The sequence below is a fragment of the Methylobacterium sp. D54C genome (assembly GCF_053345595.1).
Genome location: NZ_JBKFAK010000005.1, coordinates 55,311 through 109,548, shown reverse-complemented (window position 1 = coordinate 109,548; position 54,238 = coordinate 55,311). Strand labels below are relative to the sequence as shown.

The 54,238-nt window shown below is 72.2% G+C and carries 54 protein-coding genes (2 of these 54 only partly in view); 24 read left to right on the top strand and 30 right to left on the bottom strand.

Features of this window, described 5'->3' with window-relative positions:
- Window positions 1–200, bottom strand: partial view of a hypothetical protein gene (locus ACLBYB_RS13935; protein ID WP_447699114.1) — the 5' end (the start) only. It extends 424 nt beyond the left edge of the window; 200 of the gene's 624 nt are visible here — the first part of the coding sequence; its start codon is at window positions 198–200; its stop codon lies off the left edge, out of view.
- Window positions 201–375: 175 nt separating this feature from the next.
- Between ACLBYB_RS13935 and ACLBYB_RS13930 the strand changes: the two genes are divergently transcribed.
- Entirely contained in the window at window positions 376–519 is a 144-nt protein-coding gene (locus tag ACLBYB_RS13930; RefSeq protein ID WP_020092259.1) for a hypothetical protein, read from the top strand.
- Window positions 520–588: 69 nt separating this feature from the next.
- On the opposite strand, the gene ACLBYB_RS13925 is transcribed toward ACLBYB_RS13930, so the two are convergent.
- Together ACLBYB_RS13925 and ACLBYB_RS13920 are read right to left on the bottom strand one after the other, a co-directional pair.
- Window positions 589–1,284, bottom strand: coding sequence for a gamma-glutamylcyclotransferase (locus tag ACLBYB_RS13925; protein ID WP_447699113.1), 696 nt, complete (start codon window positions 1,282–1,284; stop codon window positions 589–591).
- A gap of 20 nt (window positions 1,285–1,304) precedes the next feature.
- Window positions 1,305–1,718 carry a hypothetical protein gene (locus tag ACLBYB_RS13920; RefSeq protein ID WP_447699112.1) on the bottom strand — a complete coding sequence of 138 codons (414 nt, stop codon included), beginning with the start codon at window positions 1,716–1,718 and terminating at the stop codon, window positions 1,305–1,307.
- Between the two features lie 136 nt (window positions 1,719–1,854).
- Here ACLBYB_RS13920 and recO point away from each other — a divergent pair, with 136 nt between their 5' ends.
- Window positions 1,855–2,574: a DNA repair protein RecO gene (gene recO / locus ACLBYB_RS13915; protein ID WP_020092262.1), complete on the top strand. Its 720-nt coding sequence runs from the start codon at window positions 1,855–1,857 to the stop codon at window positions 2,572–2,574.
- 175 nt (window positions 2,575–2,749) lie between these two features.
- The gene (gene parC / locus ACLBYB_RS13910) at window positions 2,750–4,996 is read left to right on the top strand and encodes a DNA topoisomerase IV subunit A (protein WP_042674740.1); all 2,247 of its coding nucleotides are present in this window, start codon (window positions 2,750–2,752) and stop codon (window positions 4,994–4,996) included.
- Between the two features lie 218 nt (window positions 4,997–5,214).
- Here the strand turns inward: parC and ACLBYB_RS13905 are convergent, their stop codons facing one another.
- From ACLBYB_RS13905 to gltX, 4 genes are all read right to left on the bottom strand, one after another.
- The gene (locus ACLBYB_RS13905) at window positions 5,215–5,463 is read right to left on the bottom strand and encodes an amino acid transporter protein (RefSeq protein ID WP_447681220.1); all 249 of its coding nucleotides are present in this window, start codon (window positions 5,461–5,463) and stop codon (window positions 5,215–5,217) included.
- A 74-nt stretch (window positions 5,464–5,537) separates the two neighbouring features.
- The gene (locus tag ACLBYB_RS13900) at window positions 5,538–6,464 is read right to left on the bottom strand and encodes a DNA-3-methyladenine glycosylase family protein (protein WP_447699111.1); all 927 of its coding nucleotides are present in this window, start codon (window positions 6,462–6,464) and stop codon (window positions 5,538–5,540) included.
- 20 nt (window positions 6,465–6,484) lie between these two features.
- Window positions 6,485–7,774: a citrate synthase gene (gltA, locus tag ACLBYB_RS13895; protein ID WP_447699110.1), complete on the bottom strand. Its 1,290-nt coding sequence runs from the start codon at window positions 7,772–7,774 to the stop codon at window positions 6,485–6,487.
- 289 nt (window positions 7,775–8,063) lie between these two features.
- On the bottom strand, window positions 8,064–9,491 hold the full coding sequence (gene gltX, locus ACLBYB_RS13890) for a glutamate--tRNA ligase (protein WP_447699109.1): 1,428 nt from the start codon (window positions 9,489–9,491) through the stop codon (window positions 8,064–8,066).
- A 193-nt stretch (window positions 9,492–9,684) separates the two neighbouring features.
- On the opposite strand from gltX, the gene ACLBYB_RS13885 reads away from it, so the two are divergent.
- Window positions 9,685–12,012 (top strand): ComEC/Rec2 family competence protein, encoded by a 2,328-nt coding sequence (locus ACLBYB_RS13885; RefSeq protein WP_447699108.1) that lies wholly within the window; start codon window positions 9,685–9,687, stop codon window positions 12,010–12,012.
- Here the strand turns inward: ACLBYB_RS13885 and lexA are convergent.
- Window positions 12,006–12,734, bottom strand: coding sequence for a transcriptional repressor LexA (gene lexA / locus ACLBYB_RS13880; RefSeq protein ID WP_020092270.1), 729 nt, complete (start codon window positions 12,732–12,734; stop codon window positions 12,006–12,008). The genes ACLBYB_RS13885 and lexA overlap by 7 nt on opposite strands.
- Window positions 12,735–12,983: 249 nt before the next feature.
- On the opposite strand from lexA, the gene ACLBYB_RS13875 reads away from it, so the two are divergent.
- Entirely contained in the window at window positions 12,984–13,433 is a 450-nt protein-coding gene (locus tag ACLBYB_RS13875; RefSeq protein ID WP_026604787.1) for a hypothetical protein, read from the top strand.
- 18 nt (window positions 13,434–13,451) lie between these two features.
- Here the strand turns inward: ACLBYB_RS13875 and ACLBYB_RS13870 are convergent, their stop codons facing one another.
- The gene (locus ACLBYB_RS13870; RefSeq protein WP_020092272.1) at window positions 13,452–13,667 is read right to left on the bottom strand and encodes a hypothetical protein; all 216 of its coding nucleotides are present in this window, start codon (window positions 13,665–13,667) and stop codon (window positions 13,452–13,454) included.
- Between the two features lie 320 nt (window positions 13,668–13,987).
- Here ACLBYB_RS13870 and fae point away from each other — a divergent pair, with 320 nt between their 5' ends.
- Window positions 13,988–14,527, top strand: coding sequence for a formaldehyde-activating enzyme (gene fae, locus ACLBYB_RS13865; protein ID WP_020092273.1), 540 nt, complete (start codon window positions 13,988–13,990; stop codon window positions 14,525–14,527).
- A gap of 146 nt (window positions 14,528–14,673) precedes the next feature.
- Here the strand turns inward: fae and ACLBYB_RS13860 are convergent, their stop codons facing one another.
- From ACLBYB_RS13860 to ACLBYB_RS13840, 5 genes are all read right to left on the bottom strand, one after another.
- Entirely contained in the window at window positions 14,674–15,300 is a 627-nt protein-coding gene (locus ACLBYB_RS13860; protein WP_042675400.1) for a Uma2 family endonuclease, read from the bottom strand.
- 65 nt (window positions 15,301–15,365) lie between these two features.
- Entirely contained in the window at window positions 15,366–15,830 is a 465-nt protein-coding gene (locus ACLBYB_RS13855; RefSeq protein ID WP_447699107.1) for a hypothetical protein, read from the bottom strand.
- Window positions 15,831–15,886: 56 nt separating this feature from the next.
- Window positions 15,887–19,171: an error-prone DNA polymerase gene (locus tag ACLBYB_RS13850; RefSeq protein ID WP_447699106.1), complete on the bottom strand. Its 3,285-nt coding sequence runs from the start codon at window positions 19,169–19,171 to the stop codon at window positions 15,887–15,889.
- On the bottom strand, window positions 19,168–20,853 hold the full coding sequence (locus tag ACLBYB_RS13845) for a Y-family DNA polymerase (RefSeq protein ID WP_447699105.1): 1,686 nt from the start codon (window positions 20,851–20,853) through the stop codon (window positions 19,168–19,170). The genes ACLBYB_RS13850 and ACLBYB_RS13845 overlap by 4 nt, the downstream gene beginning before the upstream one ends.
- Window positions 20,780–21,565, bottom strand: a complete 786-nt coding sequence (locus ACLBYB_RS13840) for an ImuA family protein (RefSeq protein ID WP_427507976.1) — start codon at window positions 21,563–21,565, stop codon at window positions 20,780–20,782. The genes ACLBYB_RS13845 and ACLBYB_RS13840 overlap by 74 nt, the downstream gene beginning before the upstream one ends.
- 225 nt (window positions 21,566–21,790) lie before the next feature.
- On the opposite strand from ACLBYB_RS13840, the gene ACLBYB_RS13835 reads away from it, so the two are divergent.
- Window positions 21,791–22,693: a collagen-like protein gene (locus ACLBYB_RS13835; RefSeq protein WP_447699104.1), complete on the top strand. Its 903-nt coding sequence runs from the start codon at window positions 21,791–21,793 to the stop codon at window positions 22,691–22,693.
- A gap of 10 nt (window positions 22,694–22,703) precedes the next feature.
- Here ACLBYB_RS13835 and ACLBYB_RS13830 read toward each other — a convergent pair whose 3' ends face one another.
- Window positions 22,704–23,921, bottom strand: coding sequence for a TIGR03862 family flavoprotein (locus tag ACLBYB_RS13830; RefSeq protein ID WP_447699207.1), 1,218 nt, complete (start codon window positions 23,919–23,921; stop codon window positions 22,704–22,706).
- Between the two features lie 256 nt (window positions 23,922–24,177).
- On the opposite strand from ACLBYB_RS13830, the gene ACLBYB_RS13825 reads away from it, so the two are divergent.
- Both ACLBYB_RS13825 and ACLBYB_RS13820 read left to right on the top strand, forming a co-directional pair.
- Entirely contained in the window at window positions 24,178–25,725 is a 1,548-nt protein-coding gene (locus ACLBYB_RS13825) for an MDR family MFS transporter (RefSeq protein ID WP_447699103.1), read from the top strand.
- A 271-nt stretch (window positions 25,726–25,996) separates the two neighbouring features.
- A complete protein-coding gene (locus ACLBYB_RS13820; RefSeq protein ID WP_447699102.1) occupies window positions 25,997–27,031 on the top strand; it encodes a TerC family protein in 1,035 nt (344 codons plus the stop codon).
- A 24-nt stretch (window positions 27,032–27,055) separates the two neighbouring features.
- Here ACLBYB_RS13820 and ACLBYB_RS13815 read toward each other — a convergent pair whose 3' ends face one another.
- The 3 genes from ACLBYB_RS13815 to ACLBYB_RS13805 all read right to left on the bottom strand — a co-directional run bounded on the left by ACLBYB_RS13815 (window position 27,056) and on the right by ACLBYB_RS13805 (window position 28,970).
- On the bottom strand, window positions 27,056–27,811 hold the full coding sequence (locus ACLBYB_RS13815; protein ID WP_447696651.1) for an N-acetylmuramoyl-L-alanine amidase: 756 nt from the start codon (window positions 27,809–27,811) through the stop codon (window positions 27,056–27,058).
- Window positions 27,808–28,548, bottom strand: a complete 741-nt coding sequence (locus ACLBYB_RS13810; protein ID WP_447681231.1) for a TerB family tellurite resistance protein — start codon at window positions 28,546–28,548, stop codon at window positions 27,808–27,810. Before ACLBYB_RS13810 ends, ACLBYB_RS13815 begins: the two co-directional genes overlap by 4 nt.
- Before the next feature lie 152 nt (window positions 28,549–28,700).
- Entirely contained in the window at window positions 28,701–28,970 is a 270-nt protein-coding gene (locus ACLBYB_RS13805; protein ID WP_012318984.1) for a hypothetical protein, read from the bottom strand.
- A 251-nt stretch (window positions 28,971–29,221) separates the two neighbouring features.
- On the opposite strand from ACLBYB_RS13805, the gene ACLBYB_RS13800 reads away from it, so the two are divergent.
- On the top strand, window positions 29,222–29,947 hold the full coding sequence (locus ACLBYB_RS13800) for an urease accessory protein UreE (protein ID WP_447699101.1): 726 nt from the start codon (window positions 29,222–29,224) through the stop codon (window positions 29,945–29,947).
- A 95-nt stretch (window positions 29,948–30,042) separates the two neighbouring features.
- On the opposite strand, the gene ACLBYB_RS13795 is transcribed toward ACLBYB_RS13800, so the two are convergent.
- From ACLBYB_RS13795 to ACLBYB_RS13785, 3 genes are all read right to left on the bottom strand, one after another.
- A complete protein-coding gene (locus ACLBYB_RS13795) occupies window positions 30,043–30,468 on the bottom strand; it encodes a GFA family protein (RefSeq protein ID WP_447699206.1) in 426 nt (141 codons plus the stop codon).
- A gap of 164 nt (window positions 30,469–30,632) precedes the next feature.
- Window positions 30,633–30,848 (bottom strand): hypothetical protein, encoded by a 216-nt coding sequence (locus tag ACLBYB_RS13790; RefSeq protein ID WP_447699100.1) that lies wholly within the window; start codon window positions 30,846–30,848, stop codon window positions 30,633–30,635.
- A 13-nt stretch (window positions 30,849–30,861) separates the two neighbouring features.
- Window positions 30,862–31,032, bottom strand: a complete 171-nt coding sequence (locus tag ACLBYB_RS13785) for a hypothetical protein (RefSeq protein ID WP_447699099.1) — start codon at window positions 31,030–31,032, stop codon at window positions 30,862–30,864.
- A gap of 321 nt (window positions 31,033–31,353) precedes the next feature.
- On the opposite strand from ACLBYB_RS13785, the gene ACLBYB_RS13780 reads away from it, so the two are divergent.
- The gene (locus tag ACLBYB_RS13780) at window positions 31,354–32,229 is read left to right on the top strand and encodes an SDR family oxidoreductase (RefSeq protein WP_091680254.1); all 876 of its coding nucleotides are present in this window, start codon (window positions 31,354–31,356) and stop codon (window positions 32,227–32,229) included.
- 67 nt (window positions 32,230–32,296) lie between these two features.
- Here ACLBYB_RS13780 and ACLBYB_RS13775 read toward each other — a convergent pair whose 3' ends face one another.
- The 3 genes from ACLBYB_RS13775 to motA form a co-directional block, all read right to left on the bottom strand.
- Complete coding sequence (locus ACLBYB_RS13775) at window positions 32,297–33,907, bottom strand: methyl-accepting chemotaxis protein (RefSeq protein WP_234082880.1); 1,611 nt, start codon at window positions 33,905–33,907, stop codon at window positions 32,297–32,299.
- A gap of 938 nt (window positions 33,908–34,845) precedes the next feature.
- Window positions 34,846–35,706: a flagellar motor protein MotB gene (locus ACLBYB_RS13770; protein ID WP_056532644.1), complete on the bottom strand. Its 861-nt coding sequence runs from the start codon at window positions 35,704–35,706 to the stop codon at window positions 34,846–34,848.
- A gap of 22 nt (window positions 35,707–35,728) precedes the next feature.
- Entirely contained in the window at window positions 35,729–36,592 is an 864-nt protein-coding gene (motA, locus tag ACLBYB_RS13765; protein WP_020092314.1) for a flagellar motor stator protein MotA, read from the bottom strand.
- A 293-nt stretch (window positions 36,593–36,885) separates the two neighbouring features.
- Here motA and dusA point away from each other — a divergent pair, with 293 nt between their 5' ends.
- On the top strand, window positions 36,886–37,944 hold the full coding sequence (gene dusA, locus ACLBYB_RS13760) for a tRNA dihydrouridine(20/20a) synthase DusA (RefSeq protein ID WP_447699098.1): 1,059 nt from the start codon (window positions 36,886–36,888) through the stop codon (window positions 37,942–37,944).
- A gap of 21 nt (window positions 37,945–37,965) precedes the next feature.
- Here dusA and ACLBYB_RS13755 read toward each other — a convergent pair whose 3' ends face one another.
- The 3 genes from ACLBYB_RS13755 to cobS are packed head-to-tail and all read right to left on the bottom strand — an operon-like array spanning window position 37,966 to window position 39,753.
- Entirely contained in the window at window positions 37,966–38,658 is a 693-nt protein-coding gene (locus ACLBYB_RS13755) for a retropepsin-like aspartic protease family protein (RefSeq protein WP_447699097.1), read from the bottom strand.
- Window positions 38,655–38,867, bottom strand: coding sequence for a DUF1289 domain-containing protein (locus tag ACLBYB_RS13750; RefSeq protein ID WP_020092317.1), 213 nt, complete (start codon window positions 38,865–38,867; stop codon window positions 38,655–38,657). The genes ACLBYB_RS13755 and ACLBYB_RS13750 overlap by 4 nt, the downstream gene beginning before the upstream one ends.
- 52 nt (window positions 38,868–38,919) lie before the next feature.
- Complete coding sequence (gene cobS, locus ACLBYB_RS13745; RefSeq protein WP_091925884.1) at window positions 38,920–39,753, bottom strand: adenosylcobinamide-GDP ribazoletransferase; 834 nt, start codon at window positions 39,751–39,753, stop codon at window positions 38,920–38,922.
- An 86-nt stretch (window positions 39,754–39,839) separates the two neighbouring features.
- Here cobS and cobT point away from each other — a divergent pair, with 86 nt between their 5' ends.
- Window positions 39,840–40,880 (top strand): nicotinate-nucleotide--dimethylbenzimidazole phosphoribosyltransferase, encoded by a 1,041-nt coding sequence (gene cobT, locus ACLBYB_RS13740; RefSeq protein WP_100251971.1) that lies wholly within the window; start codon window positions 39,840–39,842, stop codon window positions 40,878–40,880.
- A 138-nt stretch (window positions 40,881–41,018) separates the two neighbouring features.
- Here cobT and ACLBYB_RS13735 read toward each other — a convergent pair whose 3' ends face one another.
- Window positions 41,019–42,611: an ABC transporter substrate-binding protein gene (locus tag ACLBYB_RS13735; RefSeq protein WP_447699096.1), complete on the bottom strand. Its 1,593-nt coding sequence runs from the start codon at window positions 42,609–42,611 to the stop codon at window positions 41,019–41,021.
- Window positions 42,612–42,728: 117 nt separating this feature from the next.
- Here ACLBYB_RS13735 and ACLBYB_RS13730 point away from each other — a divergent pair, with 117 nt between their 5' ends.
- The 4 genes from ACLBYB_RS13730 to queC all read left to right on the top strand — a co-directional run bounded on the left by ACLBYB_RS13730 (window position 42,729) and on the right by queC (window position 45,630).
- On the top strand, window positions 42,729–43,406 hold the full coding sequence (locus ACLBYB_RS13730) for a GntR family transcriptional regulator (RefSeq protein WP_447699095.1): 678 nt from the start codon (window positions 42,729–42,731) through the stop codon (window positions 43,404–43,406).
- A 104-nt stretch (window positions 43,407–43,510) separates the two neighbouring features.
- Window positions 43,511–44,464: a dihydrodipicolinate synthase family protein gene (locus tag ACLBYB_RS13725; protein WP_447699094.1), complete on the top strand. Its 954-nt coding sequence runs from the start codon at window positions 43,511–43,513 to the stop codon at window positions 44,462–44,464.
- Between the two features lie 100 nt (window positions 44,465–44,564).
- A complete protein-coding gene (gene queD / locus ACLBYB_RS13720) occupies window positions 44,565–44,921 on the top strand; it encodes a 6-carboxytetrahydropterin synthase QueD (protein WP_020092323.1) in 357 nt (118 codons plus the stop codon).
- Entirely contained in the window at window positions 44,911–45,630 is a 720-nt protein-coding gene (queC, locus tag ACLBYB_RS13715) for a 7-cyano-7-deazaguanine synthase QueC (RefSeq protein WP_447699093.1), read from the top strand. The genes queD and queC overlap by 11 nt, the downstream gene beginning before the upstream one ends.
- Here the strand turns inward: queC and ACLBYB_RS13710 are convergent.
- Window positions 45,617–46,183 carry a TetR/AcrR family transcriptional regulator gene (locus tag ACLBYB_RS13710; RefSeq protein ID WP_447699092.1) on the bottom strand — a complete coding sequence of 189 codons (567 nt, stop codon included), beginning with the start codon at window positions 46,181–46,183 and terminating at the stop codon, window positions 45,617–45,619. The genes queC and ACLBYB_RS13710 overlap by 14 nt on opposite strands.
- Before the next feature lie 160 nt (window positions 46,184–46,343).
- Between ACLBYB_RS13710 and ACLBYB_RS13705 the strand changes: the two genes are divergently transcribed.
- The 5 genes from ACLBYB_RS13705 (at window position 46,344) to ACLBYB_RS13685 (ending at window position 51,742) form a co-directional block, all read left to right on the top strand.
- A complete protein-coding gene (locus ACLBYB_RS13705; RefSeq protein WP_447699091.1) occupies window positions 46,344–47,306 on the top strand; it encodes a quinoprotein relay system zinc metallohydrolase 2 in 963 nt (320 codons plus the stop codon).
- Window positions 47,307–47,348: 42 nt separating this feature from the next.
- Window positions 47,349–48,203 (top strand): quinoprotein dehydrogenase-associated SoxYZ-like carrier, encoded by an 855-nt coding sequence (locus ACLBYB_RS13700; protein WP_447699090.1) that lies wholly within the window; start codon window positions 47,349–47,351, stop codon window positions 48,201–48,203.
- 2 nt (window positions 48,204–48,205) lie between these two features.
- The gene (locus ACLBYB_RS13695) at window positions 48,206–48,802 is read left to right on the top strand and encodes a rhodanese-like domain-containing protein (protein WP_056532682.1); all 597 of its coding nucleotides are present in this window, start codon (window positions 48,206–48,208) and stop codon (window positions 48,800–48,802) included.
- Between the two features lie 123 nt (window positions 48,803–48,925).
- Window positions 48,926–49,744 (top strand): 3-methyl-2-oxobutanoate hydroxymethyltransferase, encoded by an 819-nt coding sequence (gene panB, locus ACLBYB_RS13690; protein WP_020092329.1) that lies wholly within the window; start codon window positions 48,926–48,928, stop codon window positions 49,742–49,744.
- 177 nt (window positions 49,745–49,921) lie between these two features.
- Window positions 49,922–51,742 (top strand): ATP-dependent nuclease, encoded by a 1,821-nt coding sequence (locus ACLBYB_RS13685; RefSeq protein WP_447699089.1) that lies wholly within the window; start codon window positions 49,922–49,924, stop codon window positions 51,740–51,742.
- Between the two features lie 103 nt (window positions 51,743–51,845).
- On the opposite strand, the gene ACLBYB_RS13680 is transcribed toward ACLBYB_RS13685, so the two are convergent.
- Window positions 51,846–52,853 (bottom strand): NUDIX hydrolase, encoded by a 1,008-nt coding sequence (locus ACLBYB_RS13680; RefSeq protein WP_447699088.1) that lies wholly within the window; start codon window positions 52,851–52,853, stop codon window positions 51,846–51,848.
- Between the two features lie 217 nt (window positions 52,854–53,070).
- Here ACLBYB_RS13680 and thiE point away from each other — a divergent pair, with 217 nt between their 5' ends.
- Both thiE and thiD read left to right on the top strand, forming a co-directional pair.
- Window positions 53,071–53,799, top strand: a complete 729-nt coding sequence (gene thiE, locus ACLBYB_RS13675; RefSeq protein ID WP_447699087.1) for a thiamine phosphate synthase — start codon at window positions 53,071–53,073, stop codon at window positions 53,797–53,799.
- Window positions 53,796–54,238 carry the 5' portion of a bifunctional hydroxymethylpyrimidine kinase/phosphomethylpyrimidine kinase gene (gene thiD, locus ACLBYB_RS13670; RefSeq protein WP_056532690.1) on the top strand. It continues 373 nt past the right edge of the window, so 443 of the gene's 816 nt are visible here — the first part of the coding sequence; its start codon is at window positions 53,796–53,798; its stop codon lies beyond the right edge, outside the window. Before thiE ends, thiD begins: the two co-directional genes overlap by 4 nt.

Genomic DNA, 54,238 nt, shown 5'->3' with positions numbered 1-54,238 from the left:
GCCGGCCGCTGGTCCGCCGCGAGGGTCGCGGTGCCGCTCAAGTCCGCGCTGCCGCCGGGCGCCCGGGCGCTGCCGGCGAGCAGGGGGGTCCGGCCGGTCAGGATGTCGGACAGGCTGTCGCCGCGGCTCAGCGGCCCGGCAAGCAGAGCAACGGCGGCGATGACGACCACCGCCAGGGCCACGCCGATCCGGAGCCGCATCCCATCCTCCGCCTGTGGACATCACGGGCCGGCGGCATAGACGATCGCGGCCGCATCGCAACCCTCCGTTCACCACGTCCGCAGGGAATCGGCCGCCGACGCGTCCGCGTGCACCGCAGCAACTCGGTAAAAACCGATCGTTCCTATGCACCGACGCTCAACCTTGAGCGTCGCCATGCGCACGAAGATCCTGCTCGTCCTCACCCTCCTCGTCTACGTCACCACCGGCCGCGCCCCCGGCATCCGGGAGCCGCGCAATCCGGACGCGGAGCACGGCGGCGGGCGCCTCGTGGTCGCGACCAAGCGGGCTTGGATCTGAACCGCTGCCCGGTCGACGCGACCGTCCTCGCGAGCACGGCTGCACCGACGCGCTCGACAGGAGACGGTCTCACCCCCCGGGCGCGCAGGCCCTGAGGCGCGCGGCCACGAGGGCCTGGAGGCTCCAGAGGTGGCGGTCGCGGATGCCGAGGCGCTCGCAGGCCTCCACGGTCCGGAACAGGTACTCGGCGCTCGGCCCTTTGTGGCCGCAGGCCGCGGCGATCTTCTCGGCGATCTCGGAATCCGAGAGGCGTCCGGCGTAGCGGTCGCTGGCGCGGTTCGCCAGGAAGGTCAGGGCCGGGACGGTCCCGGCCTCGGTGGCGACCGGCAGCCAGCGGGCGACGTAGCCGCGGCCGCGCATCTCGCGGCGCCAGACCGGCATCAGCGCCTCGCGGATCTCCATGCCGGGCAGGCGGAAGGCCACGCCCCGGCACAGGCCGCCGCGGTCCAGCGCCAGGACGAAGCCCGGCCGTTCCGGCGTGCCGCGGAACCGCCGCTGGAGCAGGCAGAAGCGTCGGTGGAAGCCGCGCACCGTCCCGATCCGGCGCTCGGCCACCGGGAATTCCGGGTTCCACATCAGCGAGCCGTAGGCGAAGACCCAGAGGTCGCTGCCCTCGCGCCCGGCGACGATCGCGTCGAGCCCCGGGCGCAACTCGGCGTCCGACAGAACCTCGAGCGCGCTCGGGTCGTCGGGGATCGGGACGGAATGGGCGCGGGCGATCAGGTTGAGGCTGAGGTCGAGGGTGCGGACGGACGCGGCGGGCATGGGCCCTCAACGCCCGGGCCTCACGGCTTGTTGCCCAGCGCGTCGAGTTCGGGGAAGGGCCGGGTGCGGTGTCCGGTGCAGACCTCGTCGTCGTCGAGCACCGTGAGCCGGTCGTTGTCGTAGCGCAGCGCCACCCTCGGGCGCTCGGGCTTGCCGAAGGTCCGGCCGTACATCCGGCCCGACACGCAGTAGATCACCCCGCCCCCCTCGGCGATCGGCCCGGCGATCCGGCTGCCCGCGAACCGCACCGGCAGCAGCGAGACCGCGCCGAAACTGACCTGCCTCAGGGCCAGGGCGGCGATCCGCCGGAGGAGGGCCGGGGAGGGGTCGGCCTCGGCGGCGGGCTCGGCGGCGGGCTTCGGTGCGCGCGGCGCGGCCTGCGCGCCGGCGGCGAGGAGGACCAGCAGGGCGGCGAGGGCGGCGCGGAGCGGCATCGGTCACCGCTACCCGGCCAAGGTTGCCCGAGGCTGGGACCGCGCGGGGCAGCGCCGGCGGCCGCGGCCCCCTATATGAGAGACAGGCGCGAAGCGCGCCTCTCACCCGATCTCTCACACGAAGACGCGACGTTCGATGCAGTGGACCGACGACGCCCTGGTGCTCGGCCTGCGCCGGCACGGGGAGACCGGCGTCATCCTCGAGGCCATGACCGAGGCCCACGGGCGCCATCTCGGCCTCGTGCACGGTGGGCGCTCGCGCCGGATGCAGCCCGTGCTGCAGGCCGGGAACCGGGTCCGCGTGACGTGGCGAGCGCGCCTCGACGAGGGTCTCGGCGCCTACGCGGTCGAGCCCCTGGACTCGCAGGTCTCGCGGCTGATCGGGTCGAGCCTCGCCCTCTACGGCATGAACCACATGGCCGCGCTGCTGCGGCTCCTCCCCGAGCGCGACCCGCATCCGGCGCTCTACGCGGCGGCGGGGATCCTGGTCGAGCACCTCGACGACCCCGCCATCGCCCCGCCCCTGATGGTGCGGTTCGAGCTGGCGATCCTGTCGGAACTCGGCTTCGGCCTCGACCTCACCGCCTGCGCGGCCACCGGCGGCAACGACGCCCTGGCCTACGTGTCGCCGAAGAGCGGCCGGGCGGTCAGCGCCTCGGCCGGCGAGCCCTACCGGGACCGTCTCCTGGCGCTCCCGACCTTCCTGCACGCGGGCGGTTCCCCGGGTCCCGACGGCGTTGCCCAAGGGTTTACCTTGACGGGATACTTCCTCGACCGGCACGTCTGGGGACCCCGCGGCCTCGGGCCGCCCGAGGAGCGGGCGCGATTCGTTGCGCTCGGCCGCGAGGCCGGGTAATGTTCGTGTTCTGTTCTTAATGCCCCGTCGTCGTTCCGGGTGCCGAAGGCGCGCCCGGAATCCAGAACCACCGTCCGCGCGCACGCGCGGGACGTCGGCGGCTCTGGATTCCGGGCCCCGCTGCGCGGCCCCGGAATGACGGCGCGCGGTGAAGACGTTGTAGTGAGGAGCCGTCATGGGCCAGCCCTTCGAGCCGCCGTCCGGCGACGGGATCGAGAGCGTCGAGCTGAAATCCGCGCTGGAGGAGCGCTACCTCGCCTACGCGCTCTCCACGATCATGCACCGGGCCCTGCCGGATGCCCGCGACGGGCTGAAGCCCGTGCACCGGCGCATCCTGTACGGGATGCGGCTGCTGCGCCTCGACCCGACCACCGCGCACAAGAAGTGCGCCAAGATCGTCGGCGACGTGATGGGCGACTTCCACCCCCACGGCGACCAGGCGATCTACGACGCGCTCGTCCGGCTCTCCCAGGATTTCGCCCAGCGCTACCCGCTGGTCGACGGCCAGGGCAACTTCGGCAACATCGACGGCGACGGTCCCGCGGCCTACCGCTACACCGAGGCGCGGCTCACCGAGGTCGCGCGCCTCCTGCTCGACGGGATCGACGAGGACACGGTCGACTTCCGCCCGTCCTACAACGGCGAGAAGGAGGAGCCGATCGTCCTGCCGGCGGCCTTCCCGAACCTGCTCGCCAACGGCAGCCAGGGCATCGCGGTCGGCATGGCGACCTCGATCCCGCCGCACAACGCCGCCGAGCTGTGCGACGCGGCGCTCTACCTGATCAACCATCCCGAGGCGACCTCGGGGCAGCTCGCCAAGTTCGTCCAGGGCCCGGACTTCCCGACCGGCGGCATCCTCGTCGACTCGGCCGAGTCGATCGCCGAGGCCTACCGGACCGGCCGCGGCGCCTTCCGGGTCCGCGCCCGCTGGGCCAAGGAGGATCTCGGCCGCGGCACCTGGAACATCGTCGTCACCGAGATCCCCTACGGCATCCCGAAGGGCCGGCTCATCGAGAAGATGGCCGAGCTGCTGCAGGAGAAGAAGCTGCCGCTGCTCGCCGACGTGCGCGACGAGTCGGCCGAGGACGTGCGCGTGGTGCTGGAGCCGCGCTCGCGCACGGTCGACCCGGTGATCCTGATGGAATCGCTGTTCCGGCTCACGGAACTCGAGACCCGCATCCCGCTCAACCTCAACGTCCTGGTCGGCGGTCTCGTGCCGAAGGTGATCGGCCTCGCCGAGTGCCTGCGCGAGTGGGTCGACCACCGCCGCGTGGTCCTGCAGCGCCGCTCGCGCTACCGCCTCGGCCAGATCGACCGGCGCCTCGAGATCCTGGGCGGCCTGCTCATCGTCTACCTCGACCTCGACGAGGTGATCCGCATCATCCGCGAGGAGGACGAGCCGAAGGCCGCTCTCATGGCCCGGTTCGAGCTGACCGAGGTGCAGGCCAACGCCATCCTCGACACCCGGCTGCGCTCCCTGCGCAAGCTGGAGGAGATGGAGCTGAAGCGCGAGTTCGAGGCGCTCACCGCCGAGAAGGCCGAGATCGACGCGCTCCTCGCCTCCGAGCCGGCGCAGTGGAAGGCGATCCAGGCGCAGATCCGCGCCGTGAAGAAGACCTTCGGGCCCGAGACCAAGCTGGGCAAGCGCCGCACGACGCTGGCGAGCCCGCCGGATGTCGGCGGCATCGACTTCACGGCGGCCCTGGTCGAGCGCGAGCCGATCACCGTGATCGTCTCGACCAAGGGCTGGATCCGGGCGCTCAAGGGCCACGTCGCCGATCTCTCGGGCGTCGCGTTCAAGGGCGATGACACCCTGAAGATCGCCTTCCCGACCGAGACGACCCAGAAGATCCTGCTGCTCGCCACCAACGGCAAGGTGTTCACGCTCGAGGCCTCGAAGCTGCCGGGTGGCCGCGGCTTCGGCGACCCGGTCCGGCTGATGGCCGACCTCGACGACGGCACCGAGATCGTGGCGGCGCTGCCGTACCGGCCGGAGACCAAGCTGCTGATCGCCGGCTCGGACGGACGCGGCTTCGTGGCGCCCGCCGACGCGCTCGTGGCCAACACCCGCAAGGGCAAGAGCGTGCTCGGCCTCGACGGCGACGCCACGGCCGCCGTGCTGGTGCCGGCCGACGGCGACCACGTGGCGGTCGTGAACACGGAGAAGCTGCTGCTGGTCTTCCCGGTCTCCGAGGTGGCCGAACTCGCCCGCGGCAAGGGGGTCCGGCTCCAGCGCTGCCGCAGCGGGACGCTCCTCGACGCGCACGTGTTCAAGCTCGCCGACGGCCTGCCCTGGCAGGACGGCTCGGCCGAGGGCCGGCTCGCGAACGCGTCGGTGCTGGAGAAGTGGCTCGGCCACCGCGCCGAGGTCGGGCTGATGATGGCGCGCAGCTTCCCGAAATTCGAGCGGTTCGGACGGTGAGGCAGGGGGGTGACGGGCCTCCAACCCGCGCCCTCATCCTGAGGTGCCCGCGTCAGCGGGCCTCGAAGCACGCATTTGAAATGCTCCGGCGCCTCGGGATCAAGAGCGGGTGCGATGAGTCCTGTGTCGGTGCGAACGCTGGTCTAACCAGAGCGCACCCAGGGCCAGCACGCCCCCACCGATCGGGACAGCGAGCAAAAGGAGAAACTGGGCTGTCGTCATGGGCGAAGGTTCCGCAAGGCGTGCCTCACAACCCAATGTATGACGCCACTCATGATCCAGCAAATCGCCATCGCGACGAGTACGGGCGCGAAGTGAGGGCTATCCGATAGCGCAGTCGAGATGAACGGCGCGAAACCACCCACAGCGAAGATCGCGACGGCGAGACCATTGGCGTAGGTCGACGTGAACTTGATGCGCTCGTTCGCGACGAGCTTCTCGCGCGCGTCCTCGTCCCCGTCCGACATCGAATCCGAGCCCCCCGACCGGCACCTGCGTTAGCCCACCCTGGCGATGCGGGGAACGAACGACGCCCCTCGCTTCACCGCCCCTCCACAGCCGCCTCGTCCGCCGCCCAGAGGTGCTGGGCCGCGTAGGCCCGATACGGCCGCCACGCCTCGGCCCGTGCCAGGAGCGCCGCCGGGCTCGGCCGCCCGGAGCCATCCTCCAGCGCCCGCAGAAGGCCGACATCGCCCACCGGCAGGGCGTCGGGCAGCTTGAGCGCCCGCATGGCGATGTACTGCGCGGTCCACGGTCCGATCCCGCGGATTGCCGTGAAGCGCTGAACCGCGTCCTCCAGCGACGCGGCCGGGGCGAACAGCTCCGGATCGGCGAGCGCCGCCGCCGCCAACGCCCGGATCGCCGCACCACGGGCGCGCGGCATGTTCAGGGCCAGCGCGACATCCGCCTCGACGAGATTTTCCGGTGCCGGAAAGATGTGGGTCAAGCCGCCGACAGGCTCGGCGAGCGGCGTCCCGAAGGCCGCGACCAGCTTACCCGCGAGCCCGATCGCGGCGGCCACCGAGACCTGCTGGCCGAGGATCGCCCGGCATCCGGTCTCGAACGGGTCCCAGGCGCCGGGCAGCCGAAGCCCGGACCGCGCGGCCACGAGCGGCGCCAGGATCGGATCCCCGGCGAGGCAGGCCGCGATGGCGACTGGATCCGCGTCGCAGTCGAACAGGCGGCGCAGGCGCGCGGCGACCGCTTCGGCCTGCCTGGCCTCGACGCCGCGGAGTACGACCTGCAGGCAGCCCCCGCCGGGCGCCACGGTCAGGACCCCGTGCCGACCCGCGACGCTGATCGTGCGCGCGTAGGCCGCCGCCGGGTCCGTCGCCTCGACGCCCAGGATCGCCCGCTTGGCCAGGAAGGCGCGGATCGCCACCCAGTCGTAGGGCGGCCGATAGGGCAGGCGGAGTTCGATCGCCCCCTCAAACGCGAAGGGCGGCCTCTCGGCCGCCCCGCTGATCACCGTCTGGGACAGGTCCCGCCTCAGCCGCGCTGGTCCACCGCCACGTAGTCGCGCTGGGCCGGGCCCACGTAGAGCTGGCGCGGACGGCCGATCTTCTGCGACGGGTCCTCGATCATCTCGGCCCACTGGGCGATCCAGCCGACCGTGCGGGCCACCGCGAACAGCACCGTGAACATGTCGGTCGGGAAGCCCATCGCCTTGAGGGTGATGCCCGAGTAGAAATCGATGTTCGGGTAGAGCTTCTTCTCGATGAAGTACTCGTCCTTGAGGGCGATCTGCTCCAGCTCCATGGCGACGTGCAGCAGCGGATCGTCGGTCTTGCCGAGCTCCTTCAGCACCTGGTGGGTGGTGCTCTGCATGATCCGGGCGCGCGGATCGTAGTTCTTGTAGACCCGGTGGCCGAAGCCCATCAGGCGGAACGGGTCGTTCTTGTCCTTGGCCTTGGCGACGTACTTGCTGACATTCTCGGGGGTGCCGATCTCCATCAGCATCTTGAGCGCCGCCTCGTTGGCGCCGCCATGGGCCGGGCCCCACAGGCAGGCGATGCCGGCCGCGATGCAGGCGAAGGGGTTGGCGCCCGAGGAGCCGGCGAGCCGCACCGTCGAGGTCGAGGCGTTCTGCTCGTGGTCGGCGTGCAGGATGAAGATCTTGTCGAGGGCCCGGGCGAAGACCGGGTTCACCTCGTACTCCTCGCACGGCACCGCGTAGCACATGCGCAGGAAGTTCGACGTATAGTCGAGGTCGTTCTTCGGGTAAACGAAGGGCTGGCCGATCGAGTACTTGTAGGCCATCGCGGCGAGCGTCGGCATCTTGGCGATCATGCGGATCGACGCGATCAGCCGCTGGCTCTCGTCCGTGATGTCGGTGGAATCGTGGTAGAAGGCCGAGAGGGCGCCCACCGAGGCGACCATGACGGCCATCGGGTGCGCGTCGCGGCGGAAGCCGGTGAAGAACCGGTTCATCTGGTCGTGCACCATGGTGTGGCGCGTGACCCGGTACTCGAAATCGGCCCGCTGGGCGGCGGTCGGCAGGGCGCCGAACAGCATCAGGTAGCAGGTCTCGAGGAAGTCGCCCTTCTCGGCGAGCTGCTCGATCGGGTAGCCGCGGTAGAGCAGCACGCCCTCGTCACCGTCGATGTAGGTGATCTTCGACTCGCACGAGGCCGTCGAGGTGAAGCCCGGGTCGAAGGTGAAGGCGCCGGTCTGGGCGTAGAGCTTGCCGATATCGATCACGTCCGGCCCGATCGTGCCGGTTTTCACCGGCAGTTCGATCGACTTGCCGTCCACGGTGATGGTGCTGGGTGCGCTCATGGATCGTGGACCCTTCTCTGGCGACGTGGCGGATGCCGGCCTCGGGCTGCCCGAGTCGGTCCCGGGGGCCTGAGCACACGCATTATGCTGCGGGTGCTCACAGCCATGGGTTACCCAAACGGCAGTGCAGCAGCAACGGGGTCGGTGACAACCCGCCCCCGTCGCCAAGCGAATTCCGCCAACCGATTTCCACCCAACGCAATCCGGGTCGGGGCCGGCAGTTCCCTGTCCGCTGCCGGTCCGCGCGCGGCGGTCCCAGCGCCGCCTCGTCCCCGCCTCGTCCCTGCCCTCAGCCCTGCGGCGCCTGATCTCCGAGGCGCGCCAGGGTTTCCTCCCGGCCGAGCACCGCCATCACGTCGAACAGGGGCGGGGAGGTGGTGCGGCCGGTGAGCGCCGCGCGCAGGGGCTGGGCCACCTGCCCGAGCTTGCAGCCGGCCGATTCCGCGTACTGCCGCACCGCGCCCTCGGTGGAGGTCGCGCTCCAGTCGGGCAGAGCCTCGAGCACCGGCCGCACCCCGGCGAGGCGGCCGCGCCCCTCGTCGGAGAGCAGGGCGCGGGCCTTGTCGTCGAGCGCCAGGGGCCGCTGGGCGTAGAGGTAGTAGGCGCTGTCGAGGAGCTCGATCAGCGTCTTGGCCCGCTCCTTCAGGCCCGGCATGGCCTGGACGAGCTTGTCCTTGAGATCGGGCCGCAGCGGCGCCGACAGGCCGCGCTCTGGCCCGACGTTGGGCAGGATGGTCTCGATCGCCGCGACGAGTTCGGAATCGGCGCTGGTGCGGATGTAGAGGCCGTTGAGGTTCGCGAGCTTGGCGAAGTCGAACCGCGCCGCGGAGCGTCCGACCGCGCCGAGGTCGAAGGCCGCGACCATCTCGTCGGTGGAGAAGACCTCCTGGTCGCCGTGGCTCCAGCCGAGCCGCACGAGGTAGTTGCGCAGGGCCGCCGGCAGGTAGCCGAGATCGCGGTAGGCCTCGACGCCGAGCGCGCCGTGGCGCTTCGAGAGCTTGGCCCCGTCCGCCCCGTGGATCAGCGGGATATGCGCCATCCTCGGGATGTCCCAGCCGAGGGCCGAGAAGATCTGGCTCTGGCGCGCCGCGTTGGTGAGGTGGTCGTCGCCGCGGATGATCTGCGTGACGCCCATGTCGTGGTCGTCGACCACGACGGCGAGCATGTAGGTCGGCGTCCCGTCCGAGCGCAGCAGGACGAGGTCGTCGAGGTCCTTGTTGGCCCAGGTCACGCGGCCCTGGACGGCGTCCTCGACCACGGTCTCGCCCTCGGTCGGGGCGCGCAGGCGGATCACCGGCTTGACCCCGGCGGGGGCCTCGGACGGGTCGCGGTCGCGCCAGCGGCCGTCGTAGCGCGGGGCGCGCCCCTCCGCGCGGGCGGTCTCGCGCATCTGCGTGAGCTCCTCGGCGGTGGCGTAGCAGTGATAGGCGCGGCCCGCGGCCAGCAGCTCCTCGGCGACCGCGCGGTGGCGCTCGGCGCGGGCGAACTGGAAGACCACGTCGCCGTCCCAGTCGAGGCCGAGCCAGGAGAGGCCGTCGAGGATCGCGTCGATCGCCCCCTTGGTGGAGCGCTCGCGGTCGGTGTCCTCGATGCGCAGCAGCATCGTGCCGCCGGTGTGGCGGGCGTAGAGCCAGTTGAACAAGGCCGTGCGGGCCCCGCCGATATGCAGGTAACCCGTGGGCGAGGGGGCGAAGCGCGTGACGACGGCTGAGGACATCGGTCCGGTATGTTCCGGGGCTGGTCGCGGACGGGGCGCGACGGACGGCGAAGGGGCGGCGGAGCGGCGAGGGGCTCGACAGGGCGGCCGTAGCACGAAGAACCCGCTGTAGCACGGGCCGGCGGATGCGTTAAGAATCGCCCGCAGAATCGCCCGGCCCCGACGACAGGTCGCGCGGAGCGGGGCGGCGGCGATGCGGCGGAGCGGCGCGAGGCGGGCGGACGGCGCGGTCGCGCTGATCGGCCCGCGCGCCCGACCCCTTCCCGCCGCCCTCCTGGCCGCCCTCCCGGCCGCCCTCCCGGCGCTCCGCGACTGGGTCGTCGCCGGCCTCGCCCGCGAGGCCGAGCAGCGCCGGCTGTTCCCCTGGCTGGCTGTGGCCTTCGGCGGCGGGATCCTGGTCTACTTCGCGGCGGCCGACGGCGCGCCGAGCCTCGCCGCCCCCCTGATCGCGGCCGGCCTCGCGCTGGCGCCGGTCCCCGTCCTCGGCGCGCGGCCGGCGGCCCTGGCGGCGGCGCTCGCGGTGGCGGCCGCGTTCCTCGGCTTCGCGGCGGCGACCTGGCGGGTCTCGCAGGTCGCCGCACCGATCCTCACCCGCACCACGATCGGCCCGCTCGTCGGAACGGTCGAGGCCCTGGACGAGCGCGAGGTGGGCGCCCGGCTGGTGATCCGGGTGGAGAGCTTCGCCGGCCTCGCGCCGGAGGCGCGGCCCGCCCGGGTCCGGGTCTCGTTCCGGAAGACGCCGATCCCGCGTCCCGGGGACGGCGTCGCCGCTACGGCCCGGCTGCTGCCGCCCCCGGAGGCGGCCCGGCCCGGCGGCTACGACTTCGCCCGGGACGCCTATTTCCAGGGGATCGGCGCGGTGGGCTCGCTGATCGGCACCGTCACCGTCCGGGAACCGTCCGGGCCGCCGCCGCTGGGCCTGCGGCTCGCCGCTGCGCTCGACGCGGCGCGCAACGGGCTCACGCGCCGGATCGCGGAGGCCGCCGGCGGCCAGGCGGGTGCGGTGGCGGCGGCCCTGGTGACGGGCAAGCGCGGCCTCATCGGGCCGGCCACCAACGACGCGCTCCGCGCCGCCGGCATCTACCACGTGGTGTCGATCTCGGGCCTCCACATGGTGCTGGCCGCCGGCGTGGTGTTCTGGCTGGTGCGGGCGCTCCTCGCCGCGGTGCCGCTCTGCGCGCTGCTCTGGCCGATCAAGAAGATCGCGGCCGGCTTCGCCATGGTCGGCGTCACCGCCTACTGCGCCTTCTCGGGCTGGGACATCGCGGCCGAGCGCTCGCTGATCATGACCCTGATCATGCTGGGCGCGATCCTGGTGGACCGGCCGGCCCTGTCGATGCGCAACCTCGCCCTCGCGGCGCTGATCGCGCTCGCCCGGGAGCCGGAGGGCCTGCTCGGCCCGAGCTTCCAGATGTCCTTCGGCGCCGTGGCCGGGCTGATCGCCTGCGCGCGGCTGATCGACGGGCGGCTGCTCGTGCGCCCGGGGGCCGGGCGGATCGGGCGGCTCGTCGGGACCGGCCTGTCGGCGATCACCGGGACCCTGGCCACGACCCTGGTGGCGCAGGTCGCGACGGCCCCCTTCGCCACCTACCACTTCCAGACGGTCCAGCCCTTCGGCCTCGTCGGCAACGCCCTGACCCTGCCGCTCGTCTCCCTGGTGGTGATGCCCGCCGCGGTGATCGGCTGCCTCGCCTATCCCTTCGCCCTCGACCGGCCGGTCTGGTGGCTGATGGGGCAGGCGGTGGCCGGGATGCTGGCGATCTCGGACTGGATCGCCGGGTTCGAGCGGGCGGTCCTGGTGCTGCCGGCCTTCGGCGCCGGGGCGCTAGCCCTGCTGACCGCCGGCCTGCTGCTGGGGACGCTGCCGGCCTCGCGCCTGCGCTGGCTCGCCGTGCCGCCGGTCCTGCTCGGGCTCGTCCTCGCGGCCCGGCCCGACCACTACGACCTCTACGTCGACCGGCAGGGCGCGGGGGCCGCGGTGCGGGGCCCGGACGGGCGGCTCGCGGCCCTCGGCAGCCCTTCGGGCTTCGTCCTCGAGCAGTGGCTGAAGGCGGACGGCGACGGGCGGCGGTCCGCGGCGCTGATCGTCCGGTCGGGCAGCGGGCGCTGCGACCGGCTCGGCTGCACCGCCCGGCTGCCGGACGGGCGGGCGGTCGCCCTGGTCCGGGACCGGCGGGCCTTCCCGGAGGATTGCGCCCGCGCCGCGGTGCTGATCACGGGCCTCGCGGCGCCGCCTACCTGCACGGGGCCGCTGGTGATCGACCGGCGCGTCCTCGCCGCCCGCGGGGCCGTGGCCCTCCGGACCGATGGCGACGGCTTCGCCGCGCGCTACGCCCGGGACGACGGCCGCGCCGTGCCCTGGCGGCCGGCCGCCGGGCGCGGGCCCAGACCGCCGCGGCCGGTCACCGCGGAGCCGGGCGACCGCCCCGCGGAGGACGGGGTCGCCGCGACGCCGGAGGCCGACGCCGCGCCGGGCGGAGACCTCGCCCCCGGCGACGCGCCGGCCGAGCCGCTTCAGTAACGGCGGACGAGGCTCACGAGGCGGCCCTGGATCCGGACCCGGTCGGGCCCGAGCACGCGGGTCTCGTAGGCCGGGTTGGCGGCCTCGAGGGCGATCGACGAGCCGCGGCGGCGCAGGCGCTTGAGCGTCGCCTCCTCGTCGTCGATCAGCGCCACGATGATGTCGCCGGTATTGGCCGTCTCCTGCTTGCGGATGACCACGAGGTCGCCGTCCAGGATGCCCGCCTCGACCATCGAGTCGCCACGCACCTCGAGGGCGTAGTGCTCGCCGCCGGCCACGAAGTCCGGCGACAGGGTGATGGCGTGGCTCTGGTTCTGGATCGCCGAGACGGGCGTACCGGCCGCGATCCGGCCCATGACCGGGATCGAGATGGCGCGGCCGGACTCGTCGATCATCCGCGTGCTCGCCGGGGCCGGCGGCTGCTTGGACTTACCGCCCTCGACCACGCTCGGCGTGAAGCGGCGCGGCTCGGCGGGGGCCTGAGTCGCCGGAGCGGCCTGGGTCAGGCTCTCGGGGATCCGGATCACCTCGATGGCGCGCGCCCGATTCGGGAGGCGCCGGAGGAAGCCGCGCTCCTCGAGCGCCGTGATCAGCCGGTGGATGCCGGATTTCGACTTGAGATCGAGGGCATCCTTCATCTCGTCGAACGACGGCGGGACACCGCATTCCTGCATCCGGCTCTGGATGAATCGCAGGAGGTCCAGCTGCTTGCGCGTGAGCATCGACGGGGGACTCGCGGCTTGGCGGACCGCCACGTGACGGTCTCCGAAACAAATCACGAACAGGTTAAACGTTCCGCAAGTGTTCCGCAAGAGCGGCACCGCTCGGCCCGGCGCTCCGCGGCGCGCCCGCGGGAGAAGGTCGAGAAACGCATTGACGGCGCAAGCGGAGCCGTTTCAATGCATCGCGGCGCCCCGCCGGGAAGGCGGCGGATCCGGGGCGCGGGCTGGGACCCTCTTGGAATGACGAGGATGCGACGACCCGCAGCTCTGCTGCCCCTCGGCCTCGCCGCCCTCGGCCTTGCCGGCTGCACCACCGGATTCTCCTACATCTCGCGGAACTACGTGGCGCTCACTCCCCAGGTCGTCACGATCGGCTGCAAGGAGCCCTACGAGGTCTACGACAACCGGCAGCTGCGCCGGATGCTGATCGTGTCCAACGCCCTGCGCGAGTATACCGGCTGCAACCTGAGCGAGGTCCGGATCGATCCGGAGCCGGGCGCCACCCGGGTGAAGCGCTTCCGCACCGCCGCCCGGGCCTATCTCGACGAGACCGTGCGCGAGGATTGCCGGATCACCGGCGAGACCGTGTTCGATCCGCTGAAGACCGAGTTCGCCTACGCCTGCGACGCGCCGATCGAGAAGCGCGGCACCGTGGTCCCCCGCCTGCCGGGCCGCAATCCGGGCCTCGGCGTGCGCTGACCGGCCGGCGGCGCGTCCTCAGGCGCCCGGCTTCGGGAAGGTCCGCTCCGCGGCGTCGCCGGCGGCGGCCAGCAGGGCGCGGGCGAAGGCCCGGGCCTCCGTCCGGTCGAGCACGATCGCGGCGGTGACCGGCGCACCGCCGAGGTCGGCGAGGGCGAGTTCCAGGCGCACCCCGTCGGGCACGGCGCTCGCCTGAAGGCTCCAGCCGGAGCCCCGGTCCGTGCTCTCCGCCATCGTGTTCCTCCCGCATGCCCGGCACGGCGCCGCGCGCCCACCGGAACGGCCAGGCCCGGGACCGCTCCCGGAGCCACGCTCCGGTCTTCCCTGCCTCGCCTGTCCGCGTTCCTCAAGGCCACAGGCCGCGCAGGGGTGAAGATGCGCGCCGTCGCGGATGCCGGCGGCCGCATCGCGGCGACACGGGGCGGCACGGGGCTGCGCCCGCGCCGCGGCGCGGGCGAGGGCAGGGGCGGCCGGGATGGGGGCCGGCTTCGGGGCGATTGACGCGAGGCCGCCGATGATGTCTCCCGCTGGCTCCGATCAGGTGGAGTTCGAACATGCAAGAGATCTGGTTCCGCACGGGCGAGGCCACGGTGCTGGCGGCCGAGGGCCAGTACACCGACGCCATGCCGGAGGTGCTGATCGGCTCGGTGCGCGGCCCGGTCGGTCAGGCCTTCGCGTCGATGATGGGGCAGGTCCAGGGCCACACGCGGATGTTCGTGGTGCGCGACCTCAACCAGCTCGTGCGCCCGGCCACGATGATGACCACCAAGGTCACGATCCACACGGCCGAGTATGCCGAGCTCCTCGGCGGCGTGGTCCAGGCCGCCACCGGCGACGCGATCGTGGACTGCATCATCGAGGGCATCCTGCCGAAGGACGGGCTCGACGAGCTGTGCATGATCATCATGATCTGGCTCGATCAGCGCTGCGCCGAGGACGACAACCTCGATCAGAAGGACCTCTACCGGACCAACTACGAGGCCACGAAACTCGCCATCGCCCGCGCCCTCAAGGGCGAGCCCACGGTCGACGAGCTGATCGCCAACCGGAAGACCGTGAAGCACTACGCGCTCGACGGCGTGATCGAGTACTGAGCGGCCGCTCGGCGGGGCACGCCGCCCCGTCATCGCGCGGCGAAGCGCGTCGGGGCAGCGCGCGTTCGGTGACCGTGGCGCCGCCTGGATCGCTTCGCTGCGCTGGCAAGGAGGGGGCCAGCCCGGTTCCTTCGATGGTTTGTGGGTCAACCCGGTCCCGACGCACGCCCCACGGGCGTGCGTGCGTAGAGATCGGCCACGGCACACTCGAGGCCGAAGACGGGGAGCGCCAGACGATCATCCCCGGTGAGGCGGGTGCGGGTCCAAGTCTCACCGCTGCGCACGGAAAGAGACAGTGCGCAGCTCCTCTGCTCGATCAGAAGCACGGCCTGACAGAGCGGCAACGCCTCGTAGCCCGCGCGCTTGACGTCGATCTTCGTCCGGTGCGTACCGGGCAGCTTCCGGTGATCGCTCGGCGAGAGGATCTCGGCAGCGAGGTAACAGCCCTCGACCACGTTCTGGTCGGGCTCGATGGTCGCCGCATCGATGACCGCGACATCCGGGACGTAGGTGTGTCCCGTGAGGAACGGCCTGAGGTCGATGGCGGGATCGTGGATGGCGATCCACGACGAGCCCGACCGCTCCAGAGCCGCGTTCAGCAGGCGCTGGAAATTCACGACCACGACCTGATGGATGAGGCTCGGCCGGGCCTGCATCACGATCTGGCCCTCGATGAGCTCCCACTTCTCCTCATCGGGGCGCGTCTCGATGAAGTCCCGGAAGCCCCGATGGGGATCGGTCCTGTGGATGGGCGGGGTCTTGAGAGTCGTCATGGGCAGCCAGGGCCGAGTCGACGGAGATCGAGGATTCCGCCGACGGTTCGCCCGGTCAAGGGCGCCTAACCCGGCGGGATACGCCCCACCGAGCACAGGGTGCGCATCGTGCTGCTGCCCGGGTCGGTGTAGCAGGAGGCCGACCAGCCGTTCTGCTGGATGAACGACTTGCGCCGCTCCGCCAGCGCGGTCCGGTAGGCGCTGGCGATGATCGGCTCGACGGTCGCGGCCGGTTGGCCGACGAGGATCTCGGAGGCCACCGACAGGTCGCGGAAGAAGGTCGCCGAGGGGCTTGGCTCGGCGGAGGTCGCCTGAACGATCGGCTCGGCCCGGCAGGTGACGTCGAACTTGATCGGGCCGGCCACGCGGATGTCGATGCTCGGCCCGGCGCGCTTGCCGACCCGGCCGCCGATCGCGTCGGCGATCTGGCGGGTGAGGTCGTCGCAGCTGTCGGCCCGGGCGGCCTCCGCCAGGAGGGGCAGGGCCGCGCAGGCGGCGAGGAGGAGGCGCGGGACGGCGAAGCTCGACATCGCCGCACTCTACGCGCGGCGCGGGGCCTGTCGAGGGGCTGGTCGAAGTGCCGGCCTCAGTGGAAATCCCGGCTGGGGAACACGCGCCGGTCCGGGGGCACGCCGAAATCCGTGTTCTCGGGCGGCAGCTTCATGCCGGCCTCGCGCAGGTCGCGCAGGGCGGCGGTGAGGTCGCGAAACCCCTCCGCCACGAGGTGGACCACCCCGTCCGCCCGCTGGATCCGGCCGCGCACGGCGAGGAACCGCGCCTGCATGGCGATCCGGCGGTTCGCCTCGAACACGGTCTTCCAGACGATCACGTTGGCGATACCGGTCTCGTCCTCCAGCGTCAGGAAGACCACGCCCTTGGCGGTGCCGGGCCGCTGGCGGATCAGCACGAGCCCCGCCACCGTGACCCGCGCCCCCTGGGGCAGCGCCGGATCGAGATGGGCCCGGGCCGGAATCGCGCCGATCCGGGCGAGCCGCCCCCGGAAGAACGCGACCGGGTGCCCCTGGAGCGACAGGCCGGTGGCGGCGTAATCCTCGGCCACGGCCTCGGACGGGGCCAGGGGCTGAAGGTCCACCGCCGGCTCGTGCCGGAACAGGCCGTCATCGGCGTGCCACGCGAAGAGCGGCAGGGGTGCGTCGAGAAGATGGGCGCGGCGCTCGCTCGCATCGGCCTTGGCGGCCTTGCGGGATGACGTCCCTTCCAGGGTGCGGACCATCCACAGGGCGGCGCGCCGGTCGAGGCCGAGCGAGCGGAACGCGTCCGCCTCCGCCAGCCGCTCCAGGGCGTTGCGGGGCAGGGCGAGGGACGCCTGCAGGCCCTCGATGCTGGCGTAGCCGTTGGCGCGCAGCCGCACGAGCCGGCGCATCGCGGCCTCGGGCAGGCCGCGCACGACGCGCAGACCGATCCGCACGGCGTGCAGCGCCGGATCCCCGGCCGGCTCCAGGGTGCAGTCCCAGTCGCTGGCGTTGACGCAGACGCCCCGCACCTCGACCCCGTGGGCCCGGGCGTCGCGCACCAGCTGGGCCGGCTGGTAGAAGCCCATGGGCTGGGCGTTGAGGATCGCGGCCAGGAAGACGTCGGGGTGCCGGCACTTCATCCAGGCCGAGGCGTAGACGAGGAGCGCGAAGCTCGCCGCGTGGCTCTCCGGGAAGCCGTAGGTCGAGAAGCCCCGGATCTGCGCGAAGCAGCGCTCGGCGAAGTCCTGCGGGTAGCCCCGGCGGGTCATGCCGCCCACGAACTTGTCCGCGAAGCCGCCGATCGACCCGACGTGGCGGAAGGTCGCCATCGCCCGGCGCAGCCCGTCGGCCTCGGCCGGGGTGAAGCCCGCCGCCGTGATGGCGATCTGCATGGCGTGCTCCTGGAACAGCGGCACGCCGTAGGTCTTCTGCAGGACCTCCTTCAGCTCGTCCGCCGGGCCGTGATCCGGGTGCGGGGCCGGGTACTCGACCGGGTCGATCCCGGAGCGTCGCCGCAGGTAGGGATGGACCATGTCGCCCTGGATCGGGCCGGGGCGCACGATCGCGACCTGCACCACGAGGTCGTAGAACTCCCTGGGCTTAAGGCGCGGCAGCATCGACATCTGCGCCCGGCTCTCGACCTGGAACACGCCGACGGAATCGGCCTTCGTCAGCATCGCGTAGGTCGCGGGATCGTCCTGCGGCAGGTCGGCCAGCGTCTCGTAGAAGGTGCCGTGATCCTTCTCCAAGAAATCGAGGCCGCGCTTGAGGCAGGTCAGCATGCCGAGCGCCAGCACGTCGACCTTCATCAGGCCGATCGCGTCGATGTCGTCCTTGTCCCACTCGATGAAGGTGCGGTCCGCCATGGCGCCGTTGCCCACCGGCACGGTCTCGTCGAGGCGGCCGCGGGTCAGCACGAAGCCGCCGACATGCTGCGACAGGTGGCGGGGGAAGCCGATCAGCTGGTGGGCGAGGTCGAGCGCCTGCCGGATCGCCGGGTTCTCCGGGTCGAGCCCGGCCTCGCGCACGTGCTGGTCCGGCATGCCGGTGCCCCAGGAGCCCCAGACCGTGTCGGCGATCGCCGCGGTCACGTCCTCGGTCAGGCCCAGGACCTTGCCGACCTCGCGGATCGCCATGCGGGGCCGGTAGTGGATCACCGTGGCGCAGAGGGCGGCGCGCTCCCGGCCGTAGCGGGCGTAGAGGTGCTGGATCACCTCCTCGCGGCGCTCGTGCTCGAAGTCGACGTCGATGTCGGGGGGCTCGCCGCGGTTCTCCGAGATGAAGCGGGCGAAGAGCAGCCGGTGCTTCGACGGGTCCACCGCGGTGATGCCGAGGCAGAAGCACACGGCGGAATTGGCCGCCGAGCCGCGGCCCTGGCACAGGATGCCCCGGCCGCGGGCGAACTCGACCACGTCGAACAGGGTCAGGAAGTAGCGGGCGTATTTCATCTTGGCGATGAGCCGCAGCTCCTCGCGCAGCGTCGCCGCGACGCCGTCCGGGACCTCGCCGCCGTAGCGCCAGCGCGCCCGTTCCCAGGTCTTCTCCTCCAGGTATTCCTGCGGCGTGCGCCCGGGGGGCACCGGCTCGTCCGGGTACTCGTAGTGCAGCTGCGACAGGCTGAACGCGCAGGCCTGCGCGATCTCGACGGTGCGGGCGAGCGCCTCCGGGTGGTCGGCGAACAGCCGCGCCATCTCGGCGGCGGGCTTCAGGTGGCGCTCGGCATTGGCCTCCAGGCGGTAGCCGGCCTCCCCGATCCGGCAGCCCTCGCGGATGCACGTGACCACGTCCTGCAGCGGGCGTCGCTCGGGATGGTGGTAGAGCGCGTCCGAGACCGCGACCATCGGGGCGCCGGAGGCCGCGCCCAGCTCGGCGAGCAGCCCGAGGCGCCGCCGCTCGTCGCCGCGGCGCGTGTGGCTCGCGCCGAGGAAGGTCCGGCCCGGGGCGGCGGCGGCCAGCGCCTCCAGCCGCGCCCGGAACCCCTCCGGCAGGCGCCGGGCCGGCGGCATCGCGATGAACATCTGCCCCTCGGCGGCCTCCACCATCTCGGCGAAGGAGAAGCGGCACGCGCCCTTGCGGACGCGCCGGTTGCCCAGGGTGAGCAGCCGGCAGAGGCGCCCCCAGGCGCCCCGGCCCATCGGGTAGGTGACGGCCTCGAACCCCTCCTCGGTGACGAGGCGCACCCCCGGCAGGATCCGGATCGGTGTGCCTTCCTGGTCGAGCGCCAGCGCCGCCGCATGCGCCCGGACCACGCCGGCCACGGTGTTGCGGTCGGCGATGCCGATGGCCGCGAGGCCGTAGGACGCCGCCTGCACAACGAAGTCCTGCGGATGCGAGGCGCCGTGCAGGAAGGAGAAGTTCGTGGTGACGGCGAGCTCGGCGTAGGCGGGGCCGCTCACGCGAAGAGCCCGTGGACGTACCACGCGGCCGGGCGATCAGGGGCGTGCGGGCCGTCGCGGTAGAGCCAGAGCCGGTGCCCGGCCTCGCACTCGATGCGGTAGTAATCGCGATCCGCGCCGGGCGCGCGCCACCATTCGGCGGCGATCCGCTCCGGCCCCTCGGCGTGGGCGACGCGGTGGACCCGGGCGCGCCAGCGGAAGCGCCGGGGCGGCCCCTCCGGGACGGTCGAGAGCACGTCGAGGGCGGCCTCGCCGCGGGGGAAGATCACCAGGGGGCGGGGCGGGAGGTGGTCGGGCCAGGGGGACGCGCCGGTGCGTGCCTCCTCTTCCGCCGCTGGGCCGGAAGGCTCAGCCATCACGGTTGAACGCCGACGCTGAAGGAGCGCACCCGCCCCCCGCTCCCGTTCGGGAGCGGGGGGCGGGAGAGGCGCCCGTGGCCGGCCGACGCCTCGATCGGTCGACGGTCCGTGCCCCATTCCGGCAACCCAGACGCGGCTCCGGTCGGCCCGCTCCGGCAGGTGGCTCGCCCGCGGCTCGAGCCGCAGGAGCGCCCGCCCGAGGCGCTGCGCCAGGGCGTCGGCCAGGAACCCGATCCCGTCGCCCGGGGCCGCCGCGCCGAGATCCGTCTGGCGGGCCGGCATGGGGCCGGTCACCGTCACGGCGAGCGCCACCGTCTCGAAGCCGAAGCCGGCGTCGAGGGCGGGGCCCAGCCGGTCGAGGCGCAGGGCGACGAGGGCCGCGACCCGCTCAGGATCGCGCTCGGGGCGGGACAGGCCGAGATCGATCACCCGCAGGGCGCCGTCGACCCGGTGCAGGCCGAGGCGCAGGGCGCAGGCGCCGAGCCCGTCCCGCTCCAGCCGCGGCGCGGTCTCCGCCATCAGGTCCCGGGCGGTCCGGACGATGTCCGACTGCCGCCCGATCGGGTCGAGGAAGCCGCGGGCGGCGGCGTAGGCGGTCGCCTCCGTCAGGGGCGCCAGCGGCTCGGGCCGGCGGCCCAGGGCCTGGTCGAGCCGCAGCAGCAGCGCCGCGCCGAAGCGGCGGGCGAGGGGCCCCCGGGGCAGGGCGTCGAGCTCGCCGATCCGGCGCAGGCCGAGCCGCTTCAGGCCCGCGACCGTGCCGGGATCGAGGCGCAGGGCGTCCACCGGGAGGGCCCGCAGGGCCTGCGAGGCCCCGCCCGGCGGCACCACGACCGGATCAGGCCCGCCCTGCCGCGCCAGCGCGAAGGCGGCGCCGGGCGTGTCGGCCAGCGCGATCCCCGCCGGTACGCGGCTCCGCGCGAGCCGGGCGGCCAGGTCCGCGACGAGATTCGCCTCGCCGCCGCGCAGGTGGCTCGCGCCGGCGACGTCGATGTAGAGCCCGTCCGCCGCCTCGCCCGGCCCGAACGGCGCCACGTGGGGCGCGTAGCCGCTCGCCCAGCGGCAGAGCCGCAGCAGGGCATCCCGGTCGGCCTCCGGGTCGGCCGGGTAGACCTGGAGCGGCACGCCGATCCGCGCCCGGACCCGGCCGAGGGGCTCGCCGACCCGGAGGCCGAGGGCGCGGGCCTCCGGGTCGAGGGCCACGAGCCGCAGCCCGCCGGACCCCTCGGCCGCCACCGCGAGGGGGCCGCGCTCAGGCGCGAGACCGGCCCGCCGCAGCCGCGTCACCGGCCAGTGGCTCAGGCAGATGCAGACGATGCGCGGCATGGTCCCACTCCAGAAGCCAGTCGCCGCCCCGCCCGTTGCGGCAGCGCTCGAGCCGCGCCCGCCAGCGCGGCCTGTCCAGGGTCCCGAACCGGTCCCGCGCCGCCGGCGCGGCGGCGATCCGCCAGCGCGTGGCGGCCCCGTTGGGCAGGCTGGCCGGCGCCGGCCGCAGGATCAGCAGCAGCGGCGGCGCCGGCCCTTCCGCGGCGAGCTGCAGGCGCCGGCCCGGCTTCAGCGGCAGCCCGTCCCGCAGGAGGCCGATCAGGGCCGTGAGCGCCCGCGCGTGCAGGGCCGCCTCCAGGGCGCGGAACACCTCCGCGTCGCTGCCGGCTTCCAGCAGCAGCAGGCGGCCGGGGTCGAGGCCGAGGCCGGCGAGGCCGTGCCCGTAGGGCAGGGGCTGGCCGGGCGCCGCGGCGATCAGCGCTTCCCCCGGCTCCCGGGCGAGCTGGCGGGCGCAGAGCGCCAGGGCGAAGCCCAGGGCCGCGATCGCGTCCGCGGGCTCGGCCGGCGCGATCTCGTGGGGCGGCCCGAGGGCGAGACCGCCGCCCGGCAGGTGCGCGTCGAGATCCGGAACGCCCAGCGGCAGGACCGGGGCCGGATCCCGGCCGCGATCCGGCGGCGCGAGGCGCGCCCGCAGGACCGCCAGCCGGGCCCGGGGATCGCCCCGCGCGATCGCCGCCTCGGTCTCGTCGGCAGGGTCCAGCCCCATCTCCATCGGCTCCGGTCATGCTGGACGATAGGAACATAACAGGAACATGCACAAACGGTTTCCGCGGGGTCCCGGAATCGCACGTGGCGGCAGCGGCTTGGCCTGTGGACGGCTGTGGACGCCTGTGGAATCGGCCGCCCCCGCGGGGTCCGAGGTCGCGGTTGACCGCAATCGCAGGGCGAGACCAATGTCCGGACGCCGCGCGCGTGACGCGGCCGAACCGGACCGCGCATGCGCTCAGCCCTCAGCTCAGCCCTCACCCTGACGCTCCTGCTCGCCCTGCCGGGCGCGGCGCTCGGCCAGCAGGCGGATCCGCCGGGTGCCGCCGCCCCGGATCCGGCCGCGTCCGCCCCCGCGACGGGGCGGGCGCGCCCGGCCCGCCCGCGGGTCCGCCACGCGCAGGCCCCGAGCCAGCCGATCATGGTCTACGACGCGCGGATCGAGGCCGGCGACCTGAGGATCTCGGGCTCCGTGCGCAAGCCCGGCGCGATCGTGGTGCTGGACGACGACATCTCGATCCAGGCCGACCGGCGCGGCCGGTTCACCTTCCGGCTGCCCTACCGGCCCTCGACCTGCGTGGTGACGCTGAAGGCGGAGCCGGACGAGCGCGAGGCGGTCGTGGCGAACTGCGCGCCCGAGGGTCCGCCCGGACCGCCCGGTCCCCAGGGTGCGGCGGGACCGCCCGGCGAGACGGGGGCCAAGGGCGAGACAGGGGCCAGGGGCGAGACCGGTCCCAAGGGGGATCAGGGTCTCAAGGGAGATCAGGGCCTCAAGGGCGATACGGGTCCCCAGGGCGAGCCCGGCCCGAAGGGGGAGCCCGGTGCCACGGGCGCGGCCGGCCCGCAGGGCGCACCGGGCCCGAAGGGCGACACGGGAGCCTCGGGCCCGCCGGGCGCACCGGGCTCGCGGGGGCCGATCGGGCCGCAGGGCGGCCCGGGCCCGAAGGGCGAGGCCGCCAGCCTGCGGCCCGTGCGCAAGTCCGACTGCCCGGGAGGCTGCGCGATCACCTGCGGGACCGGGGAGATGCTGGTCACGGCCCACTGCCTCAAGGGCGGCGCGCCGGTCTACGACGGGGAGGGCGCCAGCTGCCCGGCGGAGGCGACCGGCATCGTCGGGTTCTGCACGCGGCCGTGAGCCGGGCGGGTCAGCCGCCGGTCTCGCGCAGCCAGTCGAGCATCCCGGCGGCGGCCGACCGGCCGCCCGCGAAGGCGCCCTGGAGGAGGTAGCCGCCGGTCGGCGCCTCCCAGTCGAGCATCTCGCCGGCCAGGAACAGGCCGGGATGGGCGCGCAGCATGGACCGCCCGTCCAGCGCGTCGAGCCGGACGCCGCCCGCCGTCGAGATCGCCCGCTCGATCGGCGCGGAGGCGGTGAGGGTGACGGGCGCCGCCTTGATCAGCTCGGCGAGGGCCCCGGGCTCCGCCGGGAGGGCGGCGCCGGCCGCCTCGCGCAGCAGCCCCGCCGCCGCGGGCGCGAGGCCCGCGGCCTTGCGCAGCCGGGTCGCGGCCGAGTCGCCCGGCCGGGCGCCGGACAGGCGGCGGGCGAGGGCATCCCGGGTCAGGTCCGGGCGGAGATCCACGACGAGCCGCGCGCTGCCCCCGGCCGCGATCGCCTCGCGCAGGACGCGCGAGAGGGCGTAGACCGCCCCGCCCTCGAGGCCGGCCTCGGTGATCACGGCCTCGCCCCGCACCGTTGTGCCCGCGCAGGTGAGCGCCACCCGCTTCAGCGGCGCGCCGGAGAACCGCTCCCGGAACAGGTCTGACCACGCCGCCGCGAAGCCGGCATTGGCCGGACGCAGGGGCGACACCGCCACGCCGAGCCCCTCGAGGAGCGGCACCCAGCGCCCGTCCGAGCCGAGGCGCGGCCAGCTCGCCCCGCCCAGCGCCAGCAGGGTGGCGCGCGGCCGGAGGTCCAGGGGACCGTCCGGGGTCTCGAAGCGCAGGCCCCCGGCGATCCCCGTGAGCCGGTGGCGGGTGCGGATCCGGACGCCGAGGCGGTCGAGCCGCGCCAGCCACGCCCGCAGCAGGGGCGAGGCCTTGAAGCTGCGCGGGAAGACGCGCCCGCTCGTGCCGACGAAGGTCGGCTCGCCGAGATCCGCGCACCACGCCCTGAGCGCGTCGGGCGGGAAGGCCGCGATGGCCGCATCGAGGGCGCCGCGCGGATGGTAGCGGGCGAGGAACTCGGCCCGCGCCTCGCCGTGGGTGATGTTGAGGCCGCCGCGCCCGGCGATCAGCAGCTTGCGGGCGACCGACGGCATGCGCTCGTAGACCGTGACCGCGCGGCCGGCCTCGCCCAGCACCTCGGCCGCGGCGAGCCCGGCGGGCCCCCCGCCCACGATGGCGATTGCGTCCCTGTCATCCGGCATGGGGCGGGAGAGCGACAGCCCGGCACCCTCTGTCAAGGGCGAAGGCCGGATCGGCGCCGGGCGCCATGGGCCGGCCTCCGGCGTTGCGCTAGGAAACGGACACGCCCGAACGCACGTTCTTCCCGATCCCGGGCGCCGCGGTTACCGGTGCACCGGCCCGCGACCGCGGCCCGCCCGCGCCCCCCTCATGCCGCCCCAGGCCCCGTCCGTCCCGGACGGTCGGCCGGCACGGTCCGGATCAGAGGCTCTCAGACACGTGGCCAGTCCCGTCGCCGTCACCGAGATCCAGCCGCAGGCCCAGGCGCAGGCCCAGGCGCGGCCCGCCCCGCAGGCCGCGCTCAGCCCCGGCGAGATCCGCGCCATCGTCTACGGGCTGATGACCGCGATGCTGCTCGCGGCCCTCGACCAGACCATCGTGGCGACCGCCATGCCGACCATCGGCCTCGACCTCGGCGACGCCGCGAACCTGCCCTGGATCGTCACCGCCTACCTGCTGGCCTCCACGGCGGTGACCCCGCTCTACGGCAAGCTCAGCGACATCCACGGCCGGCGGGTCATGCTGCTGATCGCCATCGCGACCTTCGTGGTCGGCTCGCTCGCCTGCGCGCTCGCGCCCACGATGGTGGCGCTGGCGCTCGCCCGAGGTCTCCAGGGTGTCGGCGGCGGCGGGCTGATCGCCCTGGCGCAGACCATCCTGGCCGACATCATGTCGCCCAAGGAGCGGGCGCGCTACCAGGTGGTGATCGCGGGCGTGTTCGTGACGGCCTCGGTGGCGGGGCCGCTGCTCGGCGGCCTCTTCGCCCAGCACCTGCACTGGTCCCTGATCTTCTGGATCAACCTGCCGATCGGCGTCCTCGCCTTCGCGCTCACCAACGCCAACCTCAAGCGCCTGCCCCGCCACGAGCGCCGCCACCGGCTGGACTATCCCGGCGCCGCCCTGATGGTGGCGGGCTCCGTCACCCTCCTGCTGGCCCTGAGCTGGGGCGGGGTGCGCTATCCCTGGGACTCGGCGCCGGTCCTCGCCCTCCTCGCCGGGGCGGCCGTGCTGGGCGGCGCCTTCGCGGCGCGGCTCGCCACGGCGGCCGAGCCGCTGATCCCCACGGAGGTGCTCAAGGACCGGGTGGTCTACAGCGCGACGCTGGCCGCGTGCTTCGCCATGGGCACCTTCATCGGGCTCACCATCTACGTGCCGATCTTCCTCGAAGGGGTGATCGGGCTCTCGGCGAGCGAGTCCGGGGTGGCCCTGGTGCCGCTGATGATCGGCACCGTCACGGGCGCGACCCTGTCGGGCCGGTCGATGCTCCATTTCCGGCACTACAAGCGCGTGCCCCTGGCGATGATGTGCGTCAGCCTCGCCTGCTGCGCCACCATCGCCTGGCAGGGCCGGGCGCTGCCCTTCTGGCTCATGGAGGTGCTGTTCGCGCTGCTCTCCATGGGGATCGGGACGATCCTGCCGCTCTCGACCATCTCGATCCAGAACGCGGTGGAGACGCACCAGCTCGGCATCGCCACCGCCGCGATGAACTTCTTCCGCTCCCTCGGCGGGGCGCTGATCGTGGCGGCCTTCGGCACGATCGTGCTCGGCGGCGCCGCCGGCGGGGCGGGGGGAGGGGCCCACGACGTGGAGAGCCTGATCCGCGGCGCGGACCCGGCCCAGCTCGCCCTGACCTTCCGCCACGTCTTCCTGGCCGCCTGCCTCGGCCTGCTCGGGGCCTTCACGTTCCTGGCGCTGATGGAGGAGCGGCCCCTGCGCGAGCGCACGTCGCCCAGGATGGCCGCCGAGACCCCGGAGGCCTCCGCCTGACGGCCTCGCGGCACCGGACGCGTTCCCTCAACCCCCGCGTTCCCGTCCGGGACCGGAGGTCGCCCCGACACGCGCGCCCGCGTCGCATCGGGGCCACGGGGGCCGGAGATCGTCACCGGCCCGCGCACCGCCCGGGCATCTTGCCCTTGATTCGCCCGGATCACCCCTTACGTCGGCCCCATCGGCTGCGGGCCCCTCTGGCGGGCGCTCCTCAGCGCCCGTGATGTCGGAGCCGATGCTTTCCATTTGGAATCAGCATCAGGTCCCGCACATGATGGACGTCCTCACCGTCGAATGGCTCGGCAAGCCGTTGTGGATGTGGCTCGGGTTCCACGTCCTGATCGCCTGCCTGCTCGCCTTCGACCTCGGGCTCCTCCACCGCGACAAGGAGCACGAGATCGGCGTCCGGGAGAGCTTGGCTCTCACCGGCTTCTACCTCGCCCTCGGCCTCGCCTTCGGCGGCTGGATCTGGTGGTATCTCGGGCCGTCTTCCGCCGAGGAGTACGTCACCGGCCTCGTGGTCGAGAAGTCGCTGTCGATGGACAACGTCTTCGTCATCGCCATGATCCTCACGGCCCTGGGCATCCCGCGGGCGGCCCAGCACCGGGTCCTCCTCTGGGGCATCCTGGCGGCCGTGGTGCTGCGCGGCCTGATGATCGGGCTCGGTGCCGCCCTGGTGCACGAGGTGCACTGGGTGCTCTCCCTGTTCGCCGCCTTCCTGATCTACGCCGGCCTGAAGATCCTGATCGCGGGCGACGAGGAGGAGGGCGACTTCCAGAACAGCGCCGTCGTGCGCTGGTTCAAGACGACCTTCCGGGTCACCCCCGACCTGCACGGCCAGCGCTTCACCGTGCGCAAGACCGACCCGAAGACCGGCAAGGTCACCCTGTACTTCACACCGCTGGCCCTCGCCCTGGTGCTGGTGAACGGCGCCGACGTGATCTTCGCGGTCGACAGCGTGCCGGCGATCTTCGCGATCACCACCGACACGTTCGTGGTCTACACCTCCAACATCTTCGCGATCCTGGGCCTGCGCGCCCTCTACTTCGCCCTCGCCGCGATGGTCGACCGGTTCGCCTACCTGAAGACGGCCCTCGCCTTCATCCTGATCTTCATCGGCGCCAAGATCGTGGTCGCCGACACGTTCGAGCTCGTCCACGTGCAGCCCTGGGTCTCCCTGGTGGTGACCCTGACGCTGCTGGCGGCCGGCGTCGTCTACAGCCTCTGGCGGACCCGGACCGACGCGCCGGTCGCGCCGGCCCCTGAGGCCGGGCACCCCCGTGAGGCCCGGGCCCACCGCGCCTGAGGGGGCCCGGCGGGCGCCCGGCCCTCAGGCCGGCGGCAGCGCCGCGATCAGGTCGCGCAGGGTGGTGATGGTCGAGGCGTCGGCCACGCCGTCCACCCGCGCCGGGCGGAAGTGGCGCTGGAACGCGGTGACCACCGCCTGGGTGCGCGCGTCGAACAGCCCGGTCACCGGCAGGTCGTAGCCGTAGAGCGCGAACATCGCCTGCAGCGCCTCGACGGGCTGGCCGGCATCGCCCCGCGCGAAGAACCGGCCGTCCTGGAGGCGGGCGGGGGGCACGCGGTGGCCCACCCCCGCCGCCGCCAGACGGTCCCATGGAAAGATCTCTCCCGGATCCTCCTTGCGCTCGGGCGCGACGTCGGAATGGGCGAGCACCCGCTCCGGCGGGATCGGCCAGCGGCCGAGGATGTCCCGGGCCAGCGCGATCACCGCCTCGACCTGCGCCTCCGGGTAGGGCGGCAGGCCGCCGGCATGGCCCGGATGGACGATCTCGATCCCGATCGACCGGGAATTGACGTCGGTCTCGCCCTTCCAGGCGCCGGCGCCGGCGTGCCAGGCCCGGCGGGCCTCCGGCACCATCTGGACGATCCCGCCATCCTCGAACACGAGGTAGTGCGCCGAGACCTCGCTCAGCGGGTCGCGCAGGCGCGCGAGGGCGGCGGCCCCGCTGTCCATCCCGGTGTAGTGCAGGATCAGCATATCGAGCGGCCCCGCGCGGCGGGCGCCGTGGTTCGGCGAGGGCGCGACGCGGCGGGCGAGGGGGCTGTCGGGGGTCAGGCTCACCGCAGCCCGCGCTCCTGCGCGATCCGGTCATAGGCGGCGTTGATCGCGGCGAGCCGCCGCGTGGCGATGGCCACCGCCTCCGTCGGCAGGCCGCGGGCGAGCGCCCGGTCCGGGTGGTGCTCGGCCACCAGCGCCCGGTGGCGGGCCTTCACGGCGGCGTCGTCCGCCTCGCGGTCGAGCCCGAGGACGCCGTAGGGATCGTCCGGCAGCCGCACGTGGCGGGCGGCGATGCGCCGGAACGCCGCCTCGTCGAAGCCGAAGATGCCCGAGACCGCGCGCAGGTAGCGCTCCTCGGCCTCGTGCAGCGCCCCGTCGGCGCCGGCGATCTGGAACAGGCCGTCGAGCACGTCCTCGAGGAGCGCCGGCTCGTCGCCGAAGGTGGTCGCCAGCTGCTGGGCGTAGGCCTCGAAGCCGTTCGTGGTCTTCTTGGCGAGGTCGAACAGGCGCTCGACGCCCGCCCGCGCGGACGGCTCCACCTGCACGACCCGGCCGAACGCCTCGACCTCCGAGGGCAGCACGACGCCGTCGGACTTGGCCATCTTGGCGGCGAGCGCCACGAGTCCGGTGGTGAACACGACGTCGCGCGGCGTCCGCCCGAAGGGCGCGCCGACGCGGTCGAGCAGGAAATGACCGGCGACCCCGCCGATCAGCGCCCCGAGGGGGCCGCCGATCGCGAGGCCGAATCCGGCGCCGCCGAGCTTGCCCCAGACGCCCTGAGTCTTGGTCGCCTGATTCATGGGACGACCGGTCCCGGCGCTGATCCTCGGCTCGGCTCTGTCATCGGCGGCGGCGGGGTTCCGGCACCGGGACGGGCCCGGCCGAGCGACGGGATAGCCGCTCCGCACGCCGCGAGGAAGGGCCGGGGCGCGCCCGGCCCTTCCCCTTCAGCTCAGCGGCAGTACACGTTGCCGTAGGCGTCGCGATAGGTGCCGTAGGGGCAGCGCGGCGCGGTCGAGGCGCCCACGATGGCGCCGCCGGCGCCGCCGATCGCGGCACCCGCCAGGGCACCGCCCGCGCGGCCGGTGGCCGCCGCGCCGATCGCGGCACCGGTCAGGGCGCCGAGGCCGGCGCCGCCCAGAGCCCGGTCCTCCGGGGTGTTGCAGCCGGCGAGCGAGAGGGCGGCGATGGTGGCGATGGCGGCGGCCGTCAGCTTCTTCATGGTCCCCAGAACTCCCTTGTGAATCCGGTCCGGCCGGTGGCCGTGATCGTTGCGGATCGGGTCGAGCTTAGCAGGAAAGGAATGTCGGCCATACGGCTAAGGTTCCATCGGCCGCGAGACGCGTTGCCAGACGAGTTGCGCCCGGTTCCCGTCTCGCCCTATGCCACGTTCGGAGGCGCTCCGGCCGCGGTGCCGCGACGCCCTATCCGGCACCACGCCCGGCACCAGTCCGGCACATGTCCGAGGGTCCCATGCCGACAGCCACCACGATCGTCCGCCGGGCCGCGGTCCGCGCCGACCGCGTCGCCGACACGGTGACCCTCGACCGCGCGGGCCGGGCTGCCGTCGCCGGATCCCTGGTCGCCGAGGGCGGCCTCAGCTTCGACGTCGCGCTCACCAAGGCCGCGGCGCTCGAGGACGGCGACGCCCTGCGCCTCGACGACGGCCGGCTCGTCGCGGTGCGGGCGGCCGCCGAGGACCTCCTGGAGGTGCGCGCCGAGAATCCGGCCCGCCTGCTGCGCCTGGCCTGGCAGCTCGGCGGCAGCCACGTGGACGCCGAGATCGGCGCGGACGTGCTCTACGTGCCGGCGACGCCCGCCGCGGCCGAGCTGGTGCGCGGGCAGGGCTGCGTCGCGACCCCGGTCTCCCGTGCCTTCCGTCCCGAGCAGGCCGCCCACGATCACAGCACCTGCGGGCACGATCACGGGCACGACCATCACGCCCACCATCATCACGACCACGGGCATGAGCACGGCCATGAGCACGGCCATGACCACGGGCATGACCACGGGCATGACCACGCCCACGCGCACGATCATGGGCACAGCCACGATCACGGGCACGAGAAGCACGGCCACGATCATGCCCACGGTCACAGCCATGATCACAGCCATGATCACGGCCATGATCACGAGCACGGGCACCAGAAGCACGGCCACGTGCACGGTCCCGGCTGCGGCTGCGGCCACGATCACTAGCGGTTGAGCCGGGCCCGATCGGGGATCCCGCACCGGGCACACACCGCGGACGGTCCGCCACCGTCACGCGGCCCTCACACAGCCCTACGCGACCGTCACTCTGCCGGGACGAAGCGCAGCGTGCCGGCGCGCCGCGTGGGCTGGCCGGTGTCGTTCGTGTGATTGACGCCGTCCATCACCGGGACCTCCGGAAAGTCGAAGGGACTGACCCCGTCCAGGCAGGCCACGTTGACGGCGTGGACGTTCGGGTCCGACCGTCGCTGATGGTGCGTGTAGACGCCGCAGCGGGAGCAGAAGAAGTGCTGCGCCGCCCCGGTATGGAACCGGTAGGTCGTCAGCGCCTCCGCCCCCTCCAGGATCCTCACCCCGCCCGGCCGCGCCATGACGACGACGGCGCCGCGCATGCGGCAGTAGGAACAAGTGCAGCGTCGGATCGACGCGAGATCGTCGTCGAGGGCCGCCTCGAAGCGCACCGCCCCGCAGTGGCAGCGTCCGGACCAGGTCGTCGCGTCGTCCGCCATGGTGCTGGGCATCCCGTGCGTTTTCCTGCGATCGGGCGCGGTGGCGGAGCCAGCCGGCACACCGGACCCTAAGTTTCCGGCACCGTGCGGACAATCACCATGTCCTCACACGATGTGTCAGGAAAACTCACGCAGGGACTCCGGCGGGCCGAGATCCCTGCCGGTCACAGGCGCTTCGGGACGGGCCTGAGGCAGTAGAGGCGCGACGCCTCGGCGGACAGGCTGTCCTGGGCGGCCACGCACTGGTCGAGGGTGAGGCCGATGCTGGACGCGTAGGGCTCGTTGGGCGACAGCGCCGCGCGGGCGAGGGCCGCCAGGTACAGCAGGAACGCCGCGACCGCGACGACCAGCGCGGCGACGAGGACGCGGTTCAGCAGCATCGCCGGCGACCGCTCACGGGATCCCGACCAGCAGCAGCGCGAGCGCGAGCACCGTGAGTCCCGCTCCGATCAGCGTCACGGCGGTGTAGTCGCGTCCGGACCGCCGCGCGGGCGCGCGACCGGGCCGGATCGTGATCCGCGCCCCGGATCCCTGCGCGGGACCCGGATCCCCGGGCCGGCTCACTGCAGCAGACCCCACAGGCCCGTCGCCAGTCCGAAGGTGAGCGAGAGCATCGCTGCGCAGATCAGGACCCGGTCGATCACGCGGGCGGCCCGATCCTCCGGCTGAACGTCGATCATGGCGGGACCTCCTCTCGGCCAGAGTGACGAGCGGCTGTTGCTGACCTGTGTCGGCCCCTCGCCGGCACACGGGTTCGTGTTGTCCGCGAGGGGGGAGGGGGGCGGGCGGCCTCGAACGGGGCTGTGCCGGCAGGGCGCGGCGCCAGGGCACCGGAACACCCGGGATGCCGTGCGGTTGGACCGGCATCCCCATCGGAGACGACGCGTGACCACGGATCCGCTGCACAAGTATCCCCGCCCGCCCTTCGCGGCGCAGCCCCAGAGCTTCCCCGGCAAGACCGGCCGCATGGAGCCCGAACCCGACCACGGCGAGGCGAGCTACAAGGGCTCGGGCAAGCTGACCGGCCAGGCCGCGCTGATCACCGGCGGCGATTCCGGTATCGGCCGCGCGGTCGCCATCGCCTTCGCCCGGGAGGGGGCCGACATCGCCATCTCCTACCTGCCGGACGAGCAGGCCGACGCGGAGGCGGTCGCCCAGTGGGTCGAGAAGGCGGGTCGGCGGGCGCTGCTCCTGCCGGGTGACCTCAAGGACGCCGCCTACGGGCGCCAGATCGTCGCCCGCACCGTCGAGACGTTCGGGCGCCTCGACGTGCTGGTCAACAACGGCGCGTTCCAGCAGCCGAACGAGGACCTCGCCGCGATCGACGACGCCGTGTTCGAGGACCATTTCCGCACCAACGTGTTCGGCGCGTTCTACGTGACCAAGGCGGCGCTCGCCCATCTGAAGCCCGGCGCCTCGGTGATCTTCACCTCCTCGGTGAATTCCAAGCACCCGATGCCGTCGCTCATGGCCTACAGCGCCACCAAGGGCGCCCTGAGCAACATGGTGCTCAGCTTGGCCCAGCTCCTCGCCGAGAAGGGCGTGCGCGTGAACGGCGTGCTGCCCGGGCCGATCTGGACCCCGTTCATCCCCTCCGGGATGAGCCAGGATTCGGTGAAATCCTTCGGCAGTCAGGTGCCGTTCGGCCGGCCCGGACAACCGGCCGAACTCGCCTCGGCCTACGTGATGCTGGCCTCCGAGGAGAGCAGCTACACGTCGGGCGCGCTCGTCACGGTGGCCGGGGCCATGCCGGTGTTCTGACGCGCCTCTCCCGCGCGTTTCCCGGACAGGCCCGCGGCAGCGGCGCCCGTCCGGGGCGACGGCGCGCTCAGGCGGCGCGCATCTCGACGAGGAAGCGCATCACCTCGGCGCGCAGGGCCTCGGCGCTGCGGCAGACGTCGCCGGCCGCGGCACCGACCTCCCCGGCCACGCGGTGCGTCGCCTCCGCCGCCGACGAGGCCGAGACCACGTTCGCGCTCACCGCGTCGGTCCCCCGGGCGGCCTCGTCGATGTTCTGCGAGATGTGCCCGGTGGCGAACCGCTGCTGCTCGACCGCCGCCGCGATCGCGCTGGCGATCGCGTTCATCGTGTCGACGGTCCTCCCGATCGAGTGGACCGCGCCGACCGCCTCCGTCGTCTCGCCCTGGATCGCCGCGATCTGCGCGGTGATCTCCTCCGTGGCCTTCGCGGTCTGCCCGGCCAAGCCCTTCACCTCGGCGGCGACCACCGCGAAGCCGCGCCCCGACTCGCCCGCCCGCGCCGCCTCGATCGTGGCGTTCAGCGCCAGGAGGTTGGTCTGCTCGGCGATCGCCGAGATGATCCGCACGACTTCCCCGATCCGCTCCGCCGCCCCGGCGAGGCCGCGGATCTGCCGGTCGGTCCGCTCCGCCTCGCTCACCGCCTGACCGGCGATCGCGGCCGACTTGGTGACCTGCCCGCCGATCTCGCCGATCGAGGCGGACAGCTCCTCGGTCGCCGCCGCCACCGTCTGCACGTTGGCGGCGGCCTGCTGCGCCGCCCCGGCGGCCGAGCCGGCCTGCCGCGACGCCTGCGCGGCGGTGTCGGCCATCGCCCGACAGGCCTCCCGCATGCCGGCCGCGGCGGTGTCGACCCGTGCCAGGAGCTGGCTCGCCTCGGTGTCGAAGCTGCGGGTCACCGCCTCCATCCACTGGGCCCGCTCCTGCCGACGCTCCTGCTCGGCGCGCTGCTCGGTCGACAGGGTCCGCGCCTCGATCATGCTGTCCCGGAACACGCCGGCGGCCTCGGCCATCTGGCCGATCTCGTCGCGCCGGCCGAGACCCGGGATGGCGACGTCCGTCGCGCCGCCGGCGAGGCGGCGCAGGGCGGCCGTGAAGGCGCTCAGGGGGCGGGTGATGCTGCGCGCCAGCAGGAACCCGACCAGCCCGATCCCGATCGCGAGGGGGATCAGCCAGAGCAGGGTGGTGACCATCCGCGCCCGGTCCAGGGCGTGGATGTCGTCCACGTACAGGGCCGAATTGATGACCCATTGCCAGGGCTCGTAGGCGAGCGAGTAGGCGACCTTCGGGGCGGGCTCGGTCTCGCCGAGGCGGGCCCAGCGGTACTCGGTGAAGCCGCCGCCCTCCCGGGCGTGCTGGATCATCGTCCAGACGAAGGTCTTCTTCATCGCCGCGTCGTCGCGGGACCGCGTGCCCTCGATCTTGGGATCGGGATGCACGACGTTGCGGCCGATGTTGCCCGGCTCCGAGCTGTAGACGAAGACGTAGTCGCCGCCGTTGTAGCGCATGGCCCGCAGCGCCTCCGCCGCGCGCCGCCGCGCCTCGTCGGCCGAGACGGCGCCGGCCTCCGCCTGCCGGGCGAACGCCGCCACGATGCCGTGCGCCGACTCGACCTGGGCGCGGATGGCGGCCTTGCGCCCCTCCATCATCACCGCGCCGACGGACGAGACCTGGACGCCCACGATCGATATGAATGCCAGAAGGATGCTACTGATAAGACAAAATATCTTTCTACCGATCGACATATCAAATATTCCTAACTATAAATAAAGCTACACCGCGAAGCTCGCGGATCGAATCAACTGTCCTTCGGCGCCGCGCCCGCCGATCATCTGCCGAACATTGGAATAATTCCATTCCGGCCACACATGTGAGATATGCTTCATCGCGCTCCCGGCGGAGCGGTCGGCCGGGACGATCGACCTCGTCGCGGACGGTCTCGTGCCGCCGTCGCACGGCCCGCGGGCGCCGATCGGCGGGCCGGACCGCGAGCGGTCAGGCCAGTCGAAGGCGGCGACGGACGCGCGCATCGCGGCGCCGGAGCGGGCGAGGCAGGAACACGACGTTCGAGAGGTGCACGCCGCGCGACACGCGGCGGGCCAGCGAGCCGCCGGTCGTCCACGCCCGCCCGTCGGCCGCGCTCGACCGGCTGCTCCGGGCGGCCTGCCGCCGGTCCGCTCCCGGGAGTCAGGGCGGGGGAGGCGGATTGCGCGCAGGTCCCGGCGGTGAATCGTCGGACGCTATCACGCCCCGTGGAGCGCGCGGCGCGCGGCCCGACCGCGACATCGATTTCCGGCGTCCCGGCCGAGAGAATGCCCGGGGCTGACCCGGATCGCGCCGGTGCGGCCTCGAACCCGGAGGCTCCGAGCGCGGCGGGCTCAGGGATCGCGGTGCCGCTCGCGGGCGACGTGCGCGCGCCGCCGCGCCGTCAGCCTACCGCCTCGGCGCGGCGCGGGCGCTCGGCCCGGTCGCCGGCCACCCGCGCCGCCTCGACACCGCGCGCCGGAAGCGACGCGGCGGCGCGCGGTCCCGCGCGGAGCGCGTGACGCGCCGCGGTGACGTGAGGCGGCATCGACGGCGCTGCGCGCGTCGCGGTCCGACGCGACGCGCCGCTCCGGCGTCAGCGGAGAAGGTTCGGGGGCACCGGCGGGCTCGCGTTGAGCAGCGTGATCGTCACCCGCCGGTTCGGCGCGAGATAGGGATTGTCCGGGAAAACCGGCTCCGTGTCGCCGCGTCCCGACACGGAGGAGAAGTTGTCGTTGGGAACCCCGGCACCCGACAGGACCTCGCGCACGGCGAGGGCACGCCCGGCGGAGAGGTTCCAGGGCTCGCCGGCCCGCGTCGAGCCCGGGCGCGCGACGGCCGTGTAGCCGGTGATCGACAGGCGGTTGGGCAGCCGCCGGATGGCGGGCGCGAGGGCCTCCAGCACGCGACGGGTGCGGTCGTAGGGCTCGACGGACCCCTCGCGGAACATGGAGCGGCCGTCCTGGTCCACGAGGGAGACGTTCACGCCCTCCTTGGTCTGCTCGATCACGATGTTCTTCGACAGTTCGGCGATGTCGGGCATCGTCTGGAGCGCCTGCCGGAGGCTGGCTATGGCGCTGAAATTGGCCTCCACGTTGGCGACCGGGCGGCTGGCATCGACGTCGCTGACGCGCCCCGGGCTGGTCGGGCGCGTGATCTCCTCCCGCTCGGCGGAGCCCCGCTCCGCGTCGCGGGGCGTGGACGGCTTGTTGCCGGACGTGTCGAGGGCGGTCCCGTACAGGATTCCGCCGGCGCCGCTGGTCGCAGGGCTCAGAGCCGCCGGCGAGAAGTACTCCGCCAGGCCGATCTTCTGCTCCTGCGTCGTCATGCTGATCAGCCACATCAGCAGGAAGAACGCCATCATGGCGGTCACGAAGTCCGCGTAGGCGATCTTCCAGGCCCCGCCGTGGTGGGCGTGGGCTGCCTTCTTGACCTTCTTGATGATGATCGTCGCCATGGACTCCCTCCCGGATGTCGGATCAGCTCTGGGCGGGCAGAGCGGCGGTCGCCGCTTCCACTTCGTTGAAGGTCGGGCGGACGTCGCTCATCAGGGACTTGCGGGCGAACTCGACCGCCATCACCGGCGGCTGGCCGGCGATGTGGGCGAGCAGCCCCGCCTTGAGCGAGAGATAGTACTTGGACTCGGCCTCGAAGAGACTCTTGAGCGACTGCGCCATGGGCCCGAAGAAGCCGTAGGCCACGAAGACGCCGAAGAAGGTGCCGACGAGCGCGCCGCCGATCAGGTGCCCCAGCACCTCCGGCGGCTCCTTGATCGCCCCCATCGTCTTGATCACGCCGAGCACGGCGGCGACGATGCCGAGCGCCGGCGTCCCGTCGGCAAGCGACTGCATGGCCGAGACGACGCGCTCCTGCTCCTGATGGTGCGTCTCCAGCTCCTCATCCATGAGCGCGTCGATCTCGTGGACGTTGTTGGCGCCCAGCGTCACCATGCGCATGTAGTCGCAGACGAACTCGACCGCGTGGTGGTTCGCCGCGAAGGTCGGGAAGGCGTTGAACAGCGTCGACTCGCCCGGATCCTCGATGTGCGGCTCGAGCGCCATCGCACCCTTCTGCTTCGCGAGCTTGAACAACGAATACTGCATTCCCAGCAGTTCGACATAGGATTGCTGGTTGTACTTGGGGCCCTTGATCAGCGTGCCCAGCATGGCGGGCACGGCCTTGAGCACCGGCCCGGTGTTGCCGATGACGAAGGCGCCGATCGCCGCACCCAGGATGATGACGAACTCGAACGGCTGCCACAGGACCAGCAGATGGCCGCCCATCGCCGCGTAGCTGCCGAAGACGCAGGCGAAGACGATCACTGTGCCGACGATCAGCCGCATGATGTGCCATCCTTGCGCGGCGGCAGATGCACCCCGCGCGACGCTACCAATGACCTGGGAAATCACTGATCTTGGTTAACGGCGCGTTTAGAGCCGCGGCGGGCGCGCCGGTCGACGGTCCGGGCCCCGCGGTGGACCGTGCCGTCTCTTTTGACGACGGTCCGGGCGTGATACCCCGTCGTCCCGTGCTTCCCGGCGGACTCGACGATAGGCCCCCATCGCGCCCCCCGCGGTGGGACCGGACGGGGCCGAGCAGGCACGGCACAGCCGGATTCCGAGCAGTCCGACGCCCGATGGGGCATCGCCGAGGTACAGCACGAGAGCGACAGCAAGTGATTGCCGCAACGGAAGAACCCCGAACTCTCAGCGGATGGCGCTTCTCCGTCGCCCCGATGATGGACTGGACGGACCGCCACTGCCGGGCGTTCCACCGGTCCCTCTCGGCGCGCGCCCGCCTCTACACCGAGATGGTGACGACCGGCGCGGTGCTGCACGGGCCGCGGGAGCGCCTGCTCGGCTTCGCGGAGATCGAGCACCCGGTGGCGGTCCAGCTCGGCGGCTCGGACCCGGCGGACCTGGCGCGGGCCGCCCGGATCGCCGCGGATCTCGGCTACGACGAGGTCAATCTCAACGTCGGCTGCCCCTCGGACCGGGTGCAGGAGGGCCGCTTCGGCGCCTGCCTGATGCGCGAGCCGGCCCTGGTCGGCGACTGCGTCGCCGCCATGAAGGCCGCGGTCCCCGTGCCGGTGACGGTGAAGTGCCGGATCGGCGTCGACGACCAGGACCCCGAGGCGGCGCTCGACACCCTGGCCGACGCCGTGGTGGCGGCGGGCGTCGACGGGCTGATCGTCCACGCCCGCAAGGCCTGGCTCCAGGGGCTCTCGCCCAAGGAGAACCGGGACGTGCCGCCCCTCGATTACGGCCGCGCCGCGCGGCTGAAGCGGCGGCTTCCCGGCCTGCCGATCGCGGTCAACGGCGGCCTGCGCGACCTGGATTCCGCGCGGGCGCGGCTCGCCGAGGTCGACGGCGTCATGGTCGGCCGCGCCGCCTACACCGAGCCGGCGCTCCTGCTCGGGGTCGATCCCGACCTGTTCGGCGTGCCGGCCCCGGCCCCCGACGCCTTCGCGGCGGTCGCAGCGTTCGAGCCCTACATCGCCGCGTGCCTCGCCCGGGGCGAGCGCCTCCACGCGGTCACCCGGCACATGCTCGGCCTGTTCAACGGCCGGCCGGGCGCGCGGGCCTTCCGGCGCCACCTCTCGACCCACGGGATGCGCCCGGAGGCCGACCTCGCGACCCTGCGGGAGGCGGTGGCGCTGGTCTCCCGCGCCGCCCCCGAGGCCCGCGCCGCCTGAGCGCCTTGCGCGGCGGCCCGGTCAGGGCCGGCGCAGGATCAGGCGGTCGCCCCGGACCTCGTAGCCGGAGAGCCGCGACAGGAAGGTCTGGCCGAGGAGGTTCGCCGAGAGCGCGCCCGGCTTGGCCACCATGGCGTTGACCCGCCGCTCGGTGATCGTCCCGACGCTGAGCGAGTCGAGCTGGGTCGGCGCCGCGTAGGTGATGCCGTTGGCGGTGGAGACGCGGGCGGTGAACTCGGAGGGCGCGGGCGTGAGCCCCAGCGCGGCGGCGTTCTCGGCGGTGAGCACGACGCTGCTCGCCCCGGTGTCGAACAGGAAGGGCTGCACCCGGCCGTTGACCAAGGCGTCGACCCGGAAATCGCCGTCCGCCCGCCGGGTGACGGTGACGGCGCCGTCGCCGCTCGAGGTCGCGCTCCCCGGCCGGAGATCGCCGAGCACCCGGGCGCCGACATCCTGGATCCGGTCGCGGTAGCTGTAGCCGATCACCAGGGCGAGGCCGATCAGCGCCCAGGCCAGGAGCGCCTGCAGGTTCGCGCCGAGCCGGGCCGTGAACTGCCGCCAGAACCCGGCCACCACCAGGAGCAGGATCGTGCCGGTCCAGGCGAGGTTCGCCAACTGGCCGGGCTCGATCACGCCGCCGACGCTGTCGCTGCCGTCGCTGAGGACCAGGGCGACGAGAACCAGGGCGAGGGCCGCGAGGCCGAGATAGATCATGACGGCAGCGGCGCTTCCAGGGGGGTGAGGCCGGCGGCCCGCATCCGGGCGCCGAGCCCCGCCATCACGGCGCGGCGCCGGTCTTCCGACAGCGAGCCCCAGGCGGCGATCTCGTCGCGGGTCCGGCCGCAGCCGCAGCACAGGCCGGTCGCGGCGTCGAGGACGCAGACCTTGGTGCAGGGCGAGGAGGGTTTCGGCGCGGGCGGCATCGGTGATCCTTGGCCGGGGGATCGTGGCCGGGTCAAGACGCGGCGGCCTCCCTCAATCCGCCACGCCCGCCGTCGCCGCCACCAGGGCCAGCAGGGCGGCGATCTCCGCGACCTGCTGGCAGGCGCCGATGACGTCGCCGGTCTGGCCGCCGATCCTGGCGCGCGCCAGCCGGGTCAGGCCCAGGGCCGCGAGGCCGGCGCACAGGATCATCAGAGCGATCCCGCCGACAGGCAGGCCGAGGGGCACGGCGCCGAGCGCCAGCACCGCGCCGAGGCCCAGCGCGGTGGCGAGGCTCGCCCGCCCCGGGCGGCCGACCGAGGCGGAGAGGCCGCCCGGCCGCGCCGGCGCGAGCAGCACCATCGGGGCGAGGGCGGCGACCCGCGACAGGGCGGCCGCCAGGATCAGGCCGGTCACGGCCGCGTGGCCGATCCGGTCGAGGAGCGTCGCCAGGGCGCCGATCCGCAGGGCCAGCGCCAGGACCAGGGCGGCGCCGCCGTAGGCGCCGATCCGGCTGTCGCGCATGATCTCCAGGCGGCGCTCCCGCGTGGCGCCGCCGCCGAACCCGTCGGCGACGTCGGCAAGCCCGTCCTCGTGGAGGGCGCCGGTCGCCACCACGGCGACCGCCACCGCGAGGGTCGCGGCCAGGAACGGCCCGAGCCCGACGGCCCAGCCGGCCGCCAGCACCAGGGCGGCGGGCAGCGCCAGGATCAGGCCGGCCAGCGGCAGCATCCGCGGCAGGGTGGTGAAGTCGGGGCTCCGGTGCGGGTCCGGCTCGCCGGGCAGTTGCGGCACCGGCAGGCGGGAGTAGAAGCGCAGGCACCCGGCGAGGTCGTAGAGGGCGCCGCGCCCGGGCCAGTCGGCCTCCCCGCCGGTCTGCCTGTCCATCGCGGCCTCTCGCATCCGCCCGCCACCGCGCGCCGCTCCCGTATAGTCTCCCCGTCCGGAGGCGCCCACAGGAAATCATCGCCGCCATGACCGATTCGACGACCGCTCCCGAACCCGGCCCCTTCGACGACATCCGCAACCTGCTGAAGGCGATGCCAGGCCCCGACGCGGAGGCGAAGGAAGCCGTCGCGGCCCGGGACGCGACCCTGACGAAGCCCGCCGGTTCGCTGGGGCGCCTGGAGAGCCTCGTGACGTGGCTGGCGGCGTGGCAGGGCAAGGCGCCGCCGACCTTCGACCGGCCGCTGGTCTGCGTCTTCGCCGGCAGCCACGGGGTCACGCGCCGCGGCGTCTCGGCCTTCCCGGACGCGGTCAACCGCCAGATGCTCGACAACTTCGCCGCCGGGGGCGGGGCGATCAACCAGATCTGCGCGGCCTACGGCCTCGGCTTCAAGGTGTTCGACCTCGCCCTCGACATGCCCACCGGCGACATCGCGGAGGGGCCGGCCCTCGACGAGCGCGCCACGGTCGCCACCATGGCGTTCGGCATGGAGGCGGTGGCCGCCGGCACCGACTGCCTCGGCATCGGCGAGATGGGCATCGGCAACACCACGGTGGCGGCCGCCCTCTACGCCGCCCTGTTCGGCGGCGATCCCGCCCACTGGGTCGGGCGCGGCACGGGAGTCGACCGGGACGGCCTGTCCCGGAAGGTCGCGGCCGTGGAGGCGGCGCTCGCGCACCATGCCGGCCACCTCGACGACCCGCTCCAGGTCCTGGCGCGCCTCGGCGGCCGGGAGATCGCCGCCATGGCGGGGGCGATCCTGGCCGCGCGGCTGCAGCGCATCCCGGTGGTGATCGACGGCTACGTGGCGACCGCCGCCGCGGCCGTGCTGCACGCCGCCGACCCGGGCGCCCTCGACCACTGCCTCGCCGGCCACGTCTCGGCGGAGGGCGCCCACGCGGAGGTTCTGGAGCGGCTCGGGCTGGTGCCGCTGCTGGCGCTCGGCATGCGCCTCGGCGAGGCCTCGGGCGCCGGCATGGCGATGGGCCTGCTGAAGGGCGCGCTCGCCTGCCACACCGGCATGGCGACCTTCGCGCAGGCCGGCGTGTCGGGGAAGGGCGCGGGCTGAAGACGCGCGGGCACCTACGCCCTCGCGTCTTTGCGAGCGGAGCGAAGCAATCCAGGGCAGCGGGACGTCGGCAAGCGTAGCGTCGCTGGATTGCTTCGCTGCGCTCGCAAAGACGGACGGTCTTCTGGCCGGCCGTGATCAGCCGGTCTTCTCGATGTTCCAGAAGAACTGCACCGGCGCCATGACCATGCCCTTGAGCTTCGCGCTGACCGCCATCGGCTGCTGCACGAGGCCCGCGGGGGCGTAGGGCACGACCGCGAAGGCCCGCTCCTCGATGCGCGCGGCGAGCGCCTTCTGCTGCGCCTCGTCGCTGGTGGCGATCCAGTCGCTCCGCAGGGTCTCCAAGGTCGGGTCGTCCGGCCAGCCGAACCACGCGGCCTGACCGTTGGCGCGGATCAGCGGGTGGAGCGCCGGGTTCAGCACGTCGGCCCCCGACCACAGCGTGTGGAACAGCGACCAGCCGCCGGCATCGACCGGCCCGCGGTTGCCGCGGCGGGCGATGAAGCTGCCCCAGTCGGTCGAGACCAGATCGACGTTCATGCCGAGCTGCTTGAGCAGGTCCTGGGTCACCAGCGACTGGTTGTAGGCGATCGGCTGGTCGGCCGGGGCCAGCAGCACCACGCGCTCGCCCTTGTAGCCGGCCTTGGCCAGCATCGCCTTGGCCTTGGCGAGGTCCGCCTGCATGGCCGCGGCCCCGCCGGCCCCGGTCGACATCGGCGAGCCCGGGGTGAAGAAGGTCTTGGCCTCCCGGTAGTATTCGGGGCTGCCGACCACCGCCTGCATGTAGTCGTCCTGCTTCATGGCCATCATCACGGCCCGGCGGATCTCGGGATTGTTGAACGGCGGCTGCGTGTGGTTGAACCGCATCAGCAGGATCAGCCCGAGCGGCACGTTGCGGATCTCGATCCCCGGCTTGCCCTTGAGGACGGGGATCAGGTCGATCGCCGGCTGCTCGTACCAGTCGACCGCGCCCTGGATCATCGCGCCCACCGCCGCCGAGGCCTCGGTGATGGCGAGCCACTCGATCCGGTCGACCTTGGCGACCTTGCCGCCGGCCGCCCAGGAGGGCGCCTCCTCGCGGGGTCGGTAGCCCGCGTGGCGGGTGTAGATCGCGTTCTGGCCGGGGATCCATTCCCGCGCCTCGAAGCGCCAGGGCCCGGAGCCCGTGGCGTCGGCGATCGGCTTGGACGCGTCCTGGAGGGCGACGCGCTCCGGCATGATGAAGGGCACGTTCGAGGACAGCTTGCCGAGCGCCGCCGGGAGCAGGGGGAACGGCTTCTTCAGCGCGACCGTGAAGGTCCGCGCGTCCTCCTGGCCGTACCCCTCCACGAAGCCCGCCAGGGTCTGGCCGAACGCGTCCCGCTTGGACCAGCGCGCGATGGACGCGATGCAGTCCTTGGCCTCGACCGGGGAGCCGTCGTGGAACGTGAGGCCGTCGCGGAGATGGAAGGTCCAGCGCAGGCCGTCGGGCGCGGTCTGCCACTCGCTCACCATCTGCGGCTGGATGCGGAAATTCTCGTCGGTGGCGAACAGCGTGTCGTAGACGAGATAGCCGTGATTGCGGATGACGTAGCTCGTGGCGACGATCGGATCGAGGGACGGCAGGGGCGTCGACGGGATGAAGCGCAGCACGCTGCCGCCGCCGGGCTGGGCCCGGACCAGGTGCGGGAGGCCGAGGCCGGCGGCCGCGCCTGCGGTACCGGCCAGGATCTGGCGGCGGGAGAGCGTCATCGCGGGCACCCTTGTCGTGATCGAGCCCGTTGCCCGATTGATTTTATACAATTTCAACACCGGAGCTCCGCCGTCAAGGGTCCTGCGGGGCATCCGGGGTCGACCGGGAGCGAGACGATGAAGAACCGGACCATCGCGGGCTCGATCGGGACCGAGATCCGGCGGCGCATCCTCGACGGCCGCTATCCGGCCGGCTCGCAGCTCCGCCAGGACGGCCTTGCGGCGGAGTTCGGCGCCAGCCGGATCCCGGTGCGGGAGGCGCTGTTCCAGCTCGAGGCCGAGGGCCTCGTGCGGATCCTGCCCCATCGCGGGGCCATGGTGGCGCCGCTCTCGGCGGCCGACGCGGCCGAGGCCCTCGAGCTCCGGGCCGCCCTCGAACCGCGCCTCCTGGCCCTCTCGGCGCCCCGCCTGACCGACGACGACTACGCCCGGGCCGACGCCCTGCTGGAGGAGTACGCCGCGGCCCTGCGGGCGGGCGCGACGGCGCGCTGGGGCGCCCTCAACACGGAGCTGCACCTCCTCCTCTACGGCCGGGCGGAGCGGCCCCGCGCCCTCGGGCTGGTCAGCTCGCTGCTGGCCGAGTGCGACCGCTACACCCGCCTCCAGCTCTCCACCGACAGCGCCGAGCTGGAGCGGGCCGACCGCGAGCACCGCGAGATCGTCCGGCTGTGCCGGAACGGCCACGTCTCGGCCGCCTGTGCCCTCCTGACCGACCATATCGACCACGTCGCCGCTGCGCTGATGGCGTTCCTCGGCGCCGCGCCGGTCCCGGCCCGCGCGACAGAGATTGTATAAAATTCTTGCCAGACTCGCGCGGCGCTGCCATGGAGAGGCGTGCCGCCCCGCGAGGCCCGCGGGGCCGGCCGGGACGATCCCACCTCCCAGCAGGCGAGCCGGCGATGGCCTTCGATCGACACATCTTCTCCGGCACGATCCCGGCCCTGATGACGCCCTGCCGGCCGGACCGGACGCCCGACCTCGACGCCCTCGCGCGCAAGGGGCGGGAGCTCGTCGATGCCGGCATGTCGGCGGTCGTCTACTGCGGCTCGATGGGCGACTGGCCGCTGCTCACCGACGAGGAGCGGATGGCGGGCGTCGAGCGGCTGCTCGCCGCCGGCGTCCGGGTGATCGTCGGGACCGGCGCCCAGAACCCGAAGCGGGCCGCGGCGCTCGCGGCCCACGCCAAGGCGGCCGGCGCCCACGGCCTGATGATCATCCCGCGGGTCCTGTCGCGCGGTGGCTCGGCCGCGGCCCAGGAGGCGCATTTCGGCGGCATCCTGGAGGCGGCCGTCGACCTGCCGTCGGTGATCTACAACAGCCCCTATTACGGGTTCGAGACCCGGGCGGACCTGTTCTTCCGCCTGCGCGCCCGCCACCCGCACCTCGTCGGCTTTAAGGAGTTCGGCGGCGCGGCCTCGCTCACCTACGCGGCCGAGCACATCACCGGCCAGTCGCCCGACATCACCCTGATGGTCGGGGTGGATACCCAGGTGGTGCACGGCTACGTCAATTGCGGCGCCCGGGGCGCCATCACGGGCATCGGCAACGTCCTGCCGCGGGAGGTGCTCCACCTCGTCGCCCTGTGCGAGAAGGCCGCCGCGGGCGACGTCCGGGCCCGGCGCCGGGCCGAGGAACTCGACGCCGCGCTGGCGATCCTGTCGAGCTTCGACGAGGGGACGGACCTCGTCCTCTACTACAAGCACCTGATGGTGCTGGAGGGGAACCCGGAATACGCGCTGCACTTCAACGCCACCGACGCGCTCAGCGCCGGTCAGCGCCACTACGCGGAGACGCAGCTGCGCCTGTTCAAGGCGTGGTACGCGCAGTGGTCGGAGGCGGGCGCCGGGGCCTGATCCTCGGGCGCGTCGCCGAACGCAGGGCAGCCCGCCTTTGCGCGGGACCGCCCGTCGGCGCTATGGCGGGGGCGAGATCGGCCTGACCCGCGAACCGTCCATGAAGATCACCCAAGCCTTCACCTTCGAGGCGGCCCACCGGCTGCCGAACGTGCCCGAGACCCACCGCTGCCACCGGATGCACGGGCATTCCTACCGGGTCGAGCTGACGGTCGCCGGCCCGGTCGATCCCCACACCGGCTGGGTGATCGACTTCTACGACATCGAGTCGATCTTCGGGCCGCTGCTCGCCCGGCTCGACCACCACTGCCTCAACGAGATCGAGGGGCTGGAGAACCCGACCGCCGAGAACATCGCGGCCTGGATCTGGCAGCGCCTCCGGCCGGACCTGCCGGGCCTCGCGCTCGTGCGGGTCGCCGAGACCCCGATGTCCTGGGCCGAGTACGATGGCGAGTGACGCCGCGATCCAGGGGGACCGCGCCGCGCTGGTCCTGTTCTCCGGGGGACAGGATTCGGCCACCTGCCTGGCCTGGGCCCTGGACCGGTTCGACCACGTCGAGACCCTCGGCTTCGACTACGGGCAGCGCCACCGGGTCGAGCTCGACCGCCGCGCGGCCCTGCGGGCGGGCACGACCGCCCTCGATCCCGCCTGGGCGGCCCGCCTCGGCGAGGACCACACGCTCGCCCTCGACGCCCTCGGGCAGGTCTCCGAGACGGCGCTGACCCGGGAGGCCGCGATCGGCTACGAGGCGTCGGGCCTGCCCAACACCTTCGTGCCCGGCCGCAACCTCGTGTTCCTGACCTTCGCGGCGGCGCTCGCCTACCGGCGCGGGCTCCGGCACGTGGTCGGCGGCATGTGCGAGACCGACTATTCCGGCTACCCGGATTGCCGCGACGACACGATCAAGGCCCTGCAGGTGGCGCTCAATCTCGGCATGGAGCGGCGCTTCGTGCTGCACACGCCGCTGATGTGGCTCGACAAGGCGCAGACCTGGGACCTCGCCGAGAGCCTCGGCGGCCGGGCGCTGGTCGACCTGATCGTCGAGGAGAGCCACACCTGCTACCTCGGCGAGCGCGGGCAGCGGCATCCCTGGGGATACGGCTGCGGCACCTGCCCGGCCTGCCGGCTGCGGGCGGACGGCTACGCCCGGTTCACTGCGGCCTGAGGCCGTCGACCAGCACCGCCAGCGTCCCCCGGAAGGCGTCGGGGCTCGCGAACAGGCGCTCCATCAGGAGCGCCCCCTCCAGGGTGGCGACGACGTAGCGGGCGAGCGCCGCCGGATCCGCGCCGCCGTGCACGCTGCCATCCGCCTGACCCGCGCGCAGGATGCCCTCCAGCCAGGCGAGGTGGTCCGCGAAGAAGGCCGCGACGTCCCGGCGCAGGCGCTCGGGCAGGGCCTCGCCCTCGATCGCGAGCGCGGCGCAGAGGCAGCCGAGCCCCTGCTCGACGCCGCCGAGGTAGAGCCGCCCGTAGGCCTCGACCCGGCCCGGCCCGTCCGGCACGTCCCGGCGGATCGCCTCCAGGGCCGCGGCGTAGCGCGCCGCGTAGGCCGCCACCAGGGCGGCGCCGAGATCGACCTTGGTGGGGAAGTGGTGGTGGATGCTCGCCTTGCGGATGCCCACCGCCGCCGCGAGGTCGGCGTAGCTGAAGCCGGCGAAGCCGCGGCCCCGCACCAGGGTCTCGGCCTGCATCAGCAACTCGGCGCGGGTATCCCTCATCGCGGCGATCGTCGCTCCAAAACGCGCCCTCATCAACGCACGAAGTCACGCGAACGTGCGGCCGCGGCGGGGACCGGCTCCCGGCGGCCCCTTGACGGACGAATAATCTACCTACTTAATGGTAGACAATCAAGAACGGGCAAGATCGGGAGGTTTCGGCATGACGGCACGCGCCGTCCATCCGCGGAGGCAGGCCGCCGGGCCGACGCGGCGGCACGCCCTCTTCGCGGGGCTCTGCCTGTGCTGCCTGCCGACGCTGGGCCGCGCCGCCGAGAGCTTCACGATGGAGGAGGTCGGGCCCGGCCTGTACGTGCGCAAGGGCCTGATCGCCGACGCCACCCCCGACAACGCCGACGCCATCGCCAATATCGGCTTCCTCGTCGGCAGGACCGGCGTGGTGGTGACCGAGTCCGGCGGCAGCCTCGCCGACGGCCAGTGGCTGCGCGCCGAGATCGCCAAGCGCACGGACAAGCCGATCACCCACGTGGTGCTGACCCACGTCCACCCGGACCACGTCTTCGGGGCAGGGGCCTTCGTCCAGGACAAGCCGGTCTTCATCGGCCACGCCAAGCTCACCGAGGCGCTGGCGGCCCGGGGCGAGTTCTACCGCAAGCGGCTGGTCGACCTGCTCGGCGAGGACCGGACCGGGCCGGTGGTCTATCCGACGATGACCGTCGCCGACACGGCCGAGATCGACCTCGGCGACCGGCGCCTGACCTTCACGGCGCACGGCCCGGCGCACACCACCTCGGACCTGTCGATGATCGATTCCGGCAGCGGCCTGCTGTTCCCCGCCGACCTGCTGTTCGTGAACCGGATCCCCTCCCTCGACGGCAGCCTCAAGGGCTGGCTCGCCGAGATCGAGCGGCTGAAGGCCATGGGTCCCGCCCGGGCCGTCCCGGGCCACGGCCCCGTCGCGGTCGACCTCGCCCCGGCGCTCGCCGACCTCTCCGGCTACCTGACCGCCCTGCGCGACGGCACCCGGGCGGCGATCGCCAAGGACGTGCCCATCGAGAAGGCCGTGACCAGCGTCGCGGCGGACCAGCGCGACAAGTGGGCCCTGTTCGACACCTACAACGGCCGCAACGTCACCGTGGCCTACCAGGAACTCGAGTGGGAATAGGTTTTTAGGATCCCCATATCCAAGCCAATCGGGAGGCACGCCATGACGCACAGGATCGGACAGACCTTCATCGGACAGACCTTCTCCAGCCTCGCCCTCGGCCTCGTCCTGGCGACGACGGCGCTGTCGGGACCGCTCGCCGGCGCCGCGCGGGCGGCCGGCGCCTCCGACACCGATCAGGAGCGGGCGGCCCGCTGGCAGGAGATCGCCAAGTCGATCTTCGGCGACCGCCAGATCGCCCCGACCGACAGCCTCGTGAAGATCGAGGCGCCGGCCCGGGCGCTCGACGCCGCCCTGGTGCCGATCACCCTGACCATGCCCAAGGACGGGCAGATCAAGGCGGTCTCGCTGATCATCGACGACAACCCGGCGCCCTACGCGGCCAAGTTCGAGTTCGGGCCGGCCGCCGACCCGGCCGAGCTGAAGCTGCGCGTGCGGGTCAACAACTACACCGACATGCACGCCGTGGTGGAGACCATGGACGGCAAGCTCTACGAGGCCAAGCAGTTCGTGAAGGCCTCCGGCGGCTGCTCGGCCCCGATGGGGATGAGCGACGAGGAGGCCATGAAGGGCATGGGCGACATGCGCATGAAGTTCGCCGAGACGGCGGCCGGCAAGCCCGTGGAGGCGACGCTGATGATCCGCCACCCGAACTTCTCCGGCATGCAGATGAACCAGGTGACCCGCGACTACACGCCGGCGCGCTACATCGACAAGCTCACCGTCTCGGCGGGCGACCGGAAGGTCTTCACCATGACGGGCGACATCTCGATCGCCTCGAACCCGGTGATCAACTTCGCGTTCAAGCCGGACGGCAAGCCGATCCAGGTGGCGGCCTCCGACAACCAGGGCGGCCAGTGGCAGCACAGCTTCAACCCGCCGGGCCCGACGAACTGACCATGCGGCGCCTCCTCCTGACCGGCCGGGCCGCGGCGGCCTGCGCCGCGCTCCTCTGCCTCGCCGCGGCGCCGGCCGATTCGCCGGTGAACGTGCCCGAGCCGGAGGGGCTCTACGCCGGTCCCCCGAAGGGCTACACGCCGCCGACCCTCAAGGGCGCCGCGGTGGTCGACGCCGACGCCGTCGCCGCCCTGATCGCCGGCCCCGACAAGCCGGTGCTGCTCGACGTGGCGGCGCCGGACCGCAAGCCGTCGAACTTCCCGGAGGGCCGCCTCTGGCTGCCGGTGCATCCGTCGATCCCCGGCGCCGTCTGGATGCCGGAGGCCGGCGCCGAGCCCCTGGCGCCGGCGCGCGAGGCGCTCTTCTACGCCCGCGTCGCGGCGCTGACCGGGGGCGACAAGGCGAAGCCCGTCGTGGTGTTCTGCCACGTCGAGTGCTGGGGCAGCTGGAACGCCGCCAAGCGGCTGGTGCTGAAGGGCTATACCGGCGTGCGCTGGTTCCCCGAGGGCGTCGAGGGCTGGCAGGAGATGCACGAGACCGCGAACCTGACGGTCGATCCGGACTGGAAGGCGGGCGCCGAGCCGCAGGCGGGGCGCTGACCCGCATCGCCGGGCATTGTAAGAGACGCCGCGGAACGAGGCTCGCGAGGCGGGGCGCGCGCTCTCCCGGGCGGGAGAGGGGGCCCGCGCCGCGTCCCGAGTGGCGGGAATGAGGTCTGAACCATGTCGCAGGTCGTGCAGTCCCGACGGCTCCGGGCGGTCGATATCGGCAAGCGCAAGGCCGAGGGGCGCAAGATCATCGCGCTCACCGCCTACCACGCCCACACGGCCGGCATCGTCGATCCCTATTGCGACTTCATCCTCGTGGGCGATTCCCTCGGCATGGTGATGCACGGGATGGAATCGACGATCCCCGTGACCCTGGAGATGATGATCCTCCAGGCCCAGGCGGTGATCCGCGGCACGCAGAAGGCGCTGGTCGTGGTCGACATGCCGTTCGGCTCCTACGAGGCGAGCCGGGAGCAGGCCTTCCTCAGCGCCTCCCGGGTTCTCAAGGAGACCGGCGCCGGCGCGATCAAGATGGAGGGCGGCGCCCATTTCGCCGAGACGGTGGCGTTCCTCGTCCAGCGCGGCGTGCCGGTGATGGGCCATATCGGCCTCACCCCGCAGGCGGTGAACACGATGGGCGGCTTCAAGGTCCAGGGCCGGGCCCCCGACGACGAGCGCCGCCTCCTGGAGGATGCCCGCGCCATCTCGGAGGCCGGCGCCTTCGCGATCGTGCTCGAGGGCATCGTCGAGCCGGTGGCGCGGGCGATCGCGACCTCCCCCCAGGTCACCGCCGCCACGATCGGCATCGGCGCCTCGGCGGTCTGCGACGGCCAGATCCTGGTGCTGGAGGACATGCTCGGCCTGTCCGAGCGCACGCCGAAATTCGTGCGCCAGTTCGGGAGCCTGCGGACCCACATCGAGGACGCCGTGAAGGCCTACGCGGACGAGGTCCGGGCCGGCCGGTTCCCGGCCGACGACCACACCTACGGGTAAGGCAGGATCGAGCACACTCTACTCACCTCGCCATCAAGCCAGAAATGGCTCCCGACTGAACGGCATCTTGATGCCTTTGCTGGCCGGAAGCAGGGTGGGTTTTGCCGTGCACAAGCAACCTAAGCGCAATTGCATAGCACCCTCCGATAGGCCACTATTTGCCTAAGGAGAGACGCCTTGATCGACCATCTTTCAATTCGCAATTTCCGCTCGATTGTTGCTGCAGATTTCAAAGCAAAATCGATCACTACACTTGTGGGCGCAAATGATGCAGGCAAGTCGAATGTCCTTCGAGCATTAAACCTTTTTTTTAATGGCGAAACGAATTCCGGTGAGGCATTCGATTTTCTAAAAGACTTCAATCAATTCGCAACAACGCCCCAACGCAAAGCGGCACAAATTGAAATAAAGTTAATTTTAGAACTTCCAACAAGCTATCAACGCGAAGAAAATCCAACAAAGGTAGAGTGGTGCAAATATTGGCGCCGAGAAGGCGAAGTAACTCGCATGGAGAGCAGGAATTTTATCGACGGGACTGAGTTCCCCCAACGGAGCAAAATTCCAGCTCTATTAGATAGAATTAGATTTACGTATGTACCAGCAATTAAAGATAAAGCGTTCTTTGCAGACTTACAAGGTCGTTTGTATGATGTGCTTTCATCTGTTGCCGAAGGCCCCCTGAAAGATTCTGCTGGAGCATTCCAAGCGCAACTTGGCGCGCAACTTCATGAGCTTCTGAGCACACTACACACTGCATTCGGCGCAGAAACAACAATGAGGCTGCCTGAGAATTTACGACAAATATTTGAAAATCTCGAAATCAATTCCGGCGAAATTCCTCTCTCCCGCAGAGGTGACGGTATAAAAATCAGGCACATCCCCATGATGTTGAATTTTATTTCCGTCAAGAGAGATGAGCTACTAACCCGCGGGGGTGTCCGCTACACGCATATATGGGGCTTCGAAGAGCCTGAGAACAATGTAGAAATGTCTTCCGCATTTCAAATGGCGGGGGAGTTTGTCGATCTAATCACTACATCTAGGCATTTTCAACTATTCTTGACCACTCACTCTCCGATTTTTTACCGCTTGGATAGCCATCGGCCCGAAGCTGCGAACTGGCTAGTATCCCATTTCGTATCGAAATCAGGACAGGATACATCCGTAGAGACTCGTTCCCCAGATGAAGTCGATGAAAGCATGGGCTTAATGCCTATTGTTGCGCCGTATATTACTCAAGCAAAGGCGCGTTTTGACGAGTTGAATGCACAATTACTTGACGTCCGGGAAGTCGCAGAGCAGCGGCGCCCCACAATGTTTGTCGAAGGCGATAATGACCTGCAGGTAATTAATCGAGCCTGGAATTTGTTTTCTGGCCAGCCTGATCAGACAATTAACATCAGCGCTGGGGGAAATTCGTACGGTGGCGCCAATGCCCTGCAGAGCCGCGCATTAGCGTGGCTTTTAACCCTCCGGCACAAACCCGTTGCGGAGCGAGTGAAGGCAGTTGCAATTTTTGACGCAGATCTCAGTGGTAGCGCAGCAAGAAAAAATTTAATCGCAGAAATTGAGAGGCTCAACCTTTCCAATCTTGGGTTAAAAATACTTGGCCTTCGCGCCCCAAATCGCCTAGTTCCGCTGATACAAAAAGGGTTTCAGATTCCGATCGATTTGGAATCTTATTATAGCGATTCGTTGTGGGAACGGGCAAATTCCAGCGGATGGCTTGAAGCGATAGACGAGCTAAATAATCTGCTCTCACCCAATATGGTGAAAACGATGCTCGATTCCGGAGCAAATCCTTTTCAATCGCTAAGCCCCGCAGACGCCCTAAGGCTCAAATTCAAGTTCAGCGACAATGGAAAGCGTAATGCAGCAAGAAAAATTGTGCGGGCCACATCGGCAGAAGCAACTCAAGAACTCGATGAATTTAAGCCCCTCATCGCGCAAGTAATGCAACATTTCGGAATGGCAGAATCCGGACAGAAAGCCGCTTAATCAAGTAAAATCAATATAAAATCCGTAATGACCTGACCCGTTGGCGTTATAATTGACTCCAACAAGATACAACCGGCGCTAGCAGTGGTGAATCATGCCCTTTTTAAGACTTTGAGTCAGCCACCCGCCGCGACGGCAGCCGCAGGCCCGGGGCCGGGCGCTCCAGCAGCACCTCCCGGCGGAAGCGCACCAGCCGCGCCGGCCGGCCGGCGGCGCCGCTGGTCACGCTCTCGGTCTCCTCCACCAGCCCCTGCTGGGCCACAAGGCGCCGGAAGTTCTGCTTGTGCAGCTGCGTCCCCGACAGGGCCTCCACGGTCTTCTGCAGCTGCAGCAGGGTGAATTCCGGTGGCATCAGCTCGAACACCACCGGGCGGTACTTGATCTTGCCCCGGAGCCGGCCGATCGCGGTCGCGAGCACCCGCCGGTGGTCGAACGCCATGGGGACGCCGGTCGGGTCGTTCGGCAGGGCCGGGCCGGGATTGCCCCGCGCCTCCGGGATCAGCCCGGCCTCGAACAGCAGCTCGTAGCGCTCCAGGACGCGCTCCTCGTTCCACGTGCCGCCGTTCATGCCGAAGGTCAGGCCGAGGCGGTCGAGGCGGCGGGTCCGGGTGGCGCAGTCCGCGGGCTCGAACGCCCATTCGGCGAGCCGCGCCTCGATGGCGTCGAGCTGGCGCGGGCGCCCCTGCCGGAAATCCTCGTAGGGCAGGTAGCGGTACCAGTTCTGCCACGCGGCCTCGGCGAGCCCCGCCGGCCGCTCCTCGCGGACGAGCGCCAGATAGGCCACCGAGAGGGAGTGCACCCCCGACAGGGTCGCCGTGCCGGAGCGGTCGCGGTCGCCGAAGGTGTAGAGCTGCTCCACGTAGCCGAGGCGCTGGTGCGTCTGCCGCTCCACCCAGGCGCGCAGGCCCCGCTCCAGCGTGGCGTGCTCGGGGACGAGGGGGCCGGCCGGCAGGCCGTCGCCGCGGCCGGGCGCCTGGTCGGGGACCCGGATGGTCAGGGCGCGCGGCTCCCCCTTGGTCGCGGCGACGATCACCGCGACGAGGCCTACGGAGGAGCGCTCCGGCGGGGCCTGCCCCCCGCGCGCGTCCGTCTGCGCCGCGGCACCCGTCATCGTTCCTCGACCGTCCGTCCCCCGGGATGCGCCGTAGCGGATCCCACCTATAGGGGGACAGGATCGCCGCGCGTCAACGCCGCCGTATGACGGAGCGGGGGGGCCCGTCGACGCACCGCTGTCCACCCGCCGCTTGCCAACGCCGCGAGCCCTGCCCAAACAGGGGTCCGGGTGGGCCGGCACGGGACCGGCCGAGGCGGACCGAGCGACGACAGCGATGCCAGCGAGCGCGACTTCCCCCGCAGCTTCCCCCTCGACCCCGACCGGCAGCCGGGCCGTCGACCTGCGGCTCTACGGGCTCCTCGATGTCGGCGTCTGCGGCGCCGACGGGGCGCGGCTGGCGGAGCTCGGCGCCGAGGCGGTGGCGGGGGGCTGCACCCTGCTCCAGTACCGCGAGAAGGACATCGCCGATGCCCGCGCCGCCCTGGCGCGGATCCGGGCGATCCTGGCGGCGGTGGGCGGCCGCGTCCCGGTCCTCGTCAACGACCGCGTCGACCTCGCCCTCGCGGCCGGAGCCGACGGGGTGCATCTCGGCCAGGGCGACCTCCACCCGGCCGACGCCCGCCGGCTGCTGGGGGAGAGCGCGATCATCGGCCTCACCCTGAAGAAGCCCGCCCAGGCCGACGAGCTGTATCGCCTGCCCGTCGACTACGCCTGCATCGGCGGCGTGTTCGCCACCACCAGCAAGGACAATCCCGACCCGCCGGTGGGCCTCGACGGCTTCGCCAGCATCGCCTTCCGCGCCCGCCTCGCCCGCGGGGCCGGCCTGCCGCTCGGCGCCATCGCGGGGATCGGGCTCGACAACGCCGCCGCGGTGGTCGCCGCGGGGGCGGACGGGGTCGCGGTGATCACCGCGCTGTTCGGCGCGGAGTCGGTGCGCCAGCGCGCCCGCGACCTGCGCGCGCGGATCGACGGCGCCCTGGCGGAGCGGGCCGGCGCCCGATGAGCGGCCCCGCGCCCATCGCGGTCACGATCGCGGGCTCGGATTCCGGTGGCGGCGCCGGCATCCAGGCGGACCTCAAGACCTTCTCGGCGCTCGGCGTCTACGGCGCCAGCGTGATCACGGCGCTGACCGCGCAGAACACGACGGGGGTCCAGGGCATCCACGACGTGCCGGCGGAGTTCGTCGCCCGGCAGATCGACAGCGTGTTCTCCGACCTCGCCGTGAGGGCGGTGAAGATCGGCATGCTGTCGCAGACCGCGGTGATCGCGGCGGTCGCCGAGGGCCTCGCCCGGCACGCCGGGTCGATCCCGGTCGTCCTCGACCCGGTGATGGTCGCCACCAGCGGCGACCGGCTGATCACCGACGACGCCGTGGCGACGCTCCGCGAGCGGCTGCTCCCGCGGGCCGACCTGATCACCCCCAACCTGCCGGAGGCGGCGGT

What these genes read in the sequence shown, in the direction of transcription:
- ACLBYB_RS13875 (WP_026604787.1), top strand. Translation starts at nt 12,984, where the DNA reads ATGCGACGACCCGCAGCTCTGCTGCCCCTCGGCCTCGCCGCCCTCGGC.
- ACLBYB_RS13905 (WP_447681220.1), bottom strand. Translation starts at nt 5,463, where the DNA reads ATGTCGGACGGGGACGAGGACGCGCGCGAGAAGCTCGTCGCGAACGAG.
- ACLBYB_RS13845 (WP_447699105.1), bottom strand. Translation starts at nt 20,853, where the DNA reads ATGCCGCGCATCGTCTGCATCTGCCTGAGCCACTGGCCGGTGACGCGG.
- ACLBYB_RS13710 (WP_447699092.1), bottom strand. Translation starts at nt 46,183, where the DNA reads ATGAGGGATACCCGCGCCGAGTTGCTGATGCAGGCCGAGACCCTGGTG.
- panB (WP_020092329.1), top strand. Translation starts at nt 48,926, where the DNA reads ATGTCGCAGGTCGTGCAGTCCCGACGGCTCCGGGCGGTCGATATCGGC.
- ACLBYB_RS13750 (WP_020092317.1), bottom strand. Translation starts at nt 38,867, where the DNA reads ATGCCGCCCGCGCCGAAACCCTCCTCGCCCTGCACCAAGGTCTGCGTC.
- ACLBYB_RS13725 (WP_447699094.1), top strand. Translation starts at nt 43,511, where the DNA reads ATGGCCTTCGATCGACACATCTTCTCCGGCACGATCCCGGCCCTGATG.
- ACLBYB_RS13800 (WP_447699101.1), top strand. Translation starts at nt 29,222, where the DNA reads ATGCCGACAGCCACCACGATCGTCCGCCGGGCCGCGGTCCGCGCCGAC.
- ACLBYB_RS13835 (WP_447699104.1), top strand. Translation starts at nt 21,791, where the DNA reads ATGCGCTCAGCCCTCAGCTCAGCCCTCACCCTGACGCTCCTGCTCGCC.
- ACLBYB_RS13810 (WP_447681231.1), bottom strand. Translation starts at nt 28,548, where the DNA reads ATGAATCAGGCGACCAAGACTCAGGGCGTCTGGGGCAAGCTCGGCGGC.
- ACLBYB_RS13885 (WP_447699108.1), top strand. Translation starts at nt 9,685, where the DNA reads ATGCGGCGGAGCGGCGCGAGGCGGGCGGACGGCGCGGTCGCGCTGATC.
- parC (WP_042674740.1), top strand. Translation starts at nt 2,750, where the DNA reads ATGGGCCAGCCCTTCGAGCCGCCGTCCGGCGACGGGATCGAGAGCGTC.
- ACLBYB_RS13830 (WP_447699207.1), bottom strand. Translation starts at nt 23,921, where the DNA reads ATGCCGGATGACAGGGACGCAATCGCCATCGTGGGCGGGGGGCCCGCC.
- queD (WP_020092323.1), top strand. Translation starts at nt 44,565, where the DNA reads ATGAAGATCACCCAAGCCTTCACCTTCGAGGCGGCCCACCGGCTGCCG.
- gltX (WP_447699109.1), bottom strand. Translation starts at nt 9,491, where the DNA reads ATGTCCTCAGCCGTCGTCACGCGCTTCGCCCCCTCGCCCACGGGTTAC.
- ACLBYB_RS13790 (WP_447699100.1), bottom strand. Translation starts at nt 30,848, where the DNA reads ATGCTGCTGAACCGCGTCCTCGTCGCCGCGCTGGTCGTCGCGGTCGCG.
- dusA (WP_447699098.1), top strand. Translation starts at nt 36,886, where the DNA reads ATGGGGCATCGCCGAGGTACAGCACGAGAGCGACAGCAAGTGATTGCC.
- lexA (WP_020092270.1), bottom strand. Translation starts at nt 12,734, where the DNA reads ATGCTCACGCGCAAGCAGCTGGACCTCCTGCGATTCATCCAGAGCCGG.
- ACLBYB_RS13840 (WP_427507976.1), bottom strand. Translation starts at nt 21,565, where the DNA reads ATGGAGATGGGGCTGGACCCTGCCGACGAGACCGAGGCGGCGATCGCG.
- ACLBYB_RS13695 (WP_056532682.1), top strand. Translation starts at nt 48,206, where the DNA reads ATGCGGCGCCTCCTCCTGACCGGCCGGGCCGCGGCGGCCTGCGCCGCG.
- ACLBYB_RS13805 (WP_012318984.1), bottom strand. Translation starts at nt 28,970, where the DNA reads ATGAAGAAGCTGACGGCCGCCGCCATCGCCACCATCGCCGCCCTCTCG.
- cobT (WP_100251971.1), top strand. Translation starts at nt 39,840, where the DNA reads ATGACCGATTCGACGACCGCTCCCGAACCCGGCCCCTTCGACGACATC.
- motA (WP_020092314.1), bottom strand. Translation starts at nt 36,592, where the DNA reads ATGCGGCTGATCGTCGGCACAGTGATCGTCTTCGCCTGCGTCTTCGGC.
- ACLBYB_RS13680 (WP_447699088.1), bottom strand. Translation starts at nt 52,853, where the DNA reads ATGACGGGTGCCGCGGCGCAGACGGACGCGCGCGGGGGGCAGGCCCCG.
- gltA (WP_447699110.1), bottom strand. Translation starts at nt 7,774, where the DNA reads ATGAGCGCACCCAGCACCATCACCGTGGACGGCAAGTCGATCGAACTG.
- ACLBYB_RS13795 (WP_447699206.1), bottom strand. Translation starts at nt 30,468, where the DNA reads ATGGCGGACGACGCGACGACCTGGTCCGGACGCTGCCACTGCGGGGCG.
- fae (WP_020092273.1), top strand. Translation starts at nt 13,988, where the DNA reads ATGCAAGAGATCTGGTTCCGCACGGGCGAGGCCACGGTGCTGGCGGCC.
- ACLBYB_RS13755 (WP_447699097.1), bottom strand. Translation starts at nt 38,658, where the DNA reads ATGATCTATCTCGGCCTCGCGGCCCTCGCCCTGGTTCTCGTCGCCCTG.
- ACLBYB_RS13700 (WP_447699090.1), top strand. Translation starts at nt 47,349, where the DNA reads ATGACGCACAGGATCGGACAGACCTTCATCGGACAGACCTTCTCCAGC.
- ACLBYB_RS13860 (WP_042675400.1), bottom strand. Translation starts at nt 15,300, where the DNA reads ATGACGACTCTCAAGACCCCGCCCATCCACAGGACCGATCCCCATCGG.
- ACLBYB_RS13730 (WP_447699095.1), top strand. Translation starts at nt 42,729, where the DNA reads ATGAAGAACCGGACCATCGCGGGCTCGATCGGGACCGAGATCCGGCGG.
- ACLBYB_RS13735 (WP_447699096.1), bottom strand. Translation starts at nt 42,611, where the DNA reads ATGACGCTCTCCCGCCGCCAGATCCTGGCCGGTACCGCAGGCGCGGCC.
- thiE (WP_447699087.1), top strand. Translation starts at nt 53,071, where the DNA reads ATGCCAGCGAGCGCGACTTCCCCCGCAGCTTCCCCCTCGACCCCGACC.
- recO (WP_020092262.1), top strand. Translation starts at nt 1,855, where the DNA reads ATGCAGTGGACCGACGACGCCCTGGTGCTCGGCCTGCGCCGGCACGGG.
- ACLBYB_RS13930 (WP_020092259.1), top strand. Translation starts at nt 376, where the DNA reads ATGCGCACGAAGATCCTGCTCGTCCTCACCCTCCTCGTCTACGTCACC.
- ACLBYB_RS13705 (WP_447699091.1), top strand. Translation starts at nt 46,344, where the DNA reads ATGACGGCACGCGCCGTCCATCCGCGGAGGCAGGCCGCCGGGCCGACG.
- ACLBYB_RS13870 (WP_020092272.1), bottom strand. Translation starts at nt 13,667, where the DNA reads ATGGCGGAGAGCACGGACCGGGGCTCCGGCTGGAGCCTTCAGGCGAGC.
- ACLBYB_RS13820 (WP_447699102.1), top strand. Translation starts at nt 25,997, where the DNA reads ATGATGGACGTCCTCACCGTCGAATGGCTCGGCAAGCCGTTGTGGATG.
- ACLBYB_RS13770 (WP_056532644.1), bottom strand. Translation starts at nt 35,706, where the DNA reads ATGGCGACGATCATCATCAAGAAGGTCAAGAAGGCAGCCCACGCCCAC.
- cobS (WP_091925884.1), bottom strand. Translation starts at nt 39,753, where the DNA reads ATGGACAGGCAGACCGGCGGGGAGGCCGACTGGCCCGGGCGCGGCGCC.
- ACLBYB_RS13925 (WP_447699113.1), bottom strand. Translation starts at nt 1,284, where the DNA reads ATGCCCGCCGCGTCCGTCCGCACCCTCGACCTCAGCCTCAACCTGATC.
- queC (WP_447699093.1), top strand. Translation starts at nt 44,911, where the DNA reads ATGGCGAGTGACGCCGCGATCCAGGGGGACCGCGCCGCGCTGGTCCTG.
- ACLBYB_RS13855 (WP_447699107.1), bottom strand. Translation starts at nt 15,830, where the DNA reads ATGTCGAGCTTCGCCGTCCCGCGCCTCCTCCTCGCCGCCTGCGCGGCC.
- ACLBYB_RS13920 (WP_447699112.1), bottom strand. Translation starts at nt 1,718, where the DNA reads ATGCCGCTCCGCGCCGCCCTCGCCGCCCTGCTGGTCCTCCTCGCCGCC.